This window comes from Microbispora siamensis, from assembly GCF_016863095.1.
In the GTDB taxonomy this organism is placed as follows: Bacteria; Actinomycetota; Actinomycetes; order Streptosporangiales; family Streptosporangiaceae; genus Microbispora; species Microbispora siamensis.
Window position 1 is genome coordinate 341,540 of the sequence record NZ_BOOF01000001.1, and the last position, 48,655, is coordinate 390,194.

The 48,655-nt window shown below is 73.0% G+C and carries 46 protein-coding genes and 1 riboswitch (1 of these 47 only partly in view); of the genes, 16 read left to right on the forward strand and 30 right to left on the reverse strand.

The genetic code is table 11. From position 1 onward, the window contains the following. Positions 1-722, reverse strand: the 5' portion of a protein-coding gene (gene rsmH, locus Msi02_RS01505) for a 16S rRNA (cytosine(1402)-N(4))-methyltransferase RsmH (RefSeq protein ID WP_204046701.1). It extends 202 nt beyond the left edge of the window; the window shows 722 of its 924 coding nt (coding positions 1-722); its start codon is at positions 720-722; its stop codon lies off the left edge, out of view. Positions 723-1,015: 293 nt separating this feature from the next. After that, positions 1,016-1,447, reverse strand: coding sequence for a division/cell wall cluster transcriptional repressor MraZ (gene mraZ, locus Msi02_RS01510; protein WP_079318531.1), 432 nt, complete (start codon positions 1,445-1,447; stop codon positions 1,016-1,018). Positions 1,448-1,926: 479 nt separating this feature from the next. On the opposite strand from mraZ, the gene Msi02_RS01515 reads away from it, so the two are divergent. The 3 genes from Msi02_RS01515 to Msi02_RS01525 all read left to right on the forward strand — a co-directional run bounded on the left by Msi02_RS01515 (position 1,927) and on the right by Msi02_RS01525 (position 6,697). Then, positions 1,927-2,907: an AAA family ATPase gene (locus Msi02_RS01515; protein ID WP_079318529.1), complete on the forward strand. Its 981-nt coding sequence runs from the start codon at positions 1,927-1,929 to the stop codon at positions 2,905-2,907. A gap of 62 nt (positions 2,908-2,969) precedes the next feature. After that, positions 2,970-4,211: a DUF58 domain-containing protein gene (locus tag Msi02_RS01520; protein WP_204046702.1), complete on the forward strand. Its 1,242-nt coding sequence runs from the start codon at positions 2,970-2,972 to the stop codon at positions 4,209-4,211. A 35-nt stretch (positions 4,212-4,246) separates the two neighbouring features. After that, positions 4,247-6,697 (forward strand): transglutaminase TgpA family protein, encoded by a 2,451-nt coding sequence (locus tag Msi02_RS01525; protein WP_204046703.1) that lies wholly within the window; start codon positions 4,247-4,249, stop codon positions 6,695-6,697. A 102-nt stretch (positions 6,698-6,799) separates the two neighbouring features. Here Msi02_RS01525 and Msi02_RS01530 read toward each other — a convergent pair whose 3' ends face one another. The 13 genes from Msi02_RS01530 to Msi02_RS01590 form a co-directional block, all read right to left on the reverse strand. After that, positions 6,800-7,177 carry an SCO2097 family morphological protein gene (locus Msi02_RS01530; protein WP_079318513.1) on the reverse strand — a complete coding sequence of 126 codons (378 nt, stop codon included), beginning with the start codon at positions 7,175-7,177 and terminating at the stop codon, positions 6,800-6,802. 147 nt (positions 7,178-7,324) lie between these two features. Further along, on the reverse strand, positions 7,325-8,569 hold the full coding sequence (locus Msi02_RS01535) for a DNA polymerase IV (protein ID WP_079318511.1): 1,245 nt from the start codon (positions 8,567-8,569) through the stop codon (positions 7,325-7,327). Positions 8,570-8,611: 42 nt separating this feature from the next. Beyond that, on the reverse strand, positions 8,612-9,334 hold the full coding sequence (locus tag Msi02_RS01540; protein ID WP_079318509.1) for a methyltransferase domain-containing protein: 723 nt from the start codon (positions 9,332-9,334) through the stop codon (positions 8,612-8,614). Between the two features lie 125 nt (positions 9,335-9,459). After that, positions 9,460-9,870 carry a transcription antitermination factor NusB gene (nusB, locus tag Msi02_RS01545; protein WP_079318505.1) on the reverse strand — a complete coding sequence of 137 codons (411 nt, stop codon included), beginning with the start codon at positions 9,868-9,870 and terminating at the stop codon, positions 9,460-9,462. 1 nt (position 9,871) lies between these two features. Further along, the gene (gene efp, locus Msi02_RS01550) at positions 9,872-10,432 is read right to left on the reverse strand and encodes an elongation factor P (protein ID WP_079318503.1); all 561 of its coding nucleotides are present in this window, start codon (positions 10,430-10,432) and stop codon (positions 9,872-9,874) included. Positions 10,433-10,457: 25 nt separating this feature from the next. After that, complete coding sequence (locus Msi02_RS01555; RefSeq protein WP_308441774.1) at positions 10,458-11,588, reverse strand: aminopeptidase P family protein; 1,131 nt, start codon at positions 11,586-11,588, stop codon at positions 10,458-10,460. Between the two features lie 74 nt (positions 11,589-11,662). Next, on the reverse strand, positions 11,663-12,697 hold the full coding sequence (locus tag Msi02_RS01560) for an LLM class F420-dependent oxidoreductase (protein ID WP_204046704.1): 1,035 nt from the start codon (positions 12,695-12,697) through the stop codon (positions 11,663-11,665). A gap of 95 nt (positions 12,698-12,792) precedes the next feature. Next, positions 12,793-13,272 (reverse strand): SAM-dependent methyltransferase, encoded by a 480-nt coding sequence (locus Msi02_RS01565; RefSeq protein ID WP_239108008.1) that lies wholly within the window; start codon positions 13,270-13,272, stop codon positions 12,793-12,795. Between the two features lie 22 nt (positions 13,273-13,294). Further along, a complete protein-coding gene (locus Msi02_RS01570; protein WP_239108009.1) occupies positions 13,295-13,870 on the reverse strand; it encodes a nucleotidyltransferase family protein in 576 nt (191 codons plus the stop codon). Continuing rightward, the gene (locus Msi02_RS01575; RefSeq protein ID WP_239108010.1) at positions 13,867-14,967 is read right to left on the reverse strand and encodes an XdhC family protein; all 1,101 of its coding nucleotides are present in this window, start codon (positions 14,965-14,967) and stop codon (positions 13,867-13,869) included. The genes Msi02_RS01570 and Msi02_RS01575 overlap by 4 nt, the downstream gene beginning before the upstream one ends. Continuing rightward, positions 14,960-16,168, reverse strand: coding sequence for a vWA domain-containing protein (locus tag Msi02_RS01580; protein WP_308441775.1), 1,209 nt, complete (start codon positions 16,166-16,168; stop codon positions 14,960-14,962). The genes Msi02_RS01575 and Msi02_RS01580 overlap by 8 nt, the downstream gene beginning before the upstream one ends. Beyond that, positions 16,161-17,063 carry an AAA family ATPase gene (locus Msi02_RS01585; protein WP_239108011.1) on the reverse strand — a complete coding sequence of 301 codons (903 nt, stop codon included), beginning with the start codon at positions 17,061-17,063 and terminating at the stop codon, positions 16,161-16,163. The genes Msi02_RS01580 and Msi02_RS01585 overlap by 8 nt, the downstream gene beginning before the upstream one ends. A 107-nt stretch (positions 17,064-17,170) precedes the next feature. Beyond that, positions 17,171-17,491 carry an ArsR/SmtB family transcription factor gene (locus tag Msi02_RS01590; protein ID WP_079318491.1) on the reverse strand — a complete coding sequence of 107 codons (321 nt, stop codon included), beginning with the start codon at positions 17,489-17,491 and terminating at the stop codon, positions 17,171-17,173. A gap of 206 nt (positions 17,492-17,697) precedes the next feature. Between Msi02_RS01590 and Msi02_RS01595 the strand changes: the two genes are divergently transcribed. Next, complete coding sequence (locus tag Msi02_RS01595; RefSeq protein ID WP_204046705.1) at positions 17,698-18,966, forward strand: MFS transporter; 1,269 nt, start codon at positions 17,698-17,700, stop codon at positions 18,964-18,966. 34 nt (positions 18,967-19,000) lie between these two features. Further along, a complete protein-coding gene (locus Msi02_RS01600) occupies positions 19,001-19,615 on the forward strand; it encodes an HD domain-containing protein (RefSeq protein WP_204046706.1) in 615 nt (204 codons plus the stop codon). Positions 19,616-19,730: 115 nt separating this feature from the next. Here Msi02_RS01600 and Msi02_RS01605 read toward each other — a convergent pair whose 3' ends face one another. Further along, the gene (locus Msi02_RS01605; protein WP_204046707.1) at positions 19,731-19,997 is read right to left on the reverse strand and encodes a DUF4031 domain-containing protein; all 267 of its coding nucleotides are present in this window, start codon (positions 19,995-19,997) and stop codon (positions 19,731-19,733) included. 1,066 nt (positions 19,998-21,063) lie between these two features. On the opposite strand from Msi02_RS01605, the gene Msi02_RS01610 reads away from it, so the two are divergent. Further along, positions 21,064-21,657, forward strand: coding sequence for a hypothetical protein (locus tag Msi02_RS01610; protein ID WP_239108012.1), 594 nt, complete (start codon positions 21,064-21,066; stop codon positions 21,655-21,657). Positions 21,658-21,690: 33 nt separating this feature from the next. Here the strand turns inward: Msi02_RS01610 and Msi02_RS01615 are convergent, their stop codons facing one another. After that, positions 21,691-22,827, reverse strand: a complete 1,137-nt coding sequence (locus tag Msi02_RS01615) for an epoxide hydrolase family protein (protein ID WP_204046708.1) — start codon at positions 22,825-22,827, stop codon at positions 21,691-21,693. Positions 22,828-22,915: 88 nt separating this feature from the next. Between Msi02_RS01615 and Msi02_RS01620 the strand changes: the two genes are divergently transcribed. From Msi02_RS01620 to Msi02_RS01640, 5 genes are all read left to right on the forward strand, one after another. After that, on the forward strand, positions 22,916-23,890 hold the full coding sequence (locus Msi02_RS01620) for a helix-turn-helix transcriptional regulator (RefSeq protein ID WP_204046709.1): 975 nt from the start codon (positions 22,916-22,918) through the stop codon (positions 23,888-23,890). 62 nt (positions 23,891-23,952) lie between these two features. Beyond that, the gene (locus Msi02_RS01625; protein WP_204046710.1) at positions 23,953-24,798 is read left to right on the forward strand and encodes an ABC transporter permease; all 846 of its coding nucleotides are present in this window, start codon (positions 23,953-23,955) and stop codon (positions 24,796-24,798) included. An 8-nt stretch (positions 24,799-24,806) separates the two neighbouring features. Continuing rightward, the gene (locus Msi02_RS01630; protein WP_373308218.1) at positions 24,807-25,574 is read left to right on the forward strand and encodes an ABC transporter ATP-binding protein; all 768 of its coding nucleotides are present in this window, start codon (positions 24,807-24,809) and stop codon (positions 25,572-25,574) included. Then, positions 25,571-26,563 carry an ABC transporter substrate-binding protein gene (locus Msi02_RS01635; RefSeq protein ID WP_204046712.1) on the forward strand — a complete coding sequence of 331 codons (993 nt, stop codon included), beginning with the start codon at positions 25,571-25,573 and terminating at the stop codon, positions 26,561-26,563. Before Msi02_RS01630 ends, Msi02_RS01635 begins: the two co-directional genes overlap by 4 nt. After that, positions 26,560-27,729: an LLM class flavin-dependent oxidoreductase gene (locus tag Msi02_RS01640; protein ID WP_204046713.1), complete on the forward strand. Its 1,170-nt coding sequence runs from the start codon at positions 26,560-26,562 to the stop codon at positions 27,727-27,729. The genes Msi02_RS01635 and Msi02_RS01640 overlap by 4 nt, the downstream gene beginning before the upstream one ends. Before the next feature lie 22 nt (positions 27,730-27,751). On the opposite strand, the gene Msi02_RS01645 is transcribed toward Msi02_RS01640, so the two are convergent. The 6 genes from Msi02_RS01645 to ribD all read right to left on the reverse strand — a co-directional run bounded on the left by Msi02_RS01645 (position 27,752) and on the right by ribD (position 32,614). Beyond that, positions 27,752-28,201: a PH domain-containing protein gene (locus Msi02_RS01645; protein WP_204046714.1), complete on the reverse strand. Its 450-nt coding sequence runs from the start codon at positions 28,199-28,201 to the stop codon at positions 27,752-27,754. A 143-nt stretch (positions 28,202-28,344) separates the two neighbouring features. Then, a complete protein-coding gene (gene ribH / locus Msi02_RS01650; protein ID WP_079318469.1) occupies positions 28,345-28,815 on the reverse strand; it encodes a 6,7-dimethyl-8-ribityllumazine synthase in 471 nt (156 codons plus the stop codon). Between the two features lie 76 nt (positions 28,816-28,891). After that, the gene (locus Msi02_RS01655; RefSeq protein WP_079318467.1) at positions 28,892-30,151 is read right to left on the reverse strand and encodes a bifunctional 3,4-dihydroxy-2-butanone-4-phosphate synthase/GTP cyclohydrolase II; all 1,260 of its coding nucleotides are present in this window, start codon (positions 30,149-30,151) and stop codon (positions 28,892-28,894) included. Continuing rightward, a complete protein-coding gene (locus Msi02_RS01660) occupies positions 30,148-30,780 on the reverse strand; it encodes a nicotinamide mononucleotide transporter family protein (RefSeq protein ID WP_204046715.1) in 633 nt (210 codons plus the stop codon). The genes Msi02_RS01655 and Msi02_RS01660 overlap by 4 nt, the downstream gene beginning before the upstream one ends. A 100-nt stretch (positions 30,781-30,880) precedes the next feature. Next, the gene (locus tag Msi02_RS01665; protein WP_204046716.1) at positions 30,881-31,489 is read right to left on the reverse strand and encodes a riboflavin synthase; all 609 of its coding nucleotides are present in this window, start codon (positions 31,487-31,489) and stop codon (positions 30,881-30,883) included. Further along, the gene (gene ribD, locus Msi02_RS01670) at positions 31,490-32,614 is read right to left on the reverse strand and encodes a bifunctional diaminohydroxyphosphoribosylaminopyrimidine deaminase/5-amino-6-(5-phosphoribosylamino)uracil reductase RibD (RefSeq protein ID WP_239108013.1); all 1,125 of its coding nucleotides are present in this window, start codon (positions 32,612-32,614) and stop codon (positions 31,490-31,492) included. It abuts the gene before it with no gap. A 132-nt stretch (positions 32,615-32,746) separates the two neighbouring features. Continuing rightward, a riboswitch (FMN riboswitch) is annotated at positions 32,747-32,899 on the reverse strand. Positions 32,900-33,238: 339 nt separating this feature from the next. Here ribD and Msi02_RS01675 point away from each other — a divergent pair. The 5 genes from Msi02_RS01675 to Msi02_RS01695 all read left to right on the forward strand — a co-directional run bounded on the left by Msi02_RS01675 (position 33,239) and on the right by Msi02_RS01695 (position 39,294). Beyond that, complete coding sequence (locus tag Msi02_RS01675; protein WP_204046717.1) at positions 33,239-34,258, forward strand: ABC transporter permease; 1,020 nt, start codon at positions 33,239-33,241, stop codon at positions 34,256-34,258. A gap of 34 nt (positions 34,259-34,292) precedes the next feature. Continuing rightward, complete coding sequence (locus Msi02_RS01680; protein WP_204046718.1) at positions 34,293-36,086, forward strand: ABC transporter substrate-binding protein; 1,794 nt, start codon at positions 34,293-34,295, stop codon at positions 36,084-36,086. 78 nt (positions 36,087-36,164) lie between these two features. Continuing rightward, positions 36,165-37,145, forward strand: coding sequence for an ABC transporter permease (locus tag Msi02_RS01685; protein WP_193202844.1), 981 nt, complete (start codon positions 36,165-36,167; stop codon positions 37,143-37,145). A 56-nt stretch (positions 37,146-37,201) separates the two neighbouring features. After that, positions 37,202-38,266, forward strand: a complete 1,065-nt coding sequence (locus tag Msi02_RS01690) for an ABC transporter ATP-binding protein (RefSeq protein ID WP_275414068.1) — start codon at positions 37,202-37,204, stop codon at positions 38,264-38,266. Next, positions 38,263-39,294, forward strand: coding sequence for an ABC transporter ATP-binding protein (locus tag Msi02_RS01695; RefSeq protein WP_204046719.1), 1,032 nt, complete (start codon positions 38,263-38,265; stop codon positions 39,292-39,294). Before Msi02_RS01690 ends, Msi02_RS01695 begins: the two co-directional genes overlap by 4 nt. A gap of 50 nt (positions 39,295-39,344) precedes the next feature. Here Msi02_RS01695 and rpe read toward each other — a convergent pair whose 3' ends face one another. From rpe to Msi02_RS01730, 7 genes are all read right to left on the reverse strand, one after another. Beyond that, positions 39,345-40,016, reverse strand: a complete 672-nt coding sequence (gene rpe, locus Msi02_RS01700; RefSeq protein WP_079318453.1) for a ribulose-phosphate 3-epimerase — start codon at positions 40,014-40,016, stop codon at positions 39,345-39,347. 136 nt (positions 40,017-40,152) lie between these two features. Further along, positions 40,153-41,436: an RsmB/NOP family class I SAM-dependent RNA methyltransferase gene (locus Msi02_RS01705; RefSeq protein WP_239108026.1), complete on the reverse strand. Its 1,284-nt coding sequence runs from the start codon at positions 41,434-41,436 to the stop codon at positions 40,153-40,155. Between the two features lie 373 nt (positions 41,437-41,809). After that, positions 41,810-42,739, reverse strand: coding sequence for a methionyl-tRNA formyltransferase (fmt, locus tag Msi02_RS01710; RefSeq protein ID WP_204046720.1), 930 nt, complete (start codon positions 42,737-42,739; stop codon positions 41,810-41,812). Beyond that, a complete protein-coding gene (gene def, locus Msi02_RS01715) occupies positions 42,739-43,287 on the reverse strand; it encodes a peptide deformylase (protein ID WP_204046721.1) in 549 nt (182 codons plus the stop codon). Before def ends, fmt begins: the two co-directional genes overlap by 1 nt. 46 nt (positions 43,288-43,333) lie before the next feature. Continuing rightward, a complete protein-coding gene (locus Msi02_RS01720) occupies positions 43,334-44,575 on the reverse strand; it encodes a hypothetical protein (protein WP_079318445.1) in 1,242 nt (413 codons plus the stop codon). 23 nt (positions 44,576-44,598) lie between these two features. Further along, positions 44,599-46,266, reverse strand: a complete 1,668-nt coding sequence (locus tag Msi02_RS01725; protein WP_239108014.1) for a hypothetical protein — start codon at positions 46,264-46,266, stop codon at positions 44,599-44,601. 40 nt (positions 46,267-46,306) lie between these two features. Then, positions 46,307-48,556, reverse strand: coding sequence for a primosomal protein N' (locus Msi02_RS01730; protein WP_239108015.1), 2,250 nt, complete (start codon positions 48,554-48,556; stop codon positions 46,307-46,309). Between the last annotated feature and the right edge of the window lie 99 nt (positions 48,557-48,655).

The window sequence follows — 48,655 nt, forward strand, 5'->3', positions numbered from 1 at the left end:
TCCAGGGAGTGGTAGGCGAGCACGACCACGCGCCCGCCCAGCGCCAGCGCGTCGAGCGCGGCCGGGAGCGCGTGCTCGAGCGCCGACAGCTCTCCGTTCACCTCGATGCGCAGCGCCTGGAACGTTCTCTTCGCCGGGTTGCCCCCGGTCCGCCTCGTGGCGGCGGGTATCGCCGCGCGGACCAGGTCGGCAAGCCGTTTCGTGCTGGTGATGGGGTCCTTGGCGCGCTCCTTGACGATGAGGTTCGCGACGCGTGCCGCGAAGCGCTCCTCGCCGTAGTCGCGCAGGATGCGAGTGAGGTCCGCGGCGGAGTAGGTGTTCACGACGCGCTCGGCGGTGAGCTCCTGCTCGCGGTCCATCCGCATGTCGAGGGGGGCGTCGTAGGAATAGGCGAAACCGCGCTCGGCCTCGTCGAGCTGAGGGGAGGACACGCCGAGGTCGAACAGCGCGGCGTTCACGCGGGGCCGTCCGGCGTCACGGAGCACGTCGGCCAGTTCGTCGGAGACGGCGCGCACCAGAGTGATCCGGTCCGCGTACGGCGCGAGCCGGGCGGTGGAGCGCTCGATGGCGGTGGGGTCGCGGTCGATGCCGACGAGGTGGAGGGAGGGATGGGCGGCGAGAAGCGCCTCGGCGTGCCCGCCGAGACCGAGGTTGGCGTCCACGGCCACCGGCTCCGGTCCGGACAGTGCCGGAGCGAGCAACTCCAGCACGCGATCGAGCATGACCGGAACGTGACCACCCGGCTGACCGGGCTCGTACGACAACGCTTCCAACCCCCATTTACGCCGCAGTACTCGCGGATTCGCGGCTGTGCCGCCGGTGACTACCCAACGGACCCCCACCCATGCCGGTTCCCGGAGAATCGGAGAACCGACCCGTCCGGCCAGGTCCCCATCCGCGTCGCCGGCCGTGGCGTCTGACACCGGGGAAGGTGCATCAGCTGCCACATGGGAGCGGGTGGAGACCTCGCCGAACGTCACCGACGGGTCAATTGATCAAAAGGAAAAGGACCGATCTACAGAATCCCGGGCAGCACCTCCTCCGACAGGTCGGAGAATGCCTGCTCCTGAGCCTCCAGGTAGGTGTCCCATGCCTGGGCGTCCCAGATCTCCAGTCGCGTGTTGGCGCCGATCACGACGCAGTCACGTTCCAGCCCGGCGTAACGCCGCAGCGTCTGGGGAATCGTGATGCGTCCCTGCTTGTCCGGCACCTCGTCGGACGCACTGGCGAAGAAGACACGGCTGTAGTCGCGGACCGCCTTCGCCGTCACCGGAGCGGTACGCAGGGCCTCGGTGATGCGCTGGAACTCCTCTACGGGGAAGACGTAGAGGCAGCGCTCCTGGCCTTTGGTGATCACCAGACCCTCCGCCAGCTCCTCGCGATACTTCGCCGGCAGGAACAGCCGTCCTTTGTCGTCGAGGCGCGGGTGGTGGGTGCCGAGGAACACCGGACCCACCTCCTGTGCCTTGTGGAGCGCTCAGCGCTATAGCCCCTGCCCTCCACTGCGCACCACCATACTCCACTTCTCCCCACCGTCAACTGATTCTGAACGTGTCGGCATTCAAAATCGGCGGCGTTTCCGCAGGTGAAATGGAGTGGGTCGGAGTGGGGCGCCGCGCCGCCCCCCGGCCCGCGCACGGGCGTGTCGGCGCGCCGGAAACCCCGGTCCCTACGGGGTTCCCGGGGGCGGGCGGGAGCCCGGTGGAGGGAAGTGGAGCGCGCCGGGGGCGCCCCGGCTTCACGTGTCACGGGATTCGGACGAACGCGCCACGCGACCGTGAAGAGACGCCACAACACTGTGGGCAGTTCACCCCGGATTTCTGGACAAAGTCGCCCTGGAACCACAGGGGACATAGGGTCGGTACACAGAATGGAAAAGGAACGTTTAATGCCCCATTCTCGGGGACGCACCCTCATGGAGGCCTGGTGGCAGTAACTCCCGACGTCACCGATGCTTCAGCCCGGCTCGAGGATCTGATCGACACCGCCCACCGGATCCGCAACTCGATCGAATCGGTGATCGAGGGCAAGAGCGACGTCGTCCGCCTTACTCTCACCGTGCTCCTGGCGGAGGGCCACCTGCTGATCGAGGACGTGCCCGGCGTGGGCAAGACGATGCTCGCCAAGGCCCTGGCGCGCTCGATCGACTGCCCCGTCAAGCGCGTCCAGTTCACCCCCGACCTGCTACCGAGCGACATCACCGGCGTCAGCGCGTACAACCAGCAGACGCGGGAGTTCGAGTTCAAGCCGGGACCGGTCTTCGCCAACATCGTCGTCGGCGACGAGATCAACCGCGCCTCCCCCAAGACGCAGTCCGCCCTCCTGGAGTGCATGGAGGAGCACCAGGTCACGGTCGACGGCGTGACCTACGCGCTGGAGTCGCCGTTCATGGTCATCGCGACGCAGAACCCGATCGAGATGGAGGGCACCTATCCCCTCCCGGAGGCGCAGCGCGACCGCTTCACCGCCAAGATCGCGATGGGGTATCCGGAGCAGGCCGCCGAGCTGGAGATGCTCGACGTGCACGGCGCCTCACAGCCGCTGGACAAGATGGAGCCGGTCGCGACCACGGCCGAGGTCGTCGCGCTGATCCAGGCCGTCCGCGCGGTCTACGTCTCCCAGCCGGTCAAGCGCTACGCCGTCGACATGGTGGCGGCCACCAGGCACTCCCCCGACCTGCGGCTGGGCGCCTCCCCCCGGGCGACGCTGCATCTGGTGCGCAGCGCGCGGGCCCACGCCGCGCTGTCCGGCCGCGACTACGTGATCCCGGACGACCTGCAGGACCTGGCCGTCCCCGTGCTGGCGCACCGCCTGCTGCCGAGCCTGGAGGCGCAGGGGCAGCGCCGCCTCCCCGAACAGCTCGTCGGCGAGCTGGTGCGGCGCGTCCCCGTCCCCGACGCCAAGTAGCGGACGCGAGTGAGCCGGGCGCACGCCCGGCGATGTGACTGTTAGCAAGTGACGGAGGGCCCATGAGCGGGCTGAAGGCTCTGACCCCGCGGGGACGCTCGTTCCTCGCCTCCGGCGTGGCGGCCCTGCTGTGCGCCCTCGTCCTCGGGGAGCAGGATCTGCTGCGCGTCGCCGTACTGATCACCGCGATGCCGTTGCTCGCGTCGCTGGTCGTGGCGCGCACGCGTTACCGGCTGGCCTGCGCCAGGCGGCTGAGCCCGGCGCGGGTGCAGGCCGGCGAGGACAGCACGGTCACCCTGCGGCTGGAGAACATCACCCGGCTGCCCACCGGGCTGCTGCTGGTGGAGGACACCCTGCAGTACGCGCTGGGCACGCGGCCGAGGTTCGTCCTCGACCGGATGGAGTCGCGCGGCGTCCGGGAGATCGACTACAAGGTGAGCTCGGACCTGCGCGGGCGTTTCCCGATCGGGCCGCTCTCGGTGCGGATCGCCGACCCGTTCGGGCTGGTCGAGCTGACCCGCTCGTTCACCATCACCGACACGCTCGTGGTCACTCCCGAGGTGGTGCCGCTGCCGCCGGTGCGCCTGTCGGGCGAGTACAGCGGCGGCGGCGACAGCCGTACGCGGTCGGTCGCGGCGGCGGGCGACGACGACGTGGCGCCCCGCGAGTACCGCCAGGGCGACGACCTGCGCCGGGTCCACTGGCGCTCGACCGCGCGGCGCGGCGAGCTGATGGTCAGGCGCGAGGAGCAGGAGCGGCAGAGCCGGGGCGCGCTGCTGCTCGACACCCGCAGGCACGCCCACCGGGGCGAGGGGCCGCGCTCGTCGTTCGAGGTCGCGGTCTCCGCCGCCGCGTCCATCGGCGTGCACCTGTCCGCGGAGGGGCTCGCGCTGCGCCTGGTCACCGACCAGGGCGCGCGGCACGTGGTGGACACCGGCCAGTCGTGGTCGCTGCTGGACACGCTCGCCGTCATCCGGCAGAGCACGGCGCGCTCGCTGGAGCACGGCGTCGGCGCGCTGCGCCAGGGCGGCGGGGAGGGGCTGATCATCGCGGTCCTCGGGGCGCTCGACCCGGAGGAGGCCCTGGCTCTCGCCCGGCTCAGGCATTCGGGCGTGACCGCCGTCGCGGTCCTGCTCGACCTCGCCTCCTGGGACGGCGCCTCCTGGGACGCCGTCGCCGCGGAGAACGCGCGGGCCGCGCGGTCGGTGCTGACCGGCGGCGGGTGGCGGGTGCTCGACCTGCCCGCCGGCGCCTCGCTCGCCGGCGTGTGGCCGGAGGCCGGAAACAACAGGAGCGCGGCCTGAGCCGGCCGCTCCGGCGTGACGGAAGGTAGGAAGCGATGAAACTGCCGGTAGCGGCGGGGCTGGCCACGGCGGCCGTCACGATCACGCTCTACCCGCTCTTCGAGGGCGGCACCTGGTTCTGGTCCTGCATGGGGGCGATCCTCGTCACCACCGTGGCCGGGGCGGTGGCCTCCCGCATGGGCGCCCGTCCGTGGGTGGCGCCCGCCGTGACGCCCGTGGCGGTCCTGCTCTACCTGACGCTCGTCTTCACGCCGGACGAGGCGTGGCTGCGCATCGTCCCGACCAAGGACTCGCTCGTCCGGCTCGCCGAGCTGGTCGGCGCCGGGTTCGACGACATCCAGCGGTACGCCGCCCCGGTGCCGGACAACCCCGGCATCACGCTGCTCGCCACGGCGGGCGTGGCGCTGATCGCCCTGCTCGTGGACGTCTTCGCGGTGCGGCTGCGCCGGGCGGCACTGGCCGGGCTGCCGCTGCTCGCCCTGTTCACCGTGCCCGCGGCGGTGATCACGGAGCCGATCGGGTGGATCGCGTTCGTCATCGCGGCGTTCGGCTACATCGGCCTGCTCGTCACCGACGGGCGGGAGCGGCTGAGCCGCTGGGGCCGGGCCGTGGTGGTGCGCCGCTCCTCCGGCTCCGGGCGCGGCGCGGCCCCCGACACCGAGCGGCTCGCCCTGTCCGGCAAGCGCATCGGCGTGACGGCGATCGTGCTGGCGGTCCTGGTGCCCGCGTTCCTGCCGGCGCTCTCGCCCGATCCGCTGTTCGGCTTCGGCGTGGGCAACGGCCTCGGCGGGGGCGGCGGCAACATCGGCATCCCCGACGCCATCGCCAAACTCGGCGGCCAGCTCAGGCAGCAGAGCAACGCGACCGTGCTCACCTACACCAGCAGCGACGACGTGCCGCGCTACCTGCGGATCTACTCGCTCGACATCTTCGACGGGACGAAGTGGACGCTGTCCCCGCTGCGGGGGCTCCAGGAGGACCGGGTGTCGGAGGGGCCGCTGCCGCCCACTCCGGGGCTCCGCCCCGGGGTGCCGGTGAAGCGGGCCGAGATGCGGGTCACGATGAGCGAGGACATCGACAAGCTCAACTTCCTGCCGCTGCCCTACCCGGCACGGCAGGTGGACGCGGACGGCGACTGGCGCGCCGACCGGGCCTCGCTCATGGTCTTCTCCGCGCACGACGAGGCGGCCGGGCTCGAATACCGGGTGGTGACCGAGGAGCCCGATCCCAGCACGACCGAGCTGCGCACGGCGGTGACCCTCCCGGAGAGCGAGCGCTACCTGCAGCTGCCCGACGGGCTCGACCCCCGGGTGGCCGCTCTCGCGCGCCGGGTGACCGCCGACGCCGCCACGCCGTACGAGGCCGCGGTCGCGCTGCAGGAGTGGTTCACCCGGGCAGGCCGGTTCACCTACGACGTGCGCGCGTCCGGATCGGGCGCGCAGGCGCTGTCCCGCTTCCTGCTGCGTGACCGCACCGGCTACTGCGAGCAGTTCGCGGGGGCGATGGCCGTGATGGCGCGGCTGCTCAACATCCCGGCGCGGGTGTCGATCGGCTACACGGGCGGCACCAAGATCGGTGACGTGTGGACGGTCCGCACCCACGACGCCCACGCGTGGCCGGAGCTGTTCTTCGACGGAATCGGCTGGCTGCGGTTCGAGCCCACCCCCGCCGGGGCCGGCGGGCAGGGCACGGCCCAGGTGCCGCTGTACTCGCTGCCCATCACACCGACGGCCGATCCCACGACGGGCCCGTCCGACGGGCCGTCGTCGAACGAGGAGGACGACAGCGGCCAGAGCGCCGGGCCGGCCCGGCCCAACCCGCGCCAGCTCGACCGCGACCTCGACGGCACGGCCATCGCGGCCGACCCGGGCACGCCCGTCGCCGTCAAGATCGGGATCGGCGCCGCCGCGGCGCTCGCGCTGCTGTTGCTGCCCGCCGCCGCGCGGCTCATGGTGCGCCGCCGGCGCCTTCGCCGGATGACGCGGACGGCGTCGGGAGGCCACGCGGCCTGGGCCGAGCTGCGCGACGTGCTCACCGACCTGGGAATGGCCGGAGAGCCGAGCGAGACGCCGCGCGCGCTCGGCCGCCGGATCGCCGAGCGGTACGCGCTCGGCCCGCAGGCCGCCGAGTCGCTCACCCGCGTCGTCACCTCGGAGGAGCGGCTCAGGTACGCTCCCACGCCTTCGGCGTCGGGGCCCGTTCCCGCGGACCTGCGCCGGATCAGGCGCGATCTGGCGCCGAGGGCCTCACGGTGGCGGCGCCTGGGGGCCGTGCTCGCCCCGATGTCCGTCCTGCGGCGGGTGCGGGCGGCCGGCGAGGGCGCGCTCGACGTGTTCGACCGGCTGGAGGGACTGCGGCCCCGGCTTTGGCGGGCACGGCCCGGCGGGACTCAGGGGACGGCCACGACTCCGGAGCGTCCCGGCGCCACAGGGGCCGGAGCCGGCGATGCCGCGAGGGAGCGGACCCTGACCGGCGCCCGCCGCTGATCCGCCGCTGATTCGCGGCCGGTCGCCGCAGACGACTCGGTGGGCCCGCTGAGCGGGCCCACCGGCGTTGCCTCGGATGGGGAGCGGTGGCTCAGATGGGGATCAGTGCTCGTCGTGGCGGCGGCGCCAGCGCTCTTCCATGCGCTCCATGAAGCTCTGGCGCTGGGGGCGGCGGCCGCGGTTGCGGGACGGCGGGGAGTCACCGAACCCGTTCATGCGCTTCCAGCTCGACAGGCCCCACAGGCAGGTGGCCAGCATGACCACGAAGCCGGCGGCACCGAGCCAGATCTGGGCCGCGACGACGCCGACCATCAGCAGGACCACGCCGAGTGCGAAGCCTATGGAGGCCTTCACCAGGCGGCGCTTGTAGTGGCTGCGCGGATCGCTGATCCGTACGGTGTTCGCCCACTTCGGGTCCTCGGCATAGAGGGCCTGCTCGATCTGGTCGAGCAAGCGCTGCTCGTGCTCAGACAGCGGCACGGCGCCTCCCAAGGACGGCCCCATTCAGGGGAAGACGGCAACGGACGACACGGGGTGTCCGAACCTCGCGGTCGGTTATCCCCAGAATACGAGGCCTCAGACGTAGGCGAAAGAAAACGTCCAACGCGGTCCAAACCGGAGGTGACGTCATGGACCTATTGGACCAAACGGACGCCGAACAAGCGATGCCGGCTTCACCGCGTCCGGACCGAAACGGCGGGCCGCCCGGTCCATGGCCTGTTCGGCCTCCCGCCAGCCCGTCTCCCGCTCCCCCAGGCCCAGCTGACGCGTCGCCGCGGCGGCCGGGAACAGGTTCTCCACCCGCACGCCGACGAGCCGCAACCGCACCCGCTCCAGCCCGGCGGCCTCGTAGAGCTCGCATGATGTGTCGAAAATCTCCTTCGCGACGTCGGTCGCCTCGCGCAGCGTACGCGACCGGGTGATGGTCGTGAAGTCGGATCGGCGGAGTTTGACGCTGACCGTGCGGCCGACGTGCCCGCCGGCCCGCAGGCGCGCGGCGACCCGCTCCGACAGCCGCAGCAGCTCACGCCTGATCGTCTCCGGGTCGTCGACGTCGTGCGGGAACGTCTCCTCGTTGCCGATGCTCTTGTCGGGGGCGTGCGGCACCACCCGGCGCTCGTCGCGCCCCCAGGCCAGGGCCGCCAGGTGCGCGCCGACGGCGCCGAACTCGCGCTGGAGCGTCGCCACCGGCACCTGGGCCAGATCCCCCACGGTGCGGATGCCGAGCCGTACGAGGGCCTGCTCGGTGCGCTCTCCCACGCCCCACAGGGCGGCGACGGGCAGCGGGTGCAGGAACTCCACGACCCGGTCGGCCGGGACCACGAGCAGGCCGTCCGGCTTGCACTGGCGCGAGGCGAGCTTGGCCACGAACTTCGTGCTCGCCACCCCCACCGAGCAGGTGATGCCGAAACGCTCGGAGACCTGGGCGCGGATCATCCGGGCGATGGCCGCGGGGCTGCCGAGCCTGCGGCGGGCGCCACCAACGTCGAGGAACGCCTCGTCGGAGGCGATCGGCTCCACTTCTGGGGTGATCGCCTGGAAGATCTCCATGACGCCGCGGGACACCTCGGCGTACTTGCCGTGGCGCGGCGGGATGACCGTGGCCTGCGGGCAGATGCGCCGGGCCCGTGTCATCGGCATCGCCGAGTGGACCCCGAACCTGCGGGCCTCGTAGGTGGCGCTGAGCACGACGCCGCGCGCGCCGGTGGCGCCGACGATGACCGGGGTGCCCCGCAGCTCCGGGCGGTCGAGCAGCTCGACGCTGGCGTAGAAGGCGTCCATGTCCACGTGCAGGATGGGACAGCCGCTGTCGTCGACCGGGCCGTCCGGCGGTGGCGACGGATCCCGAGGCAGCAGCTGGTTCCGGGACATGAGGTCACCCTACCCGACCGCCGCGCTATCCGAACATTGTTTCTACTGGCGGTAGCCGATGACGTGGATCTGGGTGGCGACGTCGCGGAGCACGGGATGAGTCGCCGCCGCCCGCTCCAGCGCGACGAGTCCCTCGGGGTCGCTCTCGGCCAGCATGCCGGGGACGAGGTCGGCGAAGATCCGCACGCCGTGCGCCTCGCCGACGGTGAACCCGGCACCGGCAAGCAGCGCGCCCAGCGTCTCCCGGGAGAAGCGGCGCGGCGTGGGGTCGCGGTCGCCCCAGCGGCCCGCCGGGTCGGAAAGCACCCGGCGCGCCTCGTCGAAGTGGCCGGCCAGCGAGCGGTGGACGGCCGCGGCGACCGAGTTGGCGGCCAGCACGCTCACCACGCCGCCCGGCCGCAGGATGCCGCCGACCGCGCCCAGCGCGCCCGCCGGGTCCTCGACGTACTCCAGCACACTGTGGCACAGGACCAGGTCGGCGCTGCCGGGCTCCAGCAGGTCGCCGAGGTCGGCGGCGTCGCCCTGCAGGCCCTTCACACCGACGCCCGTCTCGGCGGCGCGGCGCTCGAGCGCGGCCAGCGAGTCGGGGGTGGGGTCGACCACGGTCACGGCGTGCCCGAGCGTGGCCAGCGGCACGGCGAAGCCGCCCGTGCCGCCTCCGGCGTCCACGATGTCGAGCGTGTCGCGCCCGGTGGCGGCCGTCCGCTCGGCCAGGAGCGCGCGCAGCGCCTCCCAGACGACGGCGCGGCGTGTGGCGTCACGCACTTACGGCCTCCCTGTCGGGCCTCTCGGGGCTGTCGGTCATTCGGAGCTGTCGGCCTCTCGGAGAGCCGCAGGAGCCGCAGGAGCTGTCGGAGCTTCCGGGGCCGTCGGACCGAGGGGCCGTGGGGTCAGAGCGAAAGCGAGGGCTTGAGCTGCTTGAAGCGGGCCAGCAGTCCGTTGACGAACTGCGGCGACTCGTCGGTCGACAGCTCCGCGGCCAGGTGCACCCACTCGCTGATGACCACGCCCTCCGGAACCTCCTCCGACCACAGCATCTCGTAGGTCCCGCCGCGCAGGACGTTGCGGTCCACGGCCGGCATGCGCTCCAGGGTCCAGCCCTCGGCGTACGTCGAGATCAGCTCGTCGATGCGGTCCAGGTGCCGGACCACCCCCTCGACGAGGAAGGAGGTGTACTCGTTGACCGGCGGGTCCGCCCGCTCCACCCGCTCGGCGAGCACGTTGAGCGGGCTCACCTGCCGGGCCTCGGCCTCGAAGAGAACGTCCAGCGCGCGGCGGCGGGCCTTCCCCCGAGCCGACACGTCAGGCCCGACCGAGGTACTCGCCGGTGCGAGTGTCGACCTTGACCTTCTCGCCGGTCGTGATGAAGAGCGGGACCTTGATCTCGGCGCCGGTCTCCAGGGTGGCGGGCTTGGTGCCGCCGGTGGAGCGGTCGCCCTGCAGGCCCGGGTCGGTGTGCGAGATCGTCAGCTCCACGGCCGCCGGGAGGTCGACGTACAGCGGGTTGCCCTCGTTGAAGGCGACGGTCGCGGTCGTGTTCTCCAGCATGTAGTTGGCGGCGGTGCCCACCACGTCGCGCGGGACGTTGACCATGTCGTAGGTCTCGGTGTCCATGAACACGAAGTCGTCGCCGTCGAGGTAGGAGTACTGCATGTCGCGCTTGTCGACGTTCGCCACGTCGACCTTCACGCCGGCGTTGAAGGTCTTGTCGACGACCTTCCCGGACAGGATGTTCTTGAGCTTGGTGCGGACGAACGCGCCGCCCTTACCCGGCTTGACGTGCTGGAACTCGACAACGGTCCACAGCTCCCCACCGTCGAGCTTGAGCACGAGTCCGTTCTTCAGGTCGTTCGTCGTCGCCACGTAGCGTCTCCCGCGTGCGGCTGCCCTACAGGACGAGCAGCTCCTTGGTCGTCAGTGTGAGAAGCTCCGGCCCGTCACCACGCGTCACAAGCGTGTCCTCGATGCGCACACCGCCCCTGCCCGGGAGATAGACCCCCGGCTCGACGGTGATCGGAACTCGATCCTCTAGTCTACCGGTCCTGCCAGGGCCAAGGAACGGCAGCTCGTGGATCTCCAGGCCGACTCCGTGGCCCAGCCCGTGGCCGAACCTCTCGGCGTGACCCGCCTCCGCGATCACGTCACGCGCCGCGGCGTCCACCTCGTGCGCCGTCGCCCCCGGCCGTACGGCGTGGCGGCCCGCGCGCTGGGCCTGCCGTACGAGGTCGTAGAGGTCGCGCTGCCACGCGGCGGGCGGGCCCACCGCGACCGTGCGGGTCATGTCGGCGTGGTAGCCGTCGTAGCGGGCGCCGAAGTCCATGGTCACCAGGTCGCCCCGCTCGACCTGCCGGTCCGAGGGCGAGTGGTGCGGGATCGAGCCGTTGGGGCCGCTCGCCACGATGGAGTCGAAGGCCGGCTTGTCGGCGCCGAGTTCGACCATGGCGGCCTCCAGCCACCGGGCGATCTCCCGCTCGGTGACGCCGGGGGTGATGCGCTCCACGACCAGGGAGAACGCCTCGTCGGTGATCGCGCAGGCGCGGCGCAGCGCCGCGATCTCCCCCTCGTCCTTCACGGCCCTGACGGCCTCCACGAGGCCGCCGACCGGGCCGAGGCCCGCGTGCTCGGCCGACAGCCGCTGGAACAACCCCACCGGCATGTGGTCGGCCTCCACCGCGATCCGCGCCGCACCCGGGCCCCGCTTGAGCAGGGCCCCCGCGACGTCGCGGTCCTCGATCACCTCGACGCCCGAGCACACCGCCTGGGCCGTCTCCAGGTAGCGCGAGTCGGTGGCGAGCGCGGCCTCGCCCGTCGCGGTGACGAGCACGGCGGCGTTGGAGCTGCCGAGACCGGTCAGGTAGCGGACGTTGACCGGCCAGGTGACGAGGGCCGCCGCGGCCTCGTGCTCGCGCAGCGCCCCGGCCAGCCGCGCGCGGCGCGCGGCATGGATCGCCGCGGCCCCGGCGCCGGTGGTCCCTGCGGCGTGAGTTTCTGCGGCGTGAGTCCCTGCGGCATCGGTCACGGACGGACTCTACCGCCGCCTCCCCGCGCGTCCCACCGCCCGGCGGTGGGGCGCGGGGCCTCGGACGGCGGCGGTCAGGAGGCCAGGTCGCGGATCTTCTCGATCAGCCGGACCCGCTCCTCGTGGGTGCGGGCCATGGGGGCGACGTTGAGCGTGGTGACCCCGGCCTCGCGCAGCGCGGCCAGCCGCTCCCTGATGTGCCCCTCGGGGCCGACCAGGGACATGCGCTCCAGCAGTTCCCTGGGCACCAGCGCCTCGGCCTCCTTCTTCTTGCCCTCCAGGTAGAGGTCCTGGATCTGCTCGGCCTCCTTCTCGTAGCCGTAGCGGCGGGCCAGGTCGTTGTAGAAGTTCCTGCCCTTGGCGCCCATGCCGCCGATGTAGAGGGCGGCCATGGAACGGCCCAGCTCCAGCATCTCGCCGACGTCGTCGCCGATCGCCAGCATGGCCTGGGCGATCACGTCCAGCTCGCCGAGGGCGGGGTCCCTGCGCTCCCGCCCGGCGGCGAGCGACGCGCCCCACACGTCGCCGGCCTTCTCCGGCACGAAGAAGATGGGCTCCCAGCCCTCCGCCAGCTCCGCGGCCAGCTGCACGTTCTTCGGCCCGATGGCCGCGATCACGATCGGGACGCGCTCGCGCACCGGGTGGTTGATCAGCTTGAGCGGCTTGCCGAGGCCGGTGCCGCCCTCCAGCGGCAGCGTGTAGTGCTTGCCCGCGTACTGCAGGCGCTCGCGCCGCCACACCTTGCGGCAGATCTCGATGACCTCGCGGGTGCGGCCCAGCGGCGCGGTGTACGGCACGCCGTGGAACCCCTCGATGACCTGCGGGCCCGACGTGCCGATGCCGAGCGTGAACCGCCCGTCGGAGACGTAGTCGAGGCCGGCGGCCGTCATGGCCAGCAGGGCCGGCGTACGGGAGTAGATCGGCAGGATGCCCGAGGCGATCTGCAGCCGCTCGGTCCTCGCCGCGATGTAACCGAGCTGGCTGACGGCGTCGAAGCTGTACGCCTCGGCCACGAACACGATGTCGAGCCCGGCCTTCTCGTAGTCGGCCAGCTCGGCGACGGTCTCCTTGAAGCCCCCCGAGTAGTTGAGGGCCATTCCGATCCGCATCCGCTTCGTCCTTCCGCGCGTGAACCCGTCGGTAACCGAATGATGTTCCGTAGTCGGATCCCAAGGCTAGTGATGCGGACCGGCCGTGACCACCGTCAGGGTCGGCGGCCGACGCCTCCGAGCACCGGCAGGAAGCCGCCGCGCGGCGGCAGCCGGTCGCCTCCGGGCCGCCACTCGTTCAACGGGACCAGCCCCGGCTCGACCAGCTCGAAGCCGTCGAAGAACCGGGCGATCTGCGCGCCGGGCCTGGCCTTGAAGGGCGCGTTGGCGTTGCCGTAGACGGCGCCCGCCTGGGCCATCGTCTCGGGGCCGCACTCGGCCGCCAGGTGACGCACGGCCCGGCCGAGGAAGGCGCGGTTCTCCCGCACCGCCTCCCTGACGTACCCGTGCGACAGTTCGATGATCCGCTCGGCCGCGGCCCGGTCGGCCGGGAAGTGGTTCTTGCCGCCCAGGTAGTAGTCGTACATGCGGGCGACGTTGGGCCGCGTGACGTCGAACCCGCCGGGTGCCTGCTCCGACATGACGCGCTCCCGCTCGGCCGGACTCTTCTTCGCGATCATTGTGACGGAGCCCACCAAGGGCAGCGAATCGGGCGAATCACTCCTTGCGGAGTCGCTGTAGGTCATCGGGGGTGTCGACGTCCACGGGGTCGCCCGCGTCGTCGCAGGGCACGGCCGTGACCAGGCCGGGGTGCGCGCGCAGGAACGGCCGCGCGCCCACGTCGCCCTCGGCGAGCGCGGCCACCTCCGCCAGGTGCTCGCGCGCGATGAGCACCGGGTTGCGCGGCGCCCCGCCGTACGCCGCGACGGCGACACGGGCGCCGGACTCGAACGCCGCGATCAGCCGGCGCACCGCCTCGGGCCGCACCAGCGGCTGGTCGGCCAGCGCGATCACCACCGCGGGGGCGGCCGGCGGGAGCGCGCGCAGCCCGGCCCGCAGCGACGACCCCATGCCGGCCGCCCAGCCGGGATTGCGCACGACGACCGCTCCGGCGACCGGCACGTCGGCGGCCCCGAGGACGATCAGCACCGGCCGGCACCCGCCCTCGGCGAGCAGCCGCACCCCGCGGTCGGCCAGCCGCTCCCCCTCGAACTCCACCAGCGCCTTCGGCCCGCCGAACCGGCTGCCGCCTCCGGCGGCCAGCAGCAGCCCGGCGACCGGCGCGCCGCTCACCGCGACTCGCAGTGGATGCGTCCCGACGTCTCGGTGAGCGGCCTGCCGCTGCCGCCCCAGCGCAGCTGGATCAGCTCGGCCGCGATCGACACGGCCGTCTCCTCCGGCGTGCGCGCCCCGAGGTCGAGCCCGATCGGCGACCTCAGCCGGGCGAGTTCGTCCTCGGTCAGGCCCGCCTCGCGCAGCCGCGCCAGCCGGTCCGCGTGCGTGCGCCGCGACCCCATGGCCCCGACGTACGCCGCGGGGGTGCGCAGGGCCACCTCCAGCAGCGGCACGTCGAACTTCGGGTCGTGGGTGAGCACGCAGATCGCGGTGCGCTCGTCGACCTCGGCGGCGGCCAGGTAGTCGTGCGGCCAGGCCACCACGACCTCGTCGGCCTCGGGGAACCGCTTGGCCGTGGCGAAGACCGGCCGCGCGTCGCACACCACCACGTGGTAGCCGAGGAAGCGGCCGATCCGCGCGACGGCCGCGGCGAAGTCGATCGCACCGAAGACCAGCATGCGCGGCGGCGGCGCGAACGACTGCACGAACACCCGCAGGTCGTCCAGCCGCCGCTCGCCCTCCGGGCCGTAGCGCCGCACGCCGGTCAGGCCCTGCGCGAGCATGCCGCGCACGTCGTCGTCCACCGCGTCGTCGAGCCGGGCAGAGCCGAGCGAGCCCGCCGCCCGGTCCGGCCAGACCACGCGGCGCGCCCCCACGCGGCCGGGGCCCGCGACGATCGTGGCCACGGCGACAGGACGCCGCGCGGCGACATCCGCGGCGACCTCCCCTAGCTGCGGATAGTCCTGTTTGGAGACCGGCTCGACGAACACGTCGATGATCCCGCCGCAGGTCAGGCCGACCGCGAAGGCGTCGTCGTCGCTCACTCCGTACCGTTCGAGCACCGGCGTCCCAGTGGCGACGACCTGTTCGGCCAGCTCGTAGACCGCGCCCTCGACGCAGCCGCCCGACACGCTGCCGGCCGCCTCGCCGTCGAGGACGGCCATGGCCGCGCCGGGCGGGCGCGGCGCGCTGCGGAAGGTGCCGACGACGGTGGCGAGGCCGAACCGCCGCCCCTGCTCCCACCAGCGCAGCATCTGGTCCAGCACGTCACGCACCGGCCTCTCCCCTCCCGACAGCCCGGACGGGCCGCACGGGCCGGTCGCCGGCCAGCAGCGCGGCCAGCTCCTCGTACGCGGCCAGGCTGTGCCCGGCGACGAAGTCCGTGACATACGGCAGCGCCGCGCGGATGCCCGCGGTCAGCGGCCGGTACGCCGGGTCGCCCTTGTGCGGGTTGACCCACACGACGCGGCGGGCGAGCCGGGACAGCCGGGCCATCTGCGCGCCCAGCAGGTCGGCCCGGCCCCGCTCCCATCCGTCGGAGGCGATCACGACGATCGCGCCCCGGGGGTCGGGCAGGCGCAGCAGCGCCCGCACCTCCTCCCCCAGCCGGGTGCCGCCGCTCCAGTCGGGGATGGCCGCCGAGCACTCGTCCATGGCGAGACCGGGGTCGCGGTGGCGGAGCGCGGCGGTGATCCTGGTGAGCCGGGTTCCCACGCTGAACACCTCGGTCGCCCCCGGCTCCGCGCGCACCAGCGCGTGGGCGAGGCGCAGCAGCGTGTCGGCGTAGGCGGCCATCGAGCCGCTGACGTCCACGAGCATGACGACCCGGCGCGGCCGGTCCCTGCGCACGCGGCGGCGCAGCCGGGCCGGTTCCCCGCCGTGCCGCAGGATCTCCCTGACCGTGCGCCGCGCGTCCGTCGCGCCGCCGTGGGGCGACGGCCGGTAGCGCCGCGACCTGCGCGGCTGCCGCGCGCCGCGCAGCAGCGCGAGCAGGCGGTGCACCTCCCGCCGCTCGGCCTCGCTCATCCGCGCCACGTCCCGGTGCCGCAGCACCTCGATCTCGCTCACCGTGGCCGGGGGCGCTCCGGGCTCGCCCGCCGGTTCCCGCTCCCCGCCGCCGTACGGCGCCGCCACCGGGCGGGTCACGGACACGGTCGTCGTCCGGACGCGGCGCGGGGCGGGGAAGGCGGCGGAGAAGTAGGCCGCGAAGCAGCGGTCGTAGCGGGGCAGGTCGTCGGGCCCGGCGCACAGGGTGAGACGGCCCGCCCAGTAGACGTTCCGCCCGTCGGCCGCGTCGAGGTGGCCGAGCGCCGCGAGGAAGCTCTGGGTGCGATGGTGGTCGGCCGCGACCCCGGCCGCCCGGAGCGTCCGGGCGAACCCGGTCAGCACCGCGACCGGTCCGGGACCGGACGAAGCGAGCGGGTCCTGGCGGTGGCCGTCCCCGCCCCGGCCGGTCACGCCGGCGCCGTCAGCCACGGCCACCGTCCCGCGTGAGCAGCCCCAGGGTCCGGACGGTCTCCTGGTCCTCCCGGTGCTTGAGCACCGCGCCCAGCGTGGCGGCCGCCAGGGCGGGATCGAGCTCCACCGCGCCGAGCGTGAGCAGCGCCTCGGTCCAGTCGAGGGTCTCGGCGATGCCGGGCGGCTTGACCAGTCCGGCCTCGCGCATCCGGCCCGCCGTCCGCGCCACGTCGGCCGCGAGCCGCTCGGCGCATCCGGGCAGGCGCCGCCGCAGGATCGCCACCTCCCGGTCGAACCCCGGGTGCTCCAGCCAGTGGTAGAGGCAGCGCCGTTTGAGCGCGTCGTGCACCTCGCGGGTCCTGTTGGAGGTCAGGACGACGACCGGCGGGGTCGCGGCGCTGATCGTCCCGATCTCCGGCACCGAGATCGTGAAGTCCGACAGCACCTCGAGCAGGAACGCCTCGAACTCGTCGTCGGCCCGGTCGATCTCGTCCACGAGCAGCACGCTGGGCTGCGTCTCCAGGGCCCGCAGCAGCGGCCTGGCGATGAGGAACCGCCGGTCGTAGATCTCGCCCTCCAGCGCGGCGACGTCGGCCACTCCGGCCGCCTCGGCCGCCTTGAGATGCAGGAGCTGGCGCGGGAAGTCCCAGTCGTACATGGCCTGCGCCGCGTCGAGCCCCTCGTGGCACTGCAGCCTGATCAGCGGCGCGTCCAGGATCGCCGCCAGCGTCTTGGCCAGCTCGGTCTTGCCGACGCCCGCCTCACCTTCCAGGAACAGCGGCCGGCCCATCTTCAGGGCGAGGTAGGCCGCGGTCGTCACGCCCTCGTCGGCCAGGTAGTCGTGGTGGTCGAGCAGCTCCGCCAGCCTCGCCGGCGCGTCGATGTCCGAGATCGTGGTCGTCCGCCGCAGCACACGGACAGGCTACGTGGCGGCGTTCCGCAAGGCTCTGGCCGAATCCGCCAAAGCCGGGCGTGTCACACGGCCCCGTGTCGCCACGATCGCACAGATCCGCCCGGGTTCTACTCCGGCGTCGCGCCGAGCACGGCGTCCAGCAGGCCGGGGAAGCGGTCGTCCAGGTCCTGCCTGCGCAGGCTCACGTACCGCTGCCGGCCCTCCGGGACGTTGCGGATCACACCGGCCTCGCGGAGGGTCTTCAGGTGGTGCGACAGCGTCGACTTCGGCACCTCTCCCCCGGTGGGCTGGCAGGCCGCCACCTCCAGCGGGCCCTGCGCGAGCCGCCGTACGAGCGCCAGCCGCGAGGGGTCGCTGAGCGCGAACAGCACGTCGGTCAGCACCAGGCTCGCGGCGTCGGGGTGCGGCAGGTCCCGGGTTCCAGGCATGGTTCGATAATAGTTGAACTATCGGGCGCTCCGTCGTACGGTGTGACGGTTCGAAAATTCTGGAACCGTTGAACGATGGGAGTGCCGAGATGACGAACTCGGGGGGCTGCGCTCCGTCCGCGAACACCCTGGAGGCGGATCCGCGGGCGCCGGGCCGCGCACCCGGACCGCGGGACGACGCGGCCGGAACAGCGACAGCGACGGCGGTGACCGGGACGGTGACGGCCGGAACGGTGCCGGAGATGGCCGCAGGGACGGCGGCGCGCGGCCGGATCTCCCGCAGGGCCGGGTTCTGGCTGCTCGCCGGGACCCTGGTGGCGTTCATGGCCGCCGCGAGCACCCCCTCCCCGCTGTACGTGCTCTACCAGCAGCGCTGGGGGTTCTCGGCCGCGACGCTGACCGCCGTGTTCGCGGTCTACGCCCTCGCGCTGCTGATCGCGCTTCTCACCGTCGGCGGGCTGTCCGACCACGTCGGCCGCCGGCCCGTGCTGATCGCGGCCCTGCTGGCCGAGGCGGGCGCCATGGTCGCGTTCCTGACGGCGGACGGCGTCGGGCCGCTGCTGCTGGCCAGGGCGGTGCAGGGCCTGGCCACCGGAGCGGCGACGGGCGCGATCAGCGCCGGCCTGGTGGACCTGCAGCCCGCATCGCGCCGCGTCCGCCAACTGGGCGCGCTGGTCAACAGCGTCGCGCCGACCGGCGGCCTGGCCGCGGGAGCGCTCGGCGCCGGCCTGTTCGTGCGTTACACGGCCACCCCGACGACCTCGGTCTTCGTCGTGCTCACGGCCGTCTTCGTCCTGCTGGCGGCCGCGATGGCGCTGCTGCCCGAGCCGGTCGCGCTCCGTCCCGGCCGGGGGCGGGACGCGCTCGTCTCGCTGCGCCCACGGGTGGCCGTGCCACGGCCCGTCCGCGGCGCGTTCGCGGCGGCCGTTCCCTGCCTGGTCGCCACGTGGGCCCTGGGCGGGCTCTACCTGTCGCTGGGCGGCTCGCTGACCGCGGGCGTGCTGCACGTCCCCGACCGCCTGGTCGGCGGGCTCGTCGTCACCGCGCTCACCGCCGCCGGGGCGGTGGCGTCGCTGGTCGTGCGCGACCTGCCGGCGAGGCGGGTCATGGCGGGCGGGTCGCTGGTGCTCGCCGCCGGCGCCGGCCTGACCCTGGCCGCGCTCGCCGCCGCGTCCACGCCGATGTTCTTCGCCGGGACGGCCGTGGCGGGCTGCGGGTTCGGCAGCGCCTTCCTCGGCGCGTTCCGCTCGCTCGCGGCGCTGGCCGGCCCCGCCGAGCGGGCCGGGATGTTCGCCTCCGTCTACGTCGTCAGCTACCTCGCCTTCAGCGTGCCCGCGGTCGCGGCGGGGATCGCGGTGCCGTCGCTCGGCCTGCGGGCCACGGCCGGGGTGTACGGCTGCGCGGTCGTCGTCCTGGCCCTCCTCGCGGCGGTCCTCGGCCTCGCCCAGGAGCGCGCGGCGGCCCGCACGGCCTGAAGAGACCCGCGCAGCGCCCCTTAGGGTTCGGCGCATGACCGACGATCGGAGCCTGCCCCGGCCCGGCTGCCTCACCGGCTCGCCGGCCGGGCGGGCGCTCGCCGCCGAACTGACCGCCCGCTGGGCGGAGCCGCACCGGCGCTACCACACCACGGCCCATCTGCGGGCGGTCCTGGCCGCGATCGAGCCGCTCGCCGCGCAGGCCCGGGACGCCGACGCCGTACGGCTGGCCGCGTGGTTCCACGACGCCGTCTACGAGGGGCGGCCGGGCTGGGACGAGGAGCGCAGCGCCCAGCTCGCCCAGGCCCGGCTGCCCGCCTGCGGCCTGCCCGCGGAGCGGGTGCGCGAGGTGGCCCGGCTCGTGCGGCTCACGGCGGGGCACGCCTACGAGCCCGGCGACATGAACGCGGCGGTCCTGTGCGACGCCGATCTCGCGATCCTCGCGGCGCCGCCCGGCGCGTACGAGACGTACACGAGGGCCGTACGCGAGGAGTACCGGCACGTGCCGGACGAGGCGTTCAGGACCGGACGGGCCGCGGTGCTGCGGGAGTTGCTCGGCAAGCCCCGCCTGTTCGGCACTCCCGTGGGCCGGGACCTGTGGGAGCTGCGGGCGCGTGAGAACGTCACCGCCGAACTGACCGCACTCTGAAACCACCCTCTGAGCCGCTTTCTGAGCGGTCCGAGCACACGGCGAGCCGCGGCGGGTCGCTGCCCGGCCGGCTGGTGAACCGGCACACGCCAGCCGCGCGCCTTTACGATGTAGATCAGGTGCGGGTCCTGGGCCGGCGCAGGCCCGACTCGCGCAGGCGGCGCACCAGTTCCTGGCTGCCGACGGGCTCGGCCCCGAGGAACACGGCCCGGTCGTAGACCGTCTCCGGCACGTCGTAGTGGTCCCGGTCGAAGGCCCGCTCGGGCACGCCGAGCAGCCGGGCGAAGTCGTGCAGTTCCTCCAGCGAGGAGTCGCTCACCAGGTGGGACCACAGCAGGCCCCGGGGTCCCGGCCAGTTCGGCCGGTCGATCAGCACCGCCATGCGCCCCTCCCCTGGGCCGGTCGGGTAACCCGCAGCGGAAAGCGAGGACTACCCGACCGGTCCACTGCGGGGTCCGGGAGCCGTCCCCCGGTGTCGTCCCGGGCGAGCATAGCCCCGGGGCGCCGGCCGCCACCTCGTCGCCGCCCGTCCCCCGGCGATACGGCAGCCGACGCCGGCACGGCGGTGAGCGGTTCCGAGCGAATATCAGATGACCGGAGAACGCCTCGACGATCCCCCGAGGACCGCCTCAGCGGGAATCACCCTCTAGCATTTCCCCGGAACCCGCTGACACTTGGGACAGCATTTGAACTTACGGTGGTTTGTGCATCGATAGGTGCACTTGGGCGACGGCTTTGGCTTCGCGTGAATTCCGGGAGCCGCGTGCGTGACGGCCGTGCCGCCCTGGCCTCCCGATGCCGACGCCGGAGACGCCGCGGCCGGCCAGAGCGCGATCGTGCCGAGCACCGCCGAGCCGATGATCATGCTGAATCGCCCACCTCGCATGCCCTTTCCCCTTCCGATCAAGCCGCCATGCGGCGAATCGGGTGTTCCTACCTCATTGTCCGAATCGCCTCCGGGAGGCGTCCACCCCACCGCCCGCCCCCCGAGATGATCCGGGGAAAATCCGAGGCGAATCGCGATCCGGCGATTGGCATGGATCGATGAATGACGTGCCGGATCAGATCCGGAATGGTGCCGCCTCTGGTCTCCGCTGGCGCGGGATCTACGTCCGCACGAGGCGCCGGGCCGCGCCCGGCCGGATTTCCCCGGCGAATTCGCCGCGCCTTCCGCGCTTTCGCCATACGAACCGTGCGGCGGCCCCAAAATGTCCGTCCGACCACGGCATGGAAAGCGCCCCGACCCGGCAAAAGCCCGCATAGTCGCCATCTGGGTGGCAACCGTCGTCCAGAACGCGCCCTCGCGTTGGAGGCCGGGACGGCCCGCGACAGCCGTGAGCGTTCGCGGCGAAGGGCGCCGACAACACCCGCGACGGCCCGGATTCGGGACGCCAGACGGTGCGCGGGCCGGTGCGCCGCGGAACCACAGGGTCCATAGGGGGAAAACGATGGCTGCACGAACTGTTCGATCCCTTACCGCGCTCGCGGCGGCGGCCGTGCTGACGATGGCGCTGCTCGTCGGCTGCGGCGGCGGCACGCCCACCGCCCCGGCGTCCGGAGGCGCCGTCGCGGCCGGCCCGGCGGCGCTCGTCACGCCGACCGCGACCGAGAGCGAGTACAACTCGCCGTGCCCGACCGGCGGCAACGCCAAGAGGTTCGCCAAGACCCGGTTCGCGCTGCACGCGGGTCTCGCGCTCGGCGCCTTCCACCGCTACATCTACAAACCGCTGCGCAGCGGGGGTTTCCGGGCCGGAGCGGAGAAGCGCAAGCGCACGATCGCGAAGGCCGCGATCGCCGGCGCCTTCGCCCTGCACCAGCTGAAGGTCGCCAAGAGCTTCGCCACGGCCAATCCGAGCCTGTGCAGGGCCGTGGAGGGCGTCAACTCCCAGTTCAGCGCGCTGACCGACAAGCTGCACCACGGCACCGCCACGCCGGCCGACATCGACGCCGGCAAGAGCTCGATAGACGGCCTGCAGCGCGACGCCGCGAAGACCGGCTACAAGTTCAAGGAGCAGAACGTCACCATCCCGGGCACGAGCTGACCTCGGCCGGAGGACGCGGCCGGGCCGTGCCGGTCAGCCCACCTTGGCGAAGAACGCGCGGATGTCGGCGGCGAGGCGATCCGGCTGGTCCATCGCGATGAAGTGGTGGCCACCCGGGTTGTCCTCGGGCCAGTGGAGGATCGTGTTGTGGCGTTCGGCGAGCCGGCGGATGCCGGGCGGGCCGCTGTACACGCCGGTCGGCGCGACCGTCTGGCCCTCCGGCCAGCCGAAGCCGGTGCTCTCGTAGTACGGCCACGCCGACGTCCCGAACGTCCCGGTGAACCAGTACAGGCTCACGTTGGTCAGGAACAGGTCCCGGTCGATCACCTGCTCCAGCGGTCTGCCCGAGGCGTTGAACTCGTGGAACTTCTGGGTCATCCAGGCCAGCGCCGCGAGCGGTGAGTCGTGCCACCCGTACGTGAAGGTCTGCGGCGCCGCGCGCAACAGCGCGTGGTGGTCGACGCCGTTCATCCAGTCCTGTTCCATCAGCCGGGCATAGGCCGCCCGCTCGTCCTCGGTCATCTCCGGGAGATCCTTCTCGGTGGGGAAGCCGAGACCGCTGACGATGTAGACGCCGGCCACGTTGCCGGGCGCGGCCTTGGCCACCTCCGGGGCGACGTAGGCCCCGAAGTCCCCGCCCTGCGCGCCGTACCGCTCGTAGCCGAGGCGACGCATCAGCTCCGCCCAGAGCCGCGCCACGCGCGCCGCGGTCCAGCCGCTGCCGCGCGGCGGCGCGGAGAAGCCGAAGCCGGGCAGGGAGGGCACCACGACGTGGAACGCCCGGGCGGGGTCGCCGCCGTGCGTACGGGGGTCGGTGAGGCGGCCGATGAGCTCGGTGAACTCCAGGAACGAGTTCGGCCAGCCGTGCGTGAGGACGAGCGGCAGAGCGCCGGGCTCGGCCGAGCGTACGTGCAGGAAGTGGATGTCCTGGCCGTCGATCTCGGTCATGAACTGCGGGAACTCGTTCAGCCGCGCCTCGTGCCCGCGCCAGTCGTACTCCTCGCGCCAGTAGCGGGCGAGCTCCCGGAGGAAGGCGCCGGGAACGCCGCGGCTCCAGCCGCCGCCGGGCAGCTCACGGGGCCACCGGGCGCGGTCCAGCCGGTCGTTCAGGTCGGCCAGGTCGGCCGAAGCGATCTCGATACGGAATGGGCGGATCTCGGTGTTGCTCATGTCTCTCCCGTTGCGTCGCGATGACGGGAACGACGCTAGGGGCCATGTAGGTCATGACCTGTCCTAGATGACCGGGCATGCTTGGTCCATGAGTGACATGTCCGCACGGTTGCTCGCTCTGCTGTCGCTGCTGCAGACGCCCCGCGAGTGGCCGGGGAGCGAGCTGGCCGAGCGTCTTGAGGTCAGTCCCCGGACCATCCGCCGCGACATCGACCGCCTGCGCGAGCTGGGATACCCGGTCCAGGCGACGATGGGCGCGGTGGGCGGTTACCGGCTCGCCGCGGGCGCGGCCATGCCCCCGCTGCTGCTCGACGACGAGGAGGCGGTGGCCATCGCCGTCGGCCTGCGGACGGCCGCCGCGCATCCGGTGGACGGCATCGACGAGGCGTCCGTGCGCGCCTTGGCCAAGCTGGAGCAGGTGCTGCCGTCCCGGCTGCGGCACCGGGTGGGCGTGCTCGCCGCCGCGACCGTGCCGATGCTCGCCGGAGCCGAGCCGCCCGTGGACCCGCGGACCCTGGTGGTGCTCGCCGGGGCCGCCGCCAACCGCGAACGCCTCCGCTTCGCCTACCGGTCCGGCGACGGCGCCGAGACCAGGCGCCTGACCGAGCCGTACCGCCTGGTCACCGCCGGACGCCGGTGGTATCTGCTGGCGTACGACATCGACCGCGACGACTGGCGGGTCTTCCGTGCCGACCGGATCGGCGACCCGCACCCGACCGGCGTACGGGTCCCGGCCCGCGTGCCGCCGGAACAGGACCCGGCCGCGTTCGTCGCCGCCAAGCTGCACTCGTCCGCGCCCGTCTACGAGGTGGTGGCGACCGTACGCCTTCCGGCCGGCCAGGTGGCGGGCCGGCTCGGCGCCGCCGCGGGGACCGTCGAACCGATCGACGACCACAGCTGCCGCCTGCGCGGGCCGGCCGACACTCTGGAGTGGCTCGCGTCGCGCCTGCTCATGCTGGGCTGCGAGTTCGAGGTGCACGAGCCGCCGGAGCTGCGGGCGTACCTGGGTGCGCTGGGCGCCCGCGCCGCTCGCGCCGCCCAGACCCCGACGATAACCTATTGACTTGGTAGGAAATGTGGGCAACTCTGGTGACGAATCCCCGTCGTCAACTTCGAGGTGTGTCCATGTCCGTCGTCGAACTACAGGGCGAGTTGGGGGGCGCGGTCCGGGCCGGTCCCCGGCCGCGCCCCCGCTCCGCCACGGCCCGCGGCCCGAGGAGGGGGTGGCACAGGTGGGTCAGCCCTCTCGTCGTCGTGCTGCTGTGGCAGGTCGCCAGCGCGTCCGGGCTGCTGCCGGCCCGGCTGCTCGCCGCCCCCTCGCAGATCGCCGCGACCGCGCTCGACCTGGTGCGCTCGGGGACGCTGCCCACGGCGATCGCGGTGTCCCTCGAACGGGTGCTCCTCGGCTTCGCCGCCGGAGCGGTCGCCGGCGTCGGCCTCGCGCTGGTCGCCGGGCTGAGCCGGACCGGTGAGAACGCCGTCGACCCGATCATGCAGATGCTCCGGGCGCTGCCGTTCTTCGGGCTGATCCCGCTGTTCATCCTCTGGTTCGGGATCGGGGAGACGCCCAAGGTGCTGCTGGTGGCGCTCGCCGTCTCCTTCCCGCTCTACCTCAACACGTTCGCGGGCATCCGGGGCGTGGACGGCAAGCTCGCCGAGGTCGCCCGGACGCTCCGGCTCGGCCGGGCCGCGCTCGTACGGCACATCGTGCTGCCCGGCGCGCTCCCCCAGACGCTCGTCGGGCTGCGGCAGAGCCTCGGCGTGGCCTGGCTGGCGCTGATCGTGGCCGAGCAGGTCAACGCCGACGCCGGCCTCGGCTACATGATCAACGACGCGCGCGAGTTCCTGCGCACCGACGTGATCGTGGTCGGCCTGCTCGTCTACAGCGCGCTCGGCCTGCTCACCGACGCCCTGGTCCGGCTCCTGGAAAGGAGGGCGCTGACATGGCGGCGCGAGTTCCTGTCCCGGTGAGTGGCACGGTGAGTGGCACGGTGAATGTCCCGGCGAGCGCGCAGGCCCCGGACGCCGTACGGCCGGCGGCCACAGCACAGGCCACCGTACGCGGGCTCACCCGGCGCTTCGGCGACCGCACCGTGCTCGACGGCCTCGACCTGACGATCGGGCGCGGCGAGTTCGTCGCGCTCCTCGGCCGCAGCGGCTCGGGCAAGTCCACGCTGCTGCGCGCGCTCGCGGGCCTGGACGAGGAGGTCGAGGGCGGCCTGGAGGTGGACGGCTCGGTGGCCGTGGCCTTCCAGGAGCCCCGGCTGGTGCCGTGGAAGCGGGTGCGCGACAACCTCACGCTCGGCCTGACCGCGCCTGACCCGGTCAGCAGGGCGGAGGCGGCGCTTGCCGAGGTCGGCCTGGCCGACCGGGCGGGGGCGTGGCCGCTGACGCTGTCCGGCGGCGAGGCGCAGCGGGCGAGCCTGGCCCGCGCGCTCGTCCGCGAGCCGGGTCTGCTGCTGCTCGACGAGCCGTTCAGCGCGCTCGACGCGCTGACCCGGATCACCGTGCACCGCCTGGTGCTCGACCTGTGGGCGGCGCACGGCCCGGCCGTGCTGCTGGTGACCCACGACGTGGACGAGGCGCTGCTGCTGGCCGACCGGATCCTGGTGCTCGACGGCGGGCGCGTCGCGCACGAGTGGACCGTCGCCGCGCCGCGTCCCCGGCACCGCGACCACCCCGACCTGCTCACCCTGCGCGCGGCCCTGCTGTCCGCCCTGGGCGTCACCCCGGAAGGACCCGCATGACCAGGAGACTGCTCGCCGCGCTGCTGATCACTCTGGCGTCCGCCACGGCATGCGCCTCCACGGGACAGAGCGCGTCCGGCGGGAAGGACGGACAGGCCGCGGGCCGCGTCACCCTGCGGGTCGGCGACCAGAAGGCGGGATCGCAGGCGCTGCTCAAGGCCGCCGGGCTGCTCGACGGCACCTCCTACGCGGTCACGTGGTCGCAGTTCACCTCCGGGCCGCCGCTGCTGGAGGCGGTCAACGCGGGCGCGGTCGACATCGGCGGCGTGGGCAACACCCCGCCCGTCTTCGCCGCCGCCTCCGGCTCCAAGATCAAGATCGTGGCCGCGTACCGGCAGAGCGCCAAGGGGTCGGCGATCCTCGTCCCCGACGGGTCCGCGATCACCTCGCCGGCCCAGCTCAAGGGCAAGAAGATCGCGGTGGCGAAGGGCAGCTCGGCCCACTACCACCTGCTGGCGGTCCTGAAGAAGGAGGGCCTGTCCTTCAAGGACATCCAGCCGCAGTATCTCCAGCCCGCCGACGCCCTGGCGGCGTTCTCGTCCGGCACCGTCGACGCCTGGGCCATCTGGGACCCCTTCAGCTCGCAGGCCGAGATCCAGCACAAGGCGCGGCTGCTGGTCGACGGCGCGGGCATCGTCAACGGCCTCGGCTTCCAGGTCGCCGCTCCCGCCGCGCTCGACGACGCGGGCAAGCGGGCCGCGATCGGCGACTTCCTCACCCGGCTGGCCAAGGCGCGGGTCTGGGCCGCGGCCCACCTGGACGAGTGGGCGAAGGTGTGGGCGCGGGAGACCGGCCTGCCGGTCGAGGTCGCGGACGCGGCCGTGGCCAACGCCGTGGCGACCCCGGTCGTGATCGACGACTCGGTCGTCTCCTCCGAGCAGGAGATCGCCGACGCGTTCTCCGCCGAGGGCCTCGTGCCGGGCACCGTCACGTTCTCGCAGTTCGTGGACGACCGCTTCAACGACGTCGTCAGGAAGGCGCAGCAATGAAGTTCCACTGGTTCCTGCCCACCTCGGGCGACGGCAGGGCGATCACCGGCGGCGGGCACGGTCTGCGCCGCGTGCACGGGCAGTCGCAGGCCACCGCGTTCCGGCCGCCCACGATCGACTACCTCGCCCAGGTGGCCCGCGCGGCCGAGCAGGCCGGGTTCGAGGCCGTTCTCACCCCCACGGGCACCTACTGCGAGGACGCCTGGCTGGTCACCGCCGCGCTGACACAGGTGACGACCCGGCTGAAGTTCCTGGTCGCGTTCCGGCCCGGGGCGCTGTCCCCCACGCTCGCGGCGCAGATGGCCGCCACCTACCAGCGGATCTCCGGCGGCCGGCTGCTGCTGAACGTGGTGACCGGCGGGGAGGCGGCCGAGCAGCGGCGCTTCGGCGACCACCTGGGCAAGGACGAGCGGTACGCGCGGACCGCCGAGTTCCTGTCGATCGTGCGCGGCGCCTGGGACGGCCCGTTCGACTTCACCGGCGACTACTACGACGTCGAGGGGGCGACGGTCGCCGAGCGGCCCGACCCCGTGCCCGAACTGTACTTCGGCGGCTCCTCGGCCGCCGCGGGCCCGGTGGCGGCCCGGCACGTGGACGTCTACCTCACCTGGGGCGAGCCGCCGTCCCAGGTCGCGGCCAAGCTCGACTGGATACGCGAACTGGCCGCCGCAGAGGGCCGCACGCTGCGCTTCGGCGTACGACTGCACGTGATCACGAGGGACACCTCCAAGGAGGCGTGGGCGGAGGCCGGGCGGCTGCTCGACCGGATCTCCCCCGAGGACATCGCGTCGGCACGGGCCGTCCTGTCCCGCAGCGAGTCGGTCGGGCAGCAGCGGATGCTCGCGCTCCACGAAGGCTTCCACGGGGGCTCCCGCGGCGGCTCCCGCAGGGGTTCCCGCGGCGGCAGGGTCAGGGACCTGGAGATCCACCCCGGTCTGTGGGCGGGGATCGGCCTGGTGCGCGGCGGCGCCGGCACCGCGCTCGTCGGCAGCCACGCGGAGGTCGCCGACCTCGTCGAGGAGTACGCCGCGCTCGGCGTGGAGGAGTTCGTCCTGTCGGGCTACCCGCACCTGGAGGAGGCCTTCTGGTTCGGCGAGGGCGTGCTCCCCGAACTGCGCCGGCGCGGCCTGCTCGGCGCGGCGGCGCCCGTACGGCTGACCGCCTGACGGCCCGCCGGGGCCCCCGCCGTCACAGGCGGTCGGGGGCCTCGCCGCGTTCGCGGATGAGGGCGGTGAGCTGGGCCACCGCCCGGCGCGAACGTTCCCGCTCGGTGCTCTGGATGCCCATCGCGCCCAGGCTGACCCCGTTGGCGAGGTCCAGCTTGGGCCAGGGGTCGCCCTCCACCATGGTGACGTCCAGCACCTCGGCCCATTCGAAATGGTGCACCCGCAGCGGGTTCACCACCGTGATCCCCTTCTCGTCCGCCCGCACCCGCAGGCGGCCGAGCAGGTGCAGCACGCACGCCACCGCCACGCCGAAGGCGACCATGCCCACCCGGTCGGGGAGCTTGAACTGCTCCGGCAGGCCGACGGCCAGCAGGATCGAGCCGATCACCATCACCGCCCCCATGCCGTACGCGATGATCGTCGTGACCCGGGGCCGCCAGGTGACGGGCAGCGGCGGCGCGTTCTCAGGCATGACGCCCCCCACGAGCCGCGGCGCGGCGGCGTACGGCGTGCCCGGCCTGCAGGGCCGCGGGCGGATACTGCGTGATCACCAATCAAGTCTTCCCGGCTCGGCGCTGCGAATGCGAGGACTGCGGCTACGAGGTTCGGGCGAGGTCAGCCGGCGAGGCCGCGAAGGAGGAGCGCGGTCTCCAGGGCGGCGATCGTCGCCTCGTACCCCTTGTCCTCCTTGCTGCCCGGCACGCCGGACCGCTCGACCGCTTGATCAAGGGTGTCACAGGTCAGCACCCCGTTGCCCACCGGGGTCGACTCGTCGAGCGAGACCCTGGTCAGGCCCGCGGTCACCGAGTCGCAGACGTAGTCGAAGTGGGCCGTATCCCCCCGGATCACCACGCCGAGCGCGACGACGGCGTCGCAGCGCCGGGCCAGGGCCTGCGCGACCACCGGGATCTCCAGCGACCCGGCCACCCGGGCCGTGACCACGGCCGCGCCGCTGTCCCGCGCAGCCCGCTCCGCCCGCGCGAACAACTGGTCGGTGATCTTCTCGTGCCACCGGGCGGCGACGATGCCGACGGTCAGCCCGCCCGCGTCCACCGCCGCCGCGTCCGGCCGTCCCTCTCCGCTCATACGCCCTCCTCGCCTGACGGCTCGGAGCCGCATGAGCGGACCACGCCGTGTTCACTGATTCGCTCGCTTCGCTCGCTCATGAAGCCTCCTTGCCGAAGTGTTCGCCGTGGATGTCGCGGGGGACGCCGCCCGAGATCTCGTGGCCGAGCCGGTCGCGCTTGGCGGTCAGATACCTCTCGTTGTACGGGTTCATCGCCACCGGCATGGCCTCGCGGCCCAGGACCTTGATGCCGTACCCGTCCATGCCGCGCACCTTGGCCGGGTTGTTGGTCAGCAGCCGCACCGACTTCACGCCGAGGTCGGCGAGCATCTGCCCGGCGTTGGAGAACTCCCTGGCGTCCACCGGCAGCCCCAGCTCCAGGTTGGCGTCGACGGTGTCGCTGCCGTTGTCCTGCAGGCTGTAGGCCCGCAGCTTGGCCAGCAGGCCGATCCCCCGCCCCTCGTGGCCACGCAGGTACACGATCACGCCGCGCCCGTTCTCGGCGATCATGCGCATGGCGGTGTCGAGCTGCACGCCGCAGTCGCAGCGCAGCGAGCCGAGCACGTCGCCGGTGAGGCATTCCGAGTGCGCCCGGACGAGCACGTTCTCGCCGTCCTCGATGTCGCCGTACACCAGCGCGAGGTGCTCGCCGCCGTCGAGCGCGCTGGCGTAGCCGTACGCGCGCCAGACGCCGTACCGGTTGGGGATGCGCGTCTCGGCGACCCGGGTGACCATCCGCTCGGACCTGCGGCGGTGCTCGATGAGCTGCTCGATCGACACCAGCGCGAGGTCGTGCTCGTCGGCGAACTCCCGCAGGCGGGGCAGGCGGGCCATCGTGCCGTCGTCGTTGACGATCTCGGCGAGCGCCCCGGCCGGGGTCAGCCCGGCGAGCCTGGCGAGGTCCACGGACGCCTCGGTGTGCCCCGGCCGCGCCAGCACGCCGCCCTCCCGATAGCGCAGCGGGAAGATGTGCCCCGGCCGGACCAGCTCGTACGGCTCGGTGGCCGAGTCGCACAGCGTCCTGATCGTCTTGGCCCGGTCGGCGGCGGAGATGCCCGTCGTCACCCCGTCCCTGGCGTCCACGCTGATCGTGTAGGCGGTGCGCAGGCGCTCGCGGTTGTCCTGCACCATCAGCGGCAGGCCCAGCCGGTCGAGCGTGGCGCCCTCCATGCCGACGCAGATGACGCCGCTCGTGTAGCGGATCATGAAGGCGACCAGCTCGGGCGTGGCCTTCGACGCCGCGAAGATGAGGTCGCCCTCGTTCTCCCGGTTCTCGTTGTCCACCACCACGACGGGCCTGCCGTCCCTGATGTCGTTGACGGCCCGCTCGATCGGGTCCAGCCTGATCTCACTCATGCGATCACCGCCCGCAACTCGCGCGACTGCCGCAGCCAGCCGCGGAACCCGATCATCACCATCACGAAGAACAATCCGTACACGAGGCCGGAGACCACCAGCCCGGAGCTGAACGCCAGCGGCACCCCGACGAGGTCCACGGCGATCCAGATGATCCAGAAGTCGACCAGCGCCTTGCCCTGCGCCCAGGTCGCCACCGCGCTGCCGACGAAGATGTAGGCGTCCGGCCACGGCGCCCAGGAGATGTTCCAGCCACGGGAGTTGAGGAAGGTGAACAGCAGCGCGACCGCGACCGTCCCGGCGACCATGACGCCCACGAGCGCCGTGCGCTCCCCGGCGCGCGCCGAGCGGATCGGCAGCTCCGCGCCGCCGCGCGTGCCACGCGACCACTTCACCCAGCCGTAGACCGCCAGGATTCCGAACAGCGCCTGCTTGAGCGCGTTGCCGGTGATGTGCGCGCTGACCGACGCCACGAACAGCAGCACGGAACCGACGAGCTGCACCGGCCAGGTCCAGATCGTTCTCCTGATCGCGAGCCAGACCGTGCCGAGCGCGCACACGTTGCCCACCAGGTCGGTCCACAGCACGTGCTGCCCGAAGACGTCGAACCCGGCCTCCGTCCAGCTCATGCCACCTCCTCGCCTTCGGCTCGGAGTTCGGTCGTGCCGGAGGCGCGCGATTCAGCACCTCGCCAGGCACTGTGCCTATTGATTCGCTCGCTACGCTCGCTCATGCCGAGACCCCCTTGGCGGTCGCGGCGGTGAGCCTCTCGACGTACTTGGCGATCACGTCGACCTCGAGGTTGACCGGCTCGCCCGGCTGCTTGCGGCCGAGCGTGGTGAGTTCGAGGGTGGTGGGGATCAGGCTGACGGAGAAGGAGTCGTCCGTCACCGCGGCCACGGTGAGGCTGACGCCGTCCACCGCGATCGAGCCCTTCTCCACGACGTACCTGGCGAGGTTCGCGGGCAGCGAGAGCCGCACGACCTCCCAGTGCTCCCCGGGCTCGCGCGACAGCACCTCCCCGGTCCCGTCCACGTGGCCCTGCACGATGTGCCCGCCGAGCCGCTGGTCGGCCCGTACGGCGCGCTCCAGGTTGACCCGCGAGCCGGGGCGCAGGGCCCCGAGCGAGGACCGGTCGAGGGTCTCCTTCATCACGTCGGCGGTGAAGGAGTCTCCCTCGGCATCGGCCACGGTGAGGCAGACGCCGTTGACGGCGATCGAGTCGCCGTGCCGGGCGTCGCCGGTGACGACCGCGCCGCGCACCGTGAGGCGCGCGGAGTCGCCGCGCGGCTCGAGTGCCACGACCTCGCCGAGCTCCTCGACGATTCCGGTGAACATTCAGCTCTCCTTAGGGGACTGCGGGCCGGAGGACGTGGAATCCACGGAGGACTTCGGACGCAGGACCAGCTTGAGGTCCGGCCCGACGGGGGTGACTTCGGCGAACTCCAGCCGGTGGATCTCGCTGATCGTCGAGACGCCCGCCGGGCCGAGCGCGGCCGCCCCCGCGCCCAGCAGCGCCGGGGCGAGGTAGCCGACGACCCGGTCGACCAGGCCCTCCCGGAGGAAGGCGCCGGCGAGGGTGGGCCCGCCTTCGATCAGCACGCTCACGATCTGCCTCCCGTGCAGCTCAGCCATGAGGGCGTGGAGGTCTATTCCGCCCGGGACGCGCGGGAGCCGTACGGCCTGGTGGGACAGGTGGGCGGGGACGGTCGCGTCCTCGGCCACGGCGACCAGCGTCGGGGCCTCGGCGTCGAGGACGCGGGCGGCGGCCGGGGTGCGGGCGCCCGGATCCACGACCACGCGCAGCACGGGCGCCGCGCGCAGGGGTGCGGGGACGCGGGCGGTCAGCCGGGGGTCGTCGGCGAGCACGGTGCCGATGCCGGCGACGACGGCGTCGCTCCCGGCCCGCAGGCGGTGCACGTCGGCCCTGGCCTCGGGTGAGGTGATCCACTGGCTGGTGCCGTCCTCGGCCGCCGAGCGGCCGTCCACGGTGGCGGCGAACTTCCAGGTCACGTACGGCCTGCGGGCCCGCACGAAGGTCAGCCAGGCGGCGTTGACCTCCTCGGCCTCGGCGGTCAGCACGCCCTCGTGCACGAGGACGCCGTGCCGCCGCAGGACGGCGGCGCCGCCCGCGGCCTTCGGGTTGGGGTCGGAGACGGCGACGACGACCCGGGCCACGCCCGCCTCCAGGAGGGCGGTGGAGCAGGGGCCGGTCCTGCCGGTGTGGTTGCAGGGCTCGAGCGTCACGTAGGCCGTGCCGCCCCTGGCCCGTTCGCCGGCCTCGCGCAGCGCCACGACCTCGGCGTGCGGGCCGCCGGCGTAGGCGTGGAAGCCCTCTCCCGCGACCTGTCCCGACGGGTCGAGGATCACGCAGCCGACGACGGGATTGGGGCTGGTGCCGCCCAGGCCCCGGGCGGCGAGCGCGATCGCGCGCCGCATGTGAAGGATGTCCCCTGAGGTCACCCCGGTCTTCCTCTCGCCGTTGTCTACGGCGGGCCCCGGGGTTAGTTCGGGATGCGGCCTCGCATCACCTGCACGGACGGCGCCGCTGCCGGCGCGGCCATACGGCCGTCCGGCGGCACCACGGCCGTCCGTTCGCGCGCTTCCTCCCATCCGGACTTTCACCGTCGGTCCTGGAATCTCACCAGGTCCACCGGCCGATGGCTTCGGCCGGGTCGCGGACTGTCACCCCTGGGGACCAGGGATGTCACCGCCGGTTCGGAATTACACCGACCCCGGAGCACGCTGCTCTGCTACCCGTCAGTGTAGCCGTGCCCGGCTCGTTGCCCTAGCGCGGGATTGCGGTGATCTGCGGCACACGGTTACCAGATGCGGTTGGTCTCAGCCATGTGCGGGTTGTGTCATAAAGTTGTGACACAAAAGCATTTGTGTAATAAGCAGTGTTCCTCGCCGCGTATACCGAGGTCAATGCGGCCGCAGGACACAAGGTGATTTACTTTGCACAACGAAGCAGGCAAGTCGCGAACTACCCGCCTGAAGTGATTGACCCCCGCAAAATTAGTTGCCAGGGTTCCCTATAGTCGGATCTCTTCCGCTCGTTAATGGTCCATCCGGGAGCACCGCACCATGACGTTCCCCTCCTCGACCGCGACCGACGCCGCCGCGGAGTCCGCGGACACCGCGGGCACGGCCGGTTCCGGTTCCGCCGTCGTCGGCCGCTCGCCCGGCCAGCTCATGTGGCGCCGTTTCCGGCGCGACAAGACGGGCGTGGTATCGGCGATCATCGTGCTCGCGTTCTTCCTGATCGCGCTTCTGGCTCCCGTGATCGCCGCGTTGTACGGCAAGGACCCGTACACGACGTACGGCCAGAACCAGCCCGGCCTGCTCAACGAGTTCGGCTACCCGATCGCGCCCAACGGCGGCATGAGCGGCGAGTTCTGGTTCGGGCTGGAGCCGGGCCTGGGCCGCGACGTGTTCATGCAGCTCGTGTACGGCATCCGCACCTCGCTGAGCATCGCGGTCATCGTGACCGTGGTGTCCACGATCATCGGCATCGTGATGGGCATCACCTCGGGCTACATCGGCGGCAAGACCGACTACGTGATCGGGCGGGTCATCGACACGCTGCTCGCCTTCCCCTCACAGCTCTTCCTGATCGTCTTCCTGCCGGTCGTCGAGGCGGCGTTCGTGCTGCCCGAGGAGGAGACGCCGGTCTGGCTGCGGTACGTGTCCATCTGCGTCGTCCTCACCGTCCTCGGCTGGGCCACGATCGCCCGCCTGCTGCGCGCCCAGGTGCTGTCGCTGCGGGCGCGCGAGTTCGTGGAGGCCGCCCGCGTCACCGGCGCCTCGCCGGCGCGGGTGATCTTCAAGGAGCTGCTGCCCAACCTCTGGACGCCGATCATCATCCAGGCCACGCTCGCGCTCCCGCTCTACGTCGGCGCGGAGGCGGGCCTCGGCTTCCTCGGCGTCGGCATGACCGAGCCCACCCCCGACTGGGGCCGGATGTTCCAGGTGGGCGCGAACGTCTACCACTCCGACGTGACCTACCTCCTGTTCCCCGGCGTGTCGATGCTGATCTTCGTCGTCGCCTTCAACCTGCTCGGGGACTCCATCCGCGACGCCTTCGACCCACGCACCAAGCGCTGACTCCGTGAGCGCGCACCCCCATAGGAAGGACCACATGAGATCGCATAGCAGGCGGATCGCCTCGATGACGGCCGTGCTCGCGGCAGGCGCGCTGGCCCTGGCCGGCTGCGCCAAGGGCGGGGGCGGCGGGGCGCCCCAGGGCGCCGCGGGCACCTCGCAGAAGCCGCTGGAGAACAAGGCCGTCAGCGCGATCGCGGTCGGCACCGCCGACGACTCCAAGGGCCCCGCCCCGGAGGTGCCGGGCGCCAAGTCCGGCGGCACCGTCTACATGATCGACCGGGACGACTTCAGCCACCTGGACCCGGGCCGCGTCTACCTGAACTACAACTCCTCGGTGTCCCACCTGTTCACCCGCCAGCTCACCGCCTACAAGCACGACGACTCGGGCAACATCAAGCTGGTCGGCGACCTGGCCACCGACACCGGCACCACCACCGACGGCGGCAAGACGTGGAAGTTCACGCTCAAGGACGGCCTGAAGTGGCAGGACGGCACGCCGATCACCTCCGGTGACATCAAGTACAGCTTCGAGCGCCTGTTCGCCGACTTCATCACCGAGGGCCCGGACTACGCCGAGACGTGGCTGGTCCCGGACCCGAAGAAGCCGTTCCGCGACCAGTACAAGGGCCCGTACGACGGCAAGGAGCTCGACACGATCGAGACTCCGGACGACAAGACGGTGGTCTTCCACCTCAACGGCGCGCACCCGGACTTCAACTTCACCGTGGCCATGACCGGCTACGGCGCCGTGCCCAAGGCGCAGGACACCAAGCAGAAGTACGACAAGCAGCCGTTCTCCTCGGGTCCGTACAAGATCGTGAGCCACATCACGGACAAGTCGATGGACCTGGAGCGCAACGAGAACTGGGACCCGAAGACCGACCCGATCCGGCACGCCTACCCGGACAAGTTCCACATGGAGTTCGGGATCCAGTCCCAGCAGTCCACCGAGCGCTTCCTGGCCGACGCCGGCAACGACAAGAACGCGTTCACCTTCCACAACGCGGTCGCCCCCGAGCGGGTCCAGGAGGTGCTGGGCAACGCCGAGGTGATGAAGCGGTCGGTGCAGGGCCTGACGCCGTTCACCACCTTCTACAACATCAACACCAAGCGGATCACCGACGTCAACGTCCGCAAGGCGATCATCACGGCGTGGCCGTCGAAGCAGATCCAGCAGATCGGCGGCGGTGAGATCAACACCGGCAAGATCGCGACGACCGTCATGAGCCCGACGGTCCTCGGCTACGAGGCCTTCGACCTGTACGGCAAGCTGGCCAAGCCCGAGGGCGACCCCGAGGCGGCCAAGGCGCTGCTCGCCAAGTCGGGCACCCCGAACCCGACGGTGGTCTACGCCTACAACCAGACGCCGACCCAGGAGAAGGTCACCGTCGCCATCAAGGAGGCGCTCACCAAGGCCGGCTTCAAGGTCGTGGCCAAGCCGCTGAACGCGGGCACCTACTACGACGCCATCGGCCCGGTGGACAACAAGTACGACATCTACTGGGGCGGCTGGGCGGCCGACTGGCCGACCGGATCGACCGCGATCCAGCCGCAGTACGACGGCCGCCTGATCTCGGACAACGCGCCGAACTACACGCACCTCAACGTGCCGGAGATCAACGACGCCATCGACAAGGCCAACGCGATCACCGACGCCGCCGAGGCGGGCAAGGCGTGGGCCGCGATCGACCGTCAGATCATGGACCAGGCCGCGATCGTGCCTGAGTACTACCAGACGTACTTCGGCCTGTACGGCTCGGGCCTCGGCGGGGTGAAGTTCGACCCGATCGAGGGCGAGCAGTCGGCGCTCGACATCTACGTCAAGTAGCAGCAACCCGGGTCCGCCGCCCCTCCGCGGGGCGGCGGACCCCCGGCCCGTCCCGCCCGCAGGAGCAAGTGCGAGACCATGACCAGCTATCTGGTACGCCGCGTCGCCGGCGCCCTCGTGATCCTGATCATCATCAGCGCGATCACGTTCTACCTCTTCTACGCCGTGCCGCGTGACCCCGCCAGGGCGTTCTGCGGCAAGATCTGCCAGCCCGAGACGCTGGCGCTGATCCGGCACAACCTGGGCATGGACGAACCGCTGTTCGTGCAGTACTGGCACTGGCTGGTCGGCATCTTCGCGGGCCGGGAGTTCGTCCAGTTCGGCTCGTGCCCGGCGCCCTGCCTCGGCTACTCCTTCGCCACCCAGGAGCCCGTCTTCAGCGCCATCGTCGACCGTTTCCCGGTGACGCTGTCGCTCACCCTCGGCGCCTCGGTGGTCATCCTGGCGTTCGGCATCCTCACCGGCATGATCGCGGCCTGGAAGGTCGGGCAGCCGCTCGACAAGATCGCCAGCTCCTCGTCGGTCATCGGGGCCTCGCTCCAGATCTACTTCGTCGGGCCGCTGCTGGCGTTCTACCTGGTGGACACCATGCAGCTGATCCCGAGACCGTCCTACGTGCCGATCACCGAGAACCCGCTGGACTGGTTCACCCACCTGATGCTGCCGTGGGTGGTGCTGTCGATCATCTTCACCGCCAACTACACGCGCATGACCCGCTCGCAGATGGTCGAGCAGCTCGCCGAGGACTACGTCCGCACGGCGCGCGCCAAGGGCATGTCGAGCCGGACGGTGTTCTTCCGCTTCGCCTGGCGGGGCGCGATGATCCCCATTATCACGATCTTCGGTGTGGACCTCGCCACGCTCCTGGGCGGCGCGATCATCACCGAGCAGACGTTCAGCCTCCACGGCATCGGCGAGCTGGCCGTGCGCGCCGTGCAGAACACCGACCTGCCGATGCTGCTCGGCGTGACCATCGTGGGCGCGGCGGCGATCGTCCTGCTGAACATCGTCGTGGACGTGCTCTACGCGTTCATCGACCCGCGGGTCCGCCTGAGCTGAGCGCGCCCGACCAAGCCGAACGCCCAACCAAGTCGAACCGGGAACTGGAGCAGCAAGTGACCACCGTGTCGTGGAGCGGCGAGCCGGGGACCTCGCGCGGCCCCGGGCCGTTCCTGTCCGTCCGCGACCTGAGCGTCGAGTTCAGCACCGAGGACGGCATCGTGCACGCCGTCGACGGCCTGTCCTTCGATCTGGAGAAGGGCACCACGCTCGGCATCGTCGGCGAGTCCGGATCGGGCAAGTCGGTGACCAACCTCGCCATCCTCGGCCTGCACGACCCCGCCCACACGAAGATCGGCGGGGAGATCTGGCTGGAGGACCAGGAGCTGATCTCGGCGGACCGCGGCACGATGGAGAAGCTCCGCGGCAACCGCGTCGCGATGATCTTCCAGGACCCGCTGACCGCGCTGTCGCCGTTCCACACGATCGGCCGGCAGATCGGCGAGGTCTACCGCAAGCACAAGGGCGCGAGCAAGAAGGAGGCGCGCGACCGGGCCGTCGAGATGCTCCGGCGCGTGGGCATCCCCCAGCCGGAGACGCGGGTGGACCACTACCCGCACGAGTTCTCGGGCGGCATGCGGCAGCGCGCGATGATCGCGATGGCGCTGGTGTGCGACCCCGACCTGCTCATCGCCGACGAGCCGACGACGGCGCTCGACGTGACCGTGCAGGCGCAGATCCTCGACCTGCTCAAGGAGCTTCAGCAGCAGTTCGGCACCGCGATCATCCTGATCACCCACGACCTCGGGGTCGTGGCGGGCACCGCCGACAACGTCCTGGTGATGTACGCCGGGCGGGCGGCCGAGCGCGGCACCGTCCGCGAGGTGCTGCGCGAGCCGCGCCATCCCTACACCTGGGGCCTGCTGTCGTCGATGCCGCGCCTGAACTCGTCCGTGGACGTCCCGCTGAAGCCGGTGCGCGGCACTCCCCCGAGCCTGCTGAACCCGCCGTCCGGCTGCCCGTTCCACCCGCGCTGCGACTACCCGAAGCTCGCCGGGCCGGAGCTGTGCTTCAACCAGCGGCCGTCGATCTCCCCCGAGACCGGGCACGGCGACGCCTGCTACCTCACCCTCGAGCAGAAGAGGGAACTCCGCACCGCGAAGATCGAGGACCGCGCATGAACGAGACGCTGCTGGAGCTCAAGGGGCTGGTCAAGCACTTTCCCGTGCGGGGCGGCGCGCTGATCAAGCGTCAGGTCGGGGCCGTCCACGCGGTGGACGGCATCGACCTCACGGTCGGCGCGGGCGAGACCGTCGGCCTGGTGGGCGAGTCGGGCTGCGGCAAGTCCACCACCGGCCGCCTGGCGGCCCGCCTGCTCGAACCCACCTCGGGCAAGATCCTCTATCGGGACCAGGACATCAGCCACAGCTCGCGCAGGCAGCTCAAGCCGATCCGGCCCGAGATCCAGATGATCTTCCAGGACCCCTACAGCTCGCTCAACCCGCGCCAGACCGTGGGCACGATCATCCGCGGGCCGATGGAGGTCAACGACATCAACCCGTCCGGCGGCCGTAAGAAGCGGGTCCAGGAACTGCTGGAGATCGTCGGCCTCAACCCCGAGCACTACAACCGCTTCCCGCACGAGTTCTCCGGCGGCCAGCGGCAGCGCATCGGGGTCGCCCGGGCCCTGGCGCTCGACCCCAAGCTCATCATCGCCGACGAGCCGGTGTCGGCGCTGGACGTCTCCATCCAGGCCCAGGTGGTCAACCTGCTGCAGGAACTGCAGCGCGACCTCGGCATCGCGTTCCTGTTCATCGCGCACGACCTCGCCGTCGTACGGCATTTCTCCCAGCGCGTCGCCGTCATGTACCTCGGCAAGATCGTCGAGGTCGGCGACCGCCAGTCGATCTACGAGCGGCCCCGGCATCCGTACACGCACGCCCTGCTGTCGGCCGTGCCGGAGCCGGACGTGTCGAGCGAGCCGCGTGAGCGCATCCGGCTGGCGGGCGACGTGCCCTCGCCGATCAACCCGCCGTCCGGCTGCCGGTTCCGCACGCGGTGCTGGAAGGCCCAGGACAAGTGCGCCACGGAGGTGCCTCCGCTGGTGCGGCTCAGCGGCAACCGCGAGGGTCACCTGACCGCCTGCCACTTCCCCGAGGCGCCCACCACGCAGGGCGAGGACGTGGTGCTCGACCCCGCCCTCGCCTGACGCGAGCCGCCGGGCGCGCAGCCCCCGCGTTCGCAGCCCGGCTGTTCCGTTCAGGCGGGCGGGGTGGCCCGCTCGGCGAGGCTCCGCAGCTCCGCGACGGCGCGGGCGGGGTCGTCGGCGCCGTAGACGGCGTTGCCCGCCACGAAGACGTCGGCCCCGGCCTCGGCGCAGCGCTCGATCGTCTCCGCCGAGACGCCGCCGTCCACCTGCAGCCACACCTCGCCGCCGTGCTTGTCGATCAGCGCCCGGGCCCGCGCCAGCTTCGGCAGCACGATGTCGAGGAAGCGCTGCCCGCCGAAGCCCGGCTCGACGGTCATGACGAGCATCATGTCGATCTCGGGCAGCAGGTCCTCGTACCCCTCGACGGCGGTCGCCGGGTTCAGCGCCAGGCCGGCCCTCGCGCCCGCGGCGCGGATCGCCCGCAGCGTGCGGACGGCGGCCTTGGCCGCCTCGGCGTGGATCGTGACGCTGGCCGCTCCCGCCTCGGCGTAGTCCGGCGCCCACCGGTCCGGGTCCTGGATCATCAGGTGGCAGTCGATCGGCGTCGAGGTCGCCTTGAGCAGCGACTCGACGACCGGCAGTCCGAGCGTCAGGTTGGGCACGAACTGGTAGTCCATCACGTCGACGTGGAGCCAGTCGGCGACGTCCTCCACTCGGGCGGCCTCGTCGGCGAGGCGCGCGAAGTCCGCGGACAGGATGCTGGGCGAGATCTGAACGGCCATAGTCCCTGCAGTCTATTTCGCCCGGGCGTCGGTCCCGTCCCTCCCCGGCGGCGCGGACGCACCGGTCTCCTGACCGCACCCACGGCGAATGCGCCGACCGCAGGCCGCGCCGAGGCCCGGGCTCCGGGCCACCCGTCTAGGAGCGGCGCAGCAGCGCCAGGAACATCGCGTCGGTGCCGTGCCGGTGCGGCCAGAACTGCGCGTACGGGCCGTCGCCGAGACCGGGCACCTCGGGCAGGAACGCGCGGGCGTCCAGCACCTCGACCCGGTCGCGCACGTCCTCCACCACCGCCCGGGTCTCGGCCAGGTGCGGCGAGCAGGTCACGTACGCGACGACGCCGCCCGGACGGACGGCCTCCAGCGCCGAGTCGAGCAGCCGCCGCTGCAGCGCGGTGAGCTCGGGGATGCTGCGGGGGTCGCGCCGCCAGCGGGCCTCCGGCCGCCTGCGCAGGGCGCCGAGCCCGGTGCAGGGGGCGTCGAGCATCACCCGGTCGAACGCGCCGGGCCGCCAGGCGGGCCGCGTGCCGTCGGCCGTGATCACCTTCGCCTCTCGGGTGGTGCCCCAGACCAGCCGGGCGCGGTGATACTGCACGTCGGCGCCGAGCAGCCGGGCGCCCCGCTCGGTCGCCACCGCGTCGAGCAGCCCGGCCTTCCCGCCGGGGCCCGCGCACATGTCCAGCCAGGTGGCGTCCCGGTCGAGCGGCACGCGGGTCAGTGCGAGCGCGACGAGCTGGCTGGCCTCGTCCTGCACCGCGGCCCGCGCCTCCCCCACCGCGGGGATGGACCCCGGGTCGCCCTCCGGCAGATAGGCCGCGTACGGCGAGTAGGCGGCCGGCTCGGCCCCGGCCGCGACCAGTTCCTCCAGCGTGGCCCGGCCAGGCCGCGCCACCAGCGCCACGCGGGGCCGCTCGTTGTCGGCCTCCAGCAGCGCGGCCGTCTCGTCCACGTCCCCGCCCACGGCGTCGCGCAGGGCGGTGACGATCCAGCGGGGGTGGCTGTAGGTGACCGCCAGGTTGCCGACCGGGTCCTGCGCGCGCGGCGGGGCGACGATCTCCAGCCACTGCTCCAGCGTGCGGCCCGCGACCTTCCGCAGCACGGCGTTGGCGTAGCGGGACGGGCCCGGCCCGACGCGCAGCCGTACGAGGTCGATGGTGGCGCTGACCGCCGCGTGGGGCGGGATCCGCGTGCGCAGAAGCTGGTGGACGCCGAGACGCACGGCGTCGAGCAGCGGCGGGTCCACCTCCTCCGGCGGCCGGTCGCTGCACGCGGCGATGACCTCGTCGTAGGTCCCGAGGCCGCGCAGCGTGCCGTACGCCAGCTCGGTGGCGAGGGCCGCGTCGCGCCCGCTGATCCGCCGCTGCCGCAGCAGGGTCGGCATGAGCAGGTTGGCGTACGCGTCGCGCTCGTCGACGGCCCGCATCAGGTCGTAGGCGGCGTTACGCGCCTCGTCGCGGGGCGGGCGCCCGCGGCCCTGCCTCGGCTGCCCGGCCTTCGCCGCGTGCGCGGCCTGCCCGCCGTGGCCCGCTCTGCCGCCGCGTCCCGGGCGGACCTGCCCCGAGCTGCCACCCGGGCCACCACCCGGGCCGCCGCCCTTGCCGCCGCCAGGGCCGCTCCCCTGGCCACGCCTCTCGCCGCCGCCCTGACCTCTGCCCTGTTTCACGGTGTCACCCTCGACCCTGCCGCCCTCGACCCTGCCACTCGCTGATCCGCCGCCTTCGGCTCCGCGCTCCGCTGCCCGCCACACCGTCCTCCCGGCACCGTGCCGGGGCCGGGAGCCGGGCGGACAGGGCCCTTCAGACCAGGGTCTCACCGTCCGCGAACCGGACGCCGCGGCCCCACTCGGCCGCCGTCATCTGCCGCTTGCCCTGCGGCTGCACCTCGCCCAGCTCGACGGGGTGGGTGCCGGTCCCGACGAGGACGGCCGTGCGCGTGGCCGCGATCTCCCCGGGGGCGAGCTTGCCGGCGTCGGGCGCGAGCCGTACCGGGCCGATCTTGACCCGCTGGCCGCGGAACTCGGCCCACGCGCCGGGAGCCGGGGTGCAGGCCCGCACCAGCCGGTCCACCCGCATCGCGGGCGCGGCCCAGTCGATCCTGGCGTCCTCGACCGTGATCTTCGGGGCCAGACTGACGCCGTCCGCGGGCTGCGGGCGCGCCTCAAGCGTGCCGTCCTCGACCCCGTCGAGGGTGGCCAGCAGCAGGCCCGCGCCGGCCTCCGCGAGCCGGGCCAGCAGCGCGCCGCTGGTGTCGTCCGGACGGATCCGTTCGGTGAGCACGCCGAACACCGGCCCCGCGTCCAGCTCCTTCACGATGCGGAAGGTCGAGGCGCCGGTGACGTCGTCGCCGTGCAACACCGCGTGCTGCACGGGCGCCGCGCCGCGCCAGGCGGGCAGCACCGAGAAGTGCAGGTTGATCCACCCCTGCGGGGGGATGTCGAGCGCCGGCTGCGGCAGCAGGGCGCCGTACGCGACCACCGGGCAGCAGTCGGGGCCGATCGCCCGCAGCCGGTCGAGGAACTCCGGGTCCCCGGCCTTCGCCGGCTTGAGCACCTCGATCCCCGACTCCTCCGCGAGCTGGGCCACCGGGCTGGGGTGGACCTTGCGCCCCCGGCCGGACTGCGCGTCCGGCCGCGTCACCACGGCCGCCACCTCGTGACGGGGCGAGTCGAGCAGGGCGCGCAGCGACGGAAGCGCGGTGTCGGGCGTGCCGGCGAAGACCAGGCGCACTACAGAGCCCTTCCCTGCGTGGCGTGCGGCGAGACCTTCACCACCGGCGCCGACAGGCCGCTCCACTCGGCCTCGCGGATCGCCTTCATCGCGAGCTTGCGCTGCTTGGGGTCCAGCCGGTCGATGAACAGCACGCCGTCCAGGTGGTCGGTCTCGTGCTGGAAGCAGCGCGCCATGAGGTCGGTGCCCTCGATCGTCACCGGCTCGCCGTGCATGTTGAATCCCTTGGCCACCGCCCTGATCGCGCGGGGCGTCGGGAAGGACAGGCCGGGGAAGGACAGACAGCCCTCTTCACCCTCCTCGTCCATCTCGCCGCCGAGGTCGAGATCGGGGTTGATGAGGTGCCCGAGCTGCTCGTCCACGTAGTAGGTGAACACGCGCAGGCCGACGCCGATCTGCGGCGCGGCCAGACCGGCGCCCGGCGCGTCCATCATCGTGTCGGTCAGGTCCTTGACGAGCTTGCGCAGTTCCTTGTCGAAGTCGACCACCGGCTCGGCCGGGGTGCGCAGCACCGGGTCGCCGAACAGGCGGATCGGCTGAATGGCCAAGGGTTGGCTCCGTTCACGTCACGTACACGAGGAGGATCACCCCAGTCTACGGGCGTGAACGCACCTTCATCGCCGTCTTCCTGGCGGTCTTCGCGATCAGCGGATCGGGATGGTGCCTGCCGAGCATCTCCAGCACCGCGAGGGCGTCGGGGTGGTCGGCCCGGCCCATCTCGGGCACCAGCGTGAGCAGGTCCTCCCCGAGGAGGTCGAAATGGGCGACCGAGTCGACCGGAGCGCCGATGTAGAGCAGGGCCGCGAGGGTGTCCACCGCCACCCAGGCCCCGTCGCCCTCGCCGAGGGCCGGCGCCTCCAGGTCCCGCACGCCCAGCCAGGCCGCGGCGTAGCGCCACATCATCGGCTCGTCCAGGGCCTCCCGTACGGCCTGCGCGGCCTCCGGGCCCAGCTCCTCCAGAACGGTCCCGGCGGTGCCGCGCTGGGCGGCGTTGCCGGACGCGGCGATCTTGATGAGCTCGCGCGCCGCGTCCTCCGGCACCCGGCGCTCCAGCCACAGCGTGGCGGCGCTGGCGGAGGCCCGGCCGGTCAGCATGGCGTCGATGAGGTCGGCGGCGCCCAACTCGGCGAGCGCGGCCACCTCGCCGAGCGACGGGGCGTCGTGGCCCTCCCTGAGCAGGTCGCGGCGCACCGCCCACACGCCCGGCTGGGTGAGCCGGACCAGCTCGCCCGTCAGCTCGATCAGCCCGCAGTACTCCAGCAGCGCCATCGCCGCGGCGAGTTCCCCCGGCAGGGTCATCCGCAGCCGCCGCAGGTCCGCCGGCCGCGCCTCGCAGCCCACCTCGTGGGCCTGGAGGATGCCGCCGGCCAGGGCGGCGAGCGGCATGCCCTCACGCACCGAGTAGATCGTCGCGAGGATCTCGGTGAGGTGCTCGTCGATGACGGCCGACCCGGTCAGGCCCTCCTCGGTCCGGTCGAGCACGTCCATGACCACGCCGTCCCAGAACTCCATCGGGTCGGGCACTCCGGGCCCGGGGCGGGCGCCCTGCCGGGTCACCTCCACGAGACGGCCGTTGACCGCGACCACCCACAGCAGACGCAGCCTGCCGGCCTCCAGGCCCAGCTCGGCGACGACCGCCTCGGCCTCGGCGGGGTGCGGCAGCCCCTGCTCGGTGACCTCGCACACACCCCGGGGTGAGGCCGCACATCGGGCCCCGACCCACTCGGCGATGCGGCGGGCGTCCCGTACGAGCGGGACCTCCCGCACCGCGTGGACGAGCTGCTCGTCGGGGGCGATGTCGACCGGCGGGAAGGTGAGCACGTCGCTGTCGGCCATTCCAGCAACTTACTGCACAGCAGTCACCTGATGCCCCGCGAACGAGCCTTGAAAGCGGCTTTCCGGGCGGCTTTGGCGGCCGCCTGGTCCGGCAGCGTGCTGCCGAGCAGCTCGAGAACCTCGACCACGTCGGGGTGGTCCACCCGCCACATGTCCTCGATGAGATGGGCGGGCGGCCCCGAGGCCGCGATGTTCTCCGCGAAGCCCTCCGGGTCGGCCTCGGCGGCGGGCAGCGCGAGCGCGAGCATGTCGACGCTCACCCACAGGACCTCCTCGGGGGTGAGCGCGGGCGCGTCCAGGCCGCGCGAGGACAGCCAGTGGATGGCGTGCGGGCGCAGCTCGGCGTCGTCCAGGTAGGACCGCACGACCGGCGCCGCCTCGACACCCAGCCGGTCCACGATGGTCACGGCGACCCCGCGCACCTCCGCCGGGGCGCCGGCCACGGCGGCGAGCAGCTCCGACGCGGCCTGCTCGGGAGTGCGCCGCGACAGCCATTCGGCGATGTCCCGCTCGGCCGCCTCGTCCGCCGTGCCGTCGCCGATCAGGCCGGCGATCAGCCCGCTCGCGTCTCCCTCGGCCGGGGCGGGCGCGAGCGGCGCGTCCAGGCCCATGCCGGCGTACAGCTCCCGCAGGCCCCACAGGGCGTGCGGGGTCAGGGCCAGGCCGTCCTCGGTCCGCTGGACCGTTCCCGCGTACGCCAGAGCGGTCAGCGCCTCGTCCAGCCTGCCGACCGGCCGCCCGGCGGCCACCTCGCGCAGGTAGTCGGCGAGCGCGTCCACCGGGACGGGCGACTGCAGCCGGTAGAGCAGGTCGTGGATCTGGGACATCCCCTCGTCCACCACCGCCTCCCCGGTGAGCGGCACGGACCTCTCGACGAGGAACTCCAGCGCCGCCCGCCACAGGTCGAGCAGTTCCTCCTCACCGCGCGCGTCCAGCTCGCGGAAGTCCTCCGCGACCGCGACGGCCGTGCCGTCGAGCCGGGCCAGGCCCAGGTCGAGCGCGAGACGCCACGCCGGCTCGGGACACTCGACGCCGAGCTCGGCCCTGCACGCCCGCGCGTCCCTGACCCGCAGCGACCGGCGCGTCGTCACCGTGCGGCCGCCCTCCACCAGCCACGTCACCACCCGGTGGGCGTCGCGCAGCAGCGGCACCCCGCGTACGGCTCGCGCCACCTCCTCGCGCGGCGCGAGCCGTACGGGCGGCAGGGGCGCGCAGCCGGGGCAGTCGCATTCGTCGCCGTCCGCCTCCCCCTCCGCCCGCACGGCCTGGGCCGCGTCGAGCTCGAGGGAGTCGGGCCCGATGGCGCTGAACAGGCTCTTGGCCATGCCGAACTTGGACGTGTCGGCGAGCGCGCGCGGCATCTCCGGCTCGATGCGGTCGATGGTCTCCCGCATGCGGGCGGCCGTCTTGCTGCCGATCTCGCCCGTGTCCAGCAGGAACTCGACCAGTGTCCGCGCCGCGGCGACCGTCTCCGGCGCGCTCTCCGGTGGCGCGATGACCTTGCGCGGGTAGATTTCCAGCAGGAGCTCCTCGAAGGTGCCCGGCCGGAAATCGCCCAGTTCGTTCACCTCCAGGTAGTCGCTGGCGTAGTCGCACAGCAGACGTACCTCGTCGACGTCGACCTCGACGTTCCGCTCGCGCCCCCAGGCACGCAGGCCGTCGATGGCCCGGTTCACCCATTCGATCGACACAGAGGCACGCTAACGGCTCGCTTTGTGCGAGGCGAATCGGTCAGATGAGATCGAGCGGATCAATGTTCACACGTACCACGTCCGGCGCCTTGCGCGCGGAGCGCACACCGGAGGCGCCCTTGAGCGCGCGGGCCAGCGCGGACCCGAGGTGGCGCGGCACCCGGACCATGGCCCGTTCCAGCCCGCCCTCCACCGGCACCGGCCCCAGCACCTGCGCCCCCACGGGCAGCACGGCGCTCGCCAGCGTCTCCCTGACCGCCGCCGCCGGGCCCGTCAGCGTCGCCATCCGCACGGCCGGGGGGAAGCCCAGCTCGGCCCGCTCGTCGAGCTCGCGTTCCGCGAAGGTGACGGGGTCCCAGCGCAGCAGGGCCTGCACGGCGGGCACCGCGGCGTCGGCCAGGACGACCAGCTCCCCCGCCGGTCGCAGCAGGGCGGCGGCGTTCGTCCAGCGCCGCAGCGCCTCCTCGGCCGCGCGCAGGTTGGGGCGGCCCAGCAGCGCCCATCCGTCGAGCAGCACGGCGGCCGCGTAGCCGCCGTCCGGCACCGGCTCGGCCCCGGGCGTCGCCACGACCAGCGCGGGGGCGCCGCTCACCGTCGCGAGCACGCCGTCGCGGCCGCTGGTGCGCACGGCCACCGAAGGAAAGGCCCGGCCCAGTTCCTCCGCGGTGCGCCGCGCGCCCACGATGACGGCCCGCACGCCGGTCCCGCCGCAGGACGGGCAGCGCCAGTCGCCCGCGATCCGGCCGCACCAGCGGCAGTACGGCACGGCGTGCCCGCCGCGCAGCGCGAGCGGACCCGAGCACACCGGTCCCGTGGCCGAGGGCTCCAAGAGCACGGGTTCCGCGAGCATCCGTGCCCTGCCGCCGGGCGCCGCGCCCGCCGAGGCGGCCCCTGCCGCCGGGGCCGGGCGCACCGGCGGCAGCCCGGAGCAGCGGGCGGGGGCGCGGCAGTGACGGCACGCCAGCGCGGGCAGGTAGCCCCTGCGCGGCACCTGGACGAGCACAGGACCGTGCTCCAGCCCCTCCCGCAGCGCCCGCCACGCGAGGCTGGGCAGGCGGGCCGCCCTGGCCGCCTGGTCGCGGGCCAGCTCCGCGTCGTCGCCCGCCGGGCGCACCCGGGGCGCGCGGGCCCTGACCACCGCTCGATCGGGGACGAGCGGGGCCGCCCAGCCCGTCTCGACGAGCGCCGTGGCCTCGGCGGTGCGCGCGTAGCCGCCGACGAGCAGGCCCGCCCCGGCCTGGTGCGCGCGCAGGCCCAGGACCTCCCGCGTGTGCGGGTAGGGCGCGTGGCGCTCGGCGTGCAGGTCGTCGCCGTCGTCCCAGACGACCGCCAGCCCCAGGCGGGCCACCGGCGCGTACGCCGCGGGGCGGTTGCCCACCACGATCCCGATCTCGCCGCGCAACGCCTTGAGCCAGCGCCGGTAGCGCTCCGCGGGCCCGAGGTCCGCCGTGATCGCCACGTGCGGCGTCTCCCCCAGGGCCGCGGTCACCAGCGCCACGTCCTTGCCGTCGGGCACCACCACGACGACGCCCCGGCCGCCGTCCAGCGTCGCCCGCGCGGCGGCCGCGATGGCGTGCGGCCACGACGGCCCGCCCGCGTCCGTGCCGGGCAGGGCCGTCCACACGGCGCGCGGCGCCCTGCCCTCGGCCAGCGCCTCCAGGAAGGAGGCGCCCGCCGGGTAGGCCCTCCAGGCGTCGCCGTCGGCGCCCGCGCCGGTGCCGGGGGAAGCCGCCCGGCGCGCGGGGGTTCTCGCCTCGGCCTCGACCCGGGCGTGCCGCGGCGGAACGGCCAGGCGCAGGACGTCCGACATGGTCCCGGCGTACCGGTCGGCCACGGCGCGGGCCAGCCGCGCGATGTCGGGGGTGAGGACGGGCTCCGGGGAGATCACCCGTTCCAGGAAGGACAGCCGGCCCTCGTGCTCGCTCTCGGAGAGCCGTTCGAGTAGGTAGCCGTCGGCGAGCTGGCCGGCGAAGCGGACGCGCACCCGGCAGCCGGGCACCGCCTCGGCGTCCATCGTGGTGGGGACGAGATAGTCGAAGGGCCGGTCGAGGTGCGGCAGCGGCGTGTCCACCACGACCCTGGCGACGGGAAGGTCCGGCGCCGCCTCGCGCGCGCCCTTGGACGCGCCCGTCCGCGCCCGCCCCGGGGCCGTGCCCCCACGCGCCCGCTCAGCCGTCCCCCGCGCCCGCTCTGTGCCCCCACTCGCCCGCTCGGTGGCCTGCCGCGGGGCGGCCGGGGGCGCCGGGATGAGCGCCTCCTGGGGATGCGGGGCGCGGGTCGGCTCGGTCACGCCTCCGTCCTACCAGACCCGGCGAGCCCTAATCACACGTACGCCCGCCGCCTGTGGACGTCCGGGCACGCGCGGGCGGCGCCCGCCGTCAGGGGCGGG

What these genes read in the sequence shown, in the direction of transcription:
- Msi02_RS01520 (WP_204046702.1), top strand. Translation starts at nt 2,970, where the DNA reads ATGAGCGGGCTGAAGGCTCTGACCCCGCGGGGACGCTCGTTCCTCGCC.
- Msi02_RS01525 (WP_204046703.1), top strand. Translation starts at nt 4,247, where the DNA reads ATGAAACTGCCGGTAGCGGCGGGGCTGGCCACGGCGGCCGTCACGATC.
- Msi02_RS01535 (WP_079318511.1), bottom strand. Translation starts at nt 8,569, where the DNA reads ATGTCCCGGAACCAGCTGCTGCCTCGGGATCCGTCGCCACCGCCGGAC.
- Msi02_RS01560 (WP_204046704.1), bottom strand. Translation starts at nt 12,697, where the DNA reads ATGCGGATCGGAATGGCCCTCAACTACTCGGGGGGCTTCAAGGAGACC.
- Msi02_RS01590 (WP_079318491.1), bottom strand. Translation starts at nt 17,491, where the DNA reads ATGCCTGGAACCCGGGACCTGCCGCACCCCGACGCCGCGAGCCTGGTG.
- Msi02_RS01600 (WP_204046706.1), top strand. Translation starts at nt 19,001, where the DNA reads ATGACCGACGATCGGAGCCTGCCCCGGCCCGGCTGCCTCACCGGCTCG.
- Msi02_RS01605 (WP_204046707.1), bottom strand. Translation starts at nt 19,997, where the DNA reads ATGGCGGTGCTGATCGACCGGCCGAACTGGCCGGGACCCCGGGGCCTG.
- Msi02_RS01610 (WP_239108012.1), top strand. Translation starts at nt 21,064, where the DNA reads ATGGCTGCACGAACTGTTCGATCCCTTACCGCGCTCGCGGCGGCGGCC.
- Msi02_RS01615 (WP_204046708.1), bottom strand. Translation starts at nt 22,827, where the DNA reads ATGAGCAACACCGAGATCCGCCCATTCCGTATCGAGATCGCTTCGGCC.
- Msi02_RS01620 (WP_204046709.1), top strand. Translation starts at nt 22,916, where the DNA reads ATGAGTGACATGTCCGCACGGTTGCTCGCTCTGCTGTCGCTGCTGCAG.
- Msi02_RS01625 (WP_204046710.1), top strand. Translation starts at nt 23,953, where the DNA reads ATGTCCGTCGTCGAACTACAGGGCGAGTTGGGGGGCGCGGTCCGGGCC.
- Msi02_RS01635 (WP_204046712.1), top strand. Translation starts at nt 25,571, where the DNA reads ATGACCAGGAGACTGCTCGCCGCGCTGCTGATCACTCTGGCGTCCGCC.
- Msi02_RS01640 (WP_204046713.1), top strand. Translation starts at nt 26,560, where the DNA reads ATGAAGTTCCACTGGTTCCTGCCCACCTCGGGCGACGGCAGGGCGATC.
- Msi02_RS01645 (WP_204046714.1), bottom strand. Translation starts at nt 28,201, where the DNA reads ATGCCTGAGAACGCGCCGCCGCTGCCCGTCACCTGGCGGCCCCGGGTC.
- ribH (WP_079318469.1), bottom strand. Translation starts at nt 28,815, where the DNA reads ATGAGCGGAGAGGGACGGCCGGACGCGGCGGCGGTGGACGCGGGCGGG.
- Msi02_RS01655 (WP_079318467.1), bottom strand. Translation starts at nt 30,151, where the DNA reads ATGAGTGAGATCAGGCTGGACCCGATCGAGCGGGCCGTCAACGACATC.
- Msi02_RS01660 (WP_204046715.1), bottom strand. Translation starts at nt 30,780, where the DNA reads ATGAGCTGGACGGAGGCCGGGTTCGACGTCTTCGGGCAGCACGTGCTG.
- Msi02_RS01665 (WP_204046716.1), bottom strand. Translation starts at nt 31,489, where the DNA reads ATGTTCACCGGAATCGTCGAGGAGCTCGGCGAGGTCGTGGCACTCGAG.
- Msi02_RS01675 (WP_204046717.1), top strand. Translation starts at nt 33,239, where the DNA reads ATGACGTTCCCCTCCTCGACCGCGACCGACGCCGCCGCGGAGTCCGCG.
- Msi02_RS01680 (WP_204046718.1), top strand. Translation starts at nt 34,293, where the DNA reads ATGAGATCGCATAGCAGGCGGATCGCCTCGATGACGGCCGTGCTCGCG.
- Msi02_RS01685 (WP_193202844.1), top strand. Translation starts at nt 36,165, where the DNA reads ATGACCAGCTATCTGGTACGCCGCGTCGCCGGCGCCCTCGTGATCCTG.
- Msi02_RS01695 (WP_204046719.1), top strand. Translation starts at nt 38,263, where the DNA reads ATGAACGAGACGCTGCTGGAGCTCAAGGGGCTGGTCAAGCACTTTCCC.
- rpe (WP_079318453.1), bottom strand. Translation starts at nt 40,016, where the DNA reads ATGGCCGTTCAGATCTCGCCCAGCATCCTGTCCGCGGACTTCGCGCGC.
- Msi02_RS01705 (WP_239108026.1), bottom strand. Translation starts at nt 41,436, where the DNA reads ATGCGGGCCGTCGACGAGCGCGACGCGTACGCCAACCTGCTCATGCCG.
- Msi02_RS01720 (WP_079318445.1), bottom strand. Translation starts at nt 44,575, where the DNA reads ATGGCCGACAGCGACGTGCTCACCTTCCCGCCGGTCGACATCGCCCCC.